The 55,894-nt window shown below is 71.5% G+C and carries 51 protein-coding genes, 1 tRNA gene, 1 pseudogene and 1 riboswitch (1 of these 54 cut by a window edge); of the genes and pseudogenes, 36 read left to right on the top strand and 17 right to left on the bottom strand.

Annotated elements, in window-relative coordinates:
• The 7 genes from ACH4NX_RS30965 to ACH4NX_RS30935 form a co-directional block, all read left to right on the top strand.
• Positions 1–1,755, top strand: partial view of a 2Fe-2S iron-sulfur cluster-binding protein gene (locus tag ACH4NX_RS30965; RefSeq protein ID WP_398129550.1) — the 3' portion only. It extends 216 nt beyond the left edge of the window; the window shows 1,755 of its 1,971 coding nt (coding positions 217–1,971); its start codon lies off the left edge, out of view; the stop codon is at positions 1,753–1,755.
• Complete coding sequence (locus ACH4NX_RS30960; protein ID WP_398129551.1) at positions 1,752–4,070, top strand: xanthine dehydrogenase family protein molybdopterin-binding subunit; 2,319 nt, start codon at positions 1,752–1,754, stop codon at positions 4,068–4,070. The genes ACH4NX_RS30965 and ACH4NX_RS30960 overlap by 4 nt, the downstream gene beginning before the upstream one ends.
• 161 nt (positions 4,071–4,231) lie before the next feature.
• Positions 4,232–4,924: an SUKH-4 family immunity protein gene (locus ACH4NX_RS30955; protein ID WP_398129552.1), complete on the top strand. Its 693-nt coding sequence runs from the start codon at positions 4,232–4,234 to the stop codon at positions 4,922–4,924.
• A gap of 129 nt (positions 4,925–5,053) precedes the next feature.
• On the top strand, positions 5,054–6,529 hold the full coding sequence (locus ACH4NX_RS30950) for an MFS transporter (protein WP_351401449.1): 1,476 nt from the start codon (positions 5,054–5,056) through the stop codon (positions 6,527–6,529).
• A 202-nt stretch (positions 6,530–6,731) separates the two neighbouring features.
• Positions 6,732–8,528 (top strand): DEAD/DEAH box helicase, encoded by a 1,797-nt coding sequence (locus ACH4NX_RS30945; RefSeq protein WP_398129553.1) that lies wholly within the window; start codon positions 6,732–6,734, stop codon positions 8,526–8,528.
• A 297-nt stretch (positions 8,529–8,825) separates the two neighbouring features.
• Entirely contained in the window at positions 8,826–9,485 is a 660-nt protein-coding gene (locus ACH4NX_RS30940) for an IclR family transcriptional regulator (RefSeq protein ID WP_398129554.1), read from the top strand.
• Between the two features lie 150 nt (positions 9,486–9,635).
• The gene (locus tag ACH4NX_RS30935; RefSeq protein WP_398129555.1) at positions 9,636–10,415 is read left to right on the top strand and encodes a S16 family serine protease; all 780 of its coding nucleotides are present in this window, start codon (positions 9,636–9,638) and stop codon (positions 10,413–10,415) included.
• A 15-nt stretch (positions 10,416–10,430) separates the two neighbouring features.
• Here the strand turns inward: ACH4NX_RS30935 and ACH4NX_RS30930 are convergent, their stop codons facing one another.
• From ACH4NX_RS30930 to ACH4NX_RS30910, 5 genes are read right to left on the bottom strand one after another with little or no spacing between them, the layout of a single operon-like run.
• Positions 10,431–11,399 carry a glycine betaine ABC transporter substrate-binding protein gene (locus ACH4NX_RS30930; protein WP_351401441.1) on the bottom strand — a complete coding sequence of 323 codons (969 nt, stop codon included), beginning with the start codon at positions 11,397–11,399 and terminating at the stop codon, positions 10,431–10,433.
• The gene (locus ACH4NX_RS30925; RefSeq protein WP_398129556.1) at positions 11,396–12,313 is read right to left on the bottom strand and encodes an ABC transporter permease; all 918 of its coding nucleotides are present in this window, start codon (positions 12,311–12,313) and stop codon (positions 11,396–11,398) included. The genes ACH4NX_RS30930 and ACH4NX_RS30925 overlap by 4 nt, the downstream gene beginning before the upstream one ends.
• A complete protein-coding gene (locus tag ACH4NX_RS30920; RefSeq protein WP_351401436.1) occupies positions 12,310–13,581 on the bottom strand; it encodes a betaine/proline/choline family ABC transporter ATP-binding protein in 1,272 nt (423 codons plus the stop codon). Before ACH4NX_RS30920 ends, ACH4NX_RS30925 begins: the two co-directional genes overlap by 4 nt.
• 13 nt (positions 13,582–13,594) lie before the next feature.
• Complete coding sequence (locus tag ACH4NX_RS30915; protein WP_351401434.1) at positions 13,595–14,242, bottom strand: ABC transporter permease; 648 nt, start codon at positions 14,240–14,242, stop codon at positions 13,595–13,597.
• Positions 14,243–14,286: 44 nt separating this feature from the next.
• Positions 14,287–14,769: an Lrp/AsnC family transcriptional regulator gene (locus tag ACH4NX_RS30910; protein WP_279559673.1), complete on the bottom strand. Its 483-nt coding sequence runs from the start codon at positions 14,767–14,769 to the stop codon at positions 14,287–14,289.
• Between the two features lie 124 nt (positions 14,770–14,893).
• Here ACH4NX_RS30910 and hppD point away from each other — a divergent pair, with 124 nt between their 5' ends.
• Positions 14,894–16,039, top strand: a complete 1,146-nt coding sequence (hppD, locus tag ACH4NX_RS30905; RefSeq protein ID WP_351401431.1) for a 4-hydroxyphenylpyruvate dioxygenase — start codon at positions 14,894–14,896, stop codon at positions 16,037–16,039.
• Between the two features lie 23 nt (positions 16,040–16,062).
• On the opposite strand, the gene ACH4NX_RS30900 is transcribed toward hppD, so the two are convergent.
• Positions 16,063–17,475, bottom strand: a complete 1,413-nt coding sequence (locus ACH4NX_RS30900) for a tetratricopeptide repeat protein (protein ID WP_398129557.1) — start codon at positions 17,473–17,475, stop codon at positions 16,063–16,065.
• Between the two features lie 99 nt (positions 17,476–17,574).
• Between ACH4NX_RS30900 and ACH4NX_RS30895 the strand changes: the two genes are divergently transcribed.
• Positions 17,575–19,011 carry an FAD-linked oxidase C-terminal domain-containing protein gene (locus tag ACH4NX_RS30895; RefSeq protein ID WP_351401427.1) on the top strand — a complete coding sequence of 479 codons (1,437 nt, stop codon included), beginning with the start codon at positions 17,575–17,577 and terminating at the stop codon, positions 19,009–19,011.
• Positions 19,012–19,020: 9 nt separating this feature from the next.
• On the opposite strand, the gene ACH4NX_RS30890 is transcribed toward ACH4NX_RS30895, so the two are convergent.
• Entirely contained in the window at positions 19,021–19,449 is a 429-nt protein-coding gene (locus tag ACH4NX_RS30890) for an SsgA family sporulation/cell division regulator (RefSeq protein WP_398129558.1), read from the bottom strand.
• 255 nt (positions 19,450–19,704) lie between these two features.
• Between ACH4NX_RS30890 and ACH4NX_RS30885 the strand changes: the two genes are divergently transcribed.
• Positions 19,705–21,342 carry an RDD family protein gene (locus tag ACH4NX_RS30885; protein WP_398129559.1) on the top strand — a complete coding sequence of 546 codons (1,638 nt, stop codon included), beginning with the start codon at positions 19,705–19,707 and terminating at the stop codon, positions 21,340–21,342.
• A 222-nt stretch (positions 21,343–21,564) separates the two neighbouring features.
• Positions 21,565–22,356: an RDD family protein gene (locus ACH4NX_RS30880; protein ID WP_351400943.1), complete on the top strand. Its 792-nt coding sequence runs from the start codon at positions 21,565–21,567 to the stop codon at positions 22,354–22,356.
• Positions 22,357–22,404: 48 nt separating this feature from the next.
• On the opposite strand, the gene ACH4NX_RS30875 is transcribed toward ACH4NX_RS30880, so the two are convergent.
• On the bottom strand, positions 22,405–22,710 hold the full coding sequence (locus ACH4NX_RS30875) for a hypothetical protein (RefSeq protein ID WP_351400944.1): 306 nt from the start codon (positions 22,708–22,710) through the stop codon (positions 22,405–22,407).
• A 437-nt stretch (positions 22,711–23,147) separates the two neighbouring features.
• On the opposite strand from ACH4NX_RS30875, the gene ACH4NX_RS30870 reads away from it, so the two are divergent.
• The 3 genes from ACH4NX_RS30870 to ACH4NX_RS30860 all read left to right on the top strand — a co-directional run bounded on the left by ACH4NX_RS30870 (position 23,148) and on the right by ACH4NX_RS30860 (position 27,952).
• Positions 23,148–25,502, top strand: coding sequence for an immune inhibitor A domain-containing protein (locus tag ACH4NX_RS30870; protein ID WP_398129560.1), 2,355 nt, complete (start codon positions 23,148–23,150; stop codon positions 25,500–25,502).
• A 134-nt stretch (positions 25,503–25,636) separates the two neighbouring features.
• Positions 25,637–25,996, top strand: coding sequence for a hypothetical protein (locus ACH4NX_RS30865; RefSeq protein WP_279559665.1), 360 nt, complete (start codon positions 25,637–25,639; stop codon positions 25,994–25,996).
• Positions 25,997–26,143: 147 nt separating this feature from the next.
• Positions 26,144–27,952, top strand: coding sequence for a bifunctional metallophosphatase/5'-nucleotidase (locus tag ACH4NX_RS30860; RefSeq protein WP_398129561.1), 1,809 nt, complete (start codon positions 26,144–26,146; stop codon positions 27,950–27,952).
• A 126-nt stretch (positions 27,953–28,078) separates the two neighbouring features.
• Here the strand turns inward: ACH4NX_RS30860 and ACH4NX_RS30855 are convergent, their stop codons facing one another.
• Positions 28,079–28,666 carry a nicotinamidase gene (locus ACH4NX_RS30855; protein WP_351400947.1) on the bottom strand — a complete coding sequence of 196 codons (588 nt, stop codon included), beginning with the start codon at positions 28,664–28,666 and terminating at the stop codon, positions 28,079–28,081.
• Between the two features lie 135 nt (positions 28,667–28,801).
• Complete coding sequence (locus ACH4NX_RS30850; protein ID WP_351400949.1) at positions 28,802–30,202, bottom strand: nicotinate phosphoribosyltransferase; 1,401 nt, start codon at positions 30,200–30,202, stop codon at positions 28,802–28,804.
• 180 nt (positions 30,203–30,382) lie between these two features.
• On the opposite strand from ACH4NX_RS30850, the gene clpS reads away from it, so the two are divergent.
• From clpS to ACH4NX_RS30815, 7 genes are all read left to right on the top strand, one after another.
• A complete protein-coding gene (gene clpS, locus ACH4NX_RS30845; protein ID WP_279559661.1) occupies positions 30,383–30,700 on the top strand; it encodes an ATP-dependent Clp protease adapter ClpS in 318 nt (105 codons plus the stop codon).
• A 41-nt stretch (positions 30,701–30,741) separates the two neighbouring features.
• The gene (locus ACH4NX_RS30840; protein WP_398129562.1) at positions 30,742–31,359 is read left to right on the top strand and encodes a DUF2017 domain-containing protein; all 618 of its coding nucleotides are present in this window, start codon (positions 30,742–30,744) and stop codon (positions 31,357–31,359) included.
• A 353-nt stretch (positions 31,360–31,712) separates the two neighbouring features.
• Positions 31,713–33,140: an amino acid permease gene (locus ACH4NX_RS30835; RefSeq protein WP_351400951.1), complete on the top strand. Its 1,428-nt coding sequence runs from the start codon at positions 31,713–31,715 to the stop codon at positions 33,138–33,140.
• Positions 33,141–33,326: 186 nt separating this feature from the next.
• Positions 33,327–33,749, top strand: a complete 423-nt coding sequence (locus ACH4NX_RS30830; RefSeq protein ID WP_351400952.1) for a M67 family metallopeptidase — start codon at positions 33,327–33,329, stop codon at positions 33,747–33,749.
• Positions 33,750–33,828: 79 nt separating this feature from the next.
• Complete coding sequence (locus tag ACH4NX_RS30825; protein ID WP_310873142.1) at positions 33,829–33,924, top strand: putative leader peptide; 96 nt, start codon at positions 33,829–33,831, stop codon at positions 33,922–33,924.
• 100 nt (positions 33,925–34,024) lie between these two features.
• Positions 34,025–34,303 carry a MoaD/ThiS family protein gene (locus ACH4NX_RS30820; protein WP_351400954.1) on the top strand — a complete coding sequence of 93 codons (279 nt, stop codon included), beginning with the start codon at positions 34,025–34,027 and terminating at the stop codon, positions 34,301–34,303.
• 6 nt (positions 34,304–34,309) lie between these two features.
• Positions 34,310–35,260, top strand: a complete 951-nt coding sequence (locus ACH4NX_RS30815) for a cysteine synthase (RefSeq protein WP_351400955.1) — start codon at positions 34,310–34,312, stop codon at positions 35,258–35,260.
• Between the two features lie 82 nt (positions 35,261–35,342).
• Here ACH4NX_RS30815 and ACH4NX_RS30810 read toward each other — a convergent pair whose 3' ends face one another.
• Positions 35,343–35,810, bottom strand: coding sequence for a type II toxin-antitoxin system PemK/MazF family toxin (locus ACH4NX_RS30810; RefSeq protein WP_398129563.1), 468 nt, complete (start codon positions 35,808–35,810; stop codon positions 35,343–35,345).
• A gap of 204 nt (positions 35,811–36,014) precedes the next feature.
• On the opposite strand from ACH4NX_RS30810, the gene ACH4NX_RS30805 reads away from it, so the two are divergent.
• On the top strand, positions 36,015–36,767 hold the full coding sequence (locus tag ACH4NX_RS30805; protein ID WP_351400958.1) for an MBL fold metallo-hydrolase: 753 nt from the start codon (positions 36,015–36,017) through the stop codon (positions 36,765–36,767).
• Between the two features lie 122 nt (positions 36,768–36,889).
• Here ACH4NX_RS30805 and ACH4NX_RS30800 read toward each other — a convergent pair whose 3' ends face one another.
• Positions 36,890–38,140: a PTS transporter subunit EIIC gene (locus tag ACH4NX_RS30800; RefSeq protein ID WP_351400959.1), complete on the bottom strand. Its 1,251-nt coding sequence runs from the start codon at positions 38,138–38,140 to the stop codon at positions 36,890–36,892.
• Positions 38,141–38,400: 260 nt separating this feature from the next.
• Positions 38,401–39,696 (bottom strand): PTS transporter subunit EIIC, encoded by a 1,296-nt coding sequence (locus tag ACH4NX_RS30795; RefSeq protein WP_351400960.1) that lies wholly within the window; start codon positions 39,694–39,696, stop codon positions 38,401–38,403.
• Between the two features lie 169 nt (positions 39,697–39,865).
• Here ACH4NX_RS30795 and ACH4NX_RS30790 point away from each other — a divergent pair, with 169 nt between their 5' ends.
• From ACH4NX_RS30790 to rdgB, 4 genes are all read left to right on the top strand, one after another.
• Entirely contained in the window at positions 39,866–40,099 is a 234-nt protein-coding gene (locus ACH4NX_RS30790; RefSeq protein ID WP_064728108.1) for a glucose PTS transporter subunit EIIB, read from the top strand.
• 85 nt (positions 40,100–40,184) lie between these two features.
• Complete coding sequence (rph, locus tag ACH4NX_RS30785; protein WP_351400961.1) at positions 40,185–40,925, top strand: ribonuclease PH; 741 nt, start codon at positions 40,185–40,187, stop codon at positions 40,923–40,925.
• A gap of 206 nt (positions 40,926–41,131) precedes the next feature.
• Positions 41,132–41,539, top strand: coding sequence for a hypothetical protein (locus tag ACH4NX_RS30780; protein ID WP_398129564.1), 408 nt, complete (start codon positions 41,132–41,134; stop codon positions 41,537–41,539).
• 47 nt (positions 41,540–41,586) lie between these two features.
• Positions 41,587–42,189, top strand: coding sequence for an RdgB/HAM1 family non-canonical purine NTP pyrophosphatase (gene rdgB, locus ACH4NX_RS30775; RefSeq protein WP_351400964.1), 603 nt, complete (start codon positions 41,587–41,589; stop codon positions 42,187–42,189).
• Positions 42,190–42,237: 48 nt separating this feature from the next.
• Here rdgB and ACH4NX_RS30770 read toward each other — a convergent pair.
• Both ACH4NX_RS30770 and bcp read right to left on the bottom strand, forming a co-directional pair.
• Positions 42,238–42,311, bottom strand: a tRNA-Leu gene (locus tag ACH4NX_RS30770).
• Between the two features lie 134 nt (positions 42,312–42,445).
• Positions 42,446–42,913, bottom strand: coding sequence for a thioredoxin-dependent thiol peroxidase (gene bcp, locus ACH4NX_RS30765; RefSeq protein ID WP_398129565.1), 468 nt, complete (start codon positions 42,911–42,913; stop codon positions 42,446–42,448).
• A 92-nt stretch (positions 42,914–43,005) separates the two neighbouring features.
• On the opposite strand from bcp, the gene ACH4NX_RS30760 reads away from it, so the two are divergent.
• The 3 genes from ACH4NX_RS30760 (at position 43,006) to ACH4NX_RS30750 (ending at position 44,198) form a co-directional block, all read left to right on the top strand.
• Positions 43,006–43,338 carry a DUF3618 domain-containing protein gene (locus ACH4NX_RS30760; protein WP_279559646.1) on the top strand — a complete coding sequence of 111 codons (333 nt, stop codon included), beginning with the start codon at positions 43,006–43,008 and terminating at the stop codon, positions 43,336–43,338.
• Positions 43,339–43,415: 77 nt separating this feature from the next.
• On the top strand, positions 43,416–43,718 hold the full coding sequence (locus ACH4NX_RS30755; protein ID WP_386310258.1) for a GroES family chaperonin: 303 nt from the start codon (positions 43,416–43,418) through the stop codon (positions 43,716–43,718).
• 62 nt (positions 43,719–43,780) lie between these two features.
• A riboswitch (guanidine-III (ykkC-III) riboswitch) is annotated at positions 43,781–43,845 on the top strand.
• Between the two features lie 32 nt (positions 43,846–43,877).
• Positions 43,878–44,198, top strand: a complete 321-nt coding sequence (locus ACH4NX_RS30750) for an SMR family transporter (RefSeq protein ID WP_351400967.1) — start codon at positions 43,878–43,880, stop codon at positions 44,196–44,198.
• Between the two features lie 21 nt (positions 44,199–44,219).
• Here the strand turns inward: ACH4NX_RS30750 and ACH4NX_RS30745 are convergent, their stop codons facing one another.
• A complete protein-coding gene (locus tag ACH4NX_RS30745) occupies positions 44,220–46,649 on the bottom strand; it encodes a transglycosylase domain-containing protein (protein WP_398129566.1) in 2,430 nt (809 codons plus the stop codon).
• A gap of 212 nt (positions 46,650–46,861) precedes the next feature.
• Here ACH4NX_RS30745 and ACH4NX_RS30740 point away from each other — a divergent pair, with 212 nt between their 5' ends.
• The 4 genes from ACH4NX_RS30740 (at position 46,862) to ACH4NX_RS30725 (ending at position 50,538) form a co-directional block, all read left to right on the top strand.
• Positions 46,862–47,668 (top strand): ABC transporter permease, encoded by an 807-nt coding sequence (locus tag ACH4NX_RS30740; protein ID WP_398129567.1) that lies wholly within the window; start codon positions 46,862–46,864, stop codon positions 47,666–47,668.
• A 37-nt stretch (positions 47,669–47,705) separates the two neighbouring features.
• Positions 47,706–48,566 carry an ABC transporter permease gene (locus ACH4NX_RS30735; RefSeq protein WP_398129574.1) on the top strand — a complete coding sequence of 287 codons (861 nt, stop codon included), beginning with the start codon at positions 47,706–47,708 and terminating at the stop codon, positions 48,564–48,566.
• A 92-nt stretch (positions 48,567–48,658) separates the two neighbouring features.
• The gene (locus ACH4NX_RS30730; protein ID WP_351400971.1) at positions 48,659–49,669 is read left to right on the top strand and encodes an ABC transporter ATP-binding protein; all 1,011 of its coding nucleotides are present in this window, start codon (positions 48,659–48,661) and stop codon (positions 49,667–49,669) included.
• A 32-nt stretch (positions 49,670–49,701) separates the two neighbouring features.
• Positions 49,702–50,538, top strand: a complete 837-nt coding sequence (locus ACH4NX_RS30725; RefSeq protein WP_398129568.1) for a DUF1707 domain-containing protein — start codon at positions 49,702–49,704, stop codon at positions 50,536–50,538.
• A 420-nt stretch (positions 50,539–50,958) separates the two neighbouring features.
• Here the strand turns inward: ACH4NX_RS30725 and ACH4NX_RS30720 are convergent, their stop codons facing one another.
• Positions 50,959–52,323 (bottom strand): GDSL-type esterase/lipase family protein, encoded by a 1,365-nt coding sequence (locus ACH4NX_RS30720; RefSeq protein WP_398129569.1) that lies wholly within the window; start codon positions 52,321–52,323, stop codon positions 50,959–50,961.
• Between the two features lie 198 nt (positions 52,324–52,521).
• Between ACH4NX_RS30720 and ACH4NX_RS30715 the strand changes: the two genes are divergently transcribed.
• From ACH4NX_RS30715 to ACH4NX_RS30705, 3 genes and pseudogenes are all read left to right on the top strand, one after another.
• Entirely contained in the window at positions 52,522–53,925 is a 1,404-nt protein-coding gene (locus ACH4NX_RS30715; protein WP_398129570.1) for a DUF445 domain-containing protein, read from the top strand.
• 118 nt (positions 53,926–54,043) lie between these two features.
• Positions 54,044–55,576, top strand: a complete 1,533-nt coding sequence (locus tag ACH4NX_RS30710) for an MFS transporter (protein WP_351400975.1) — start codon at positions 54,044–54,046, stop codon at positions 55,574–55,576.
• A gap of 84 nt (positions 55,577–55,660) precedes the next feature.
• Positions 55,661–55,801 (top strand): annotated as a pseudogene (locus ACH4NX_RS30705) (glyoxalase); the annotation flags it as partial.
• Positions 55,802–55,894 lie beyond the last annotated feature (93 nt).

Here is a 55,894-nt window from a genome sequence, read left to right as displayed (position 1 = left end):
GTCGCGCCCGCCACGACCGCCGGTACCGACCCTGCGGCCACCGGCTCCTGGGCGATGCCGTCCGCGCCCGTGGACGGCACGCAGTGGCAGGTCCCCGACGCGGGGCGGGAGTCCGCCGCTGCTCAGGGGTACGCCGAGTACCAGCAGCAGGACCACCCGTACGGCGGGAGCGTGCCGTACGACGCGAACGCTCCGTATGCCACGAACGCGCCGTACGACACGAACGCCGGGGAGGCCGACGGGTTCGCGTACCGGCCCGGGGCCACCGGGCAGTGGGACTTCTCCGAGGCCGGGGCCGGGACGGATGCCGGGGCCGATGCCACGTCCGGCCAGGACGTGACCGGCCAGGACGTGACCGGGCAGTGGTCCATCCCCGTCGCCGACGGTGAGCTTCCGGACGAGTCGGGCGAGTTCACCCAGTCCTCCTTGGCCGAGCAGTGGGGCGGCACCGCGCCGGCCACCCTGCCCGGCGGCGCCCCCGCGCCCTGGGCCACCCAGCAGGCCGGGCAGCCGTGGGGCGAGCGCACGGCGCGGGCCGAGCCGGCCGCCGGTCCGTACGCGGAAGCGTCCGCGGAAGCGGAAGTGCCCGCGCGATCCGCCGCCGAGCCCGTCGTGGAGACCGGCCCCACGGACCCGGCGGCCGACGGGACGGTGACCGAAGGGACGGTGACCGACGAGCCCCAGGAGGCCGAGGAGGCCCCTGACGGCCACGTGGAGCCCTCCGTGGACACCGCCGAGAACGAGGAGACGGAATCCGGACCGCAGGCCGCCGAGGAGCCCGTGACGGGCCCGGCGCCGGCCGCCGCGCGGGAGCCCGGCCAGGACGGGGCCCCCGACGGTGACCGGGACCGTGACCCGGAGCCCGGGACCGACCCCGGCCCCGACCCGGCCGCCGCCTTTGGGACCGACCCGGCCGCCCCTCAGGAGCACGCCCCCTCCGGTCCGCACGAGGAGCACCCCCTCGCCTCGTACGTGCTGCGCGTCAACGGCGCCGACCGGCCCGTCACCGACGCCTGGATCGGCGAGTCGCTGCTGTACGTGCTGCGTGAGCGGCTCGGCCTCGCGGGCGCCAAGGACGGCTGTTCGCAGGGCGAGTGCGGCGCCTGCAACGTGCAGGTCGACGGACGGCTGGTCGCCTCCTGCCTGGTCCCGGCCGTGACCAGCGCCGGCAGCGAGGTGCGTACGGTCGAGGGCCTCGCCGCCGACGGGCGGCCGTCGGACGTGCAGCGGGCGCTCGCCCGGCGTGGCGCGGTGCAGTGCGGCTTCTGCGTGCCCGGCATGGCGATGACCGTGCACAACCTGCTGGAGGGCAACCCGGCGCCGACCGAACTGGAGGCCCGGCAGGCCCTGTGCGGCAACCTGTGCCGCTGCTCGGGCTACCGGGGTGTCCTGGACGCCGTTCAGGAGGTCGTCGCCGAGCGCGAGGCACACGCCGCCGCCGACGCGAACGCCACGGACGCCGACGAGCCCCGGATCCCGCACCAGGCGGGCCCGGGCGCGGGCGGCGTCAACCCGTCGGCCTTCGCACCCCAGGGCCGGCCCGGGGCACCGCCCGGAAACCCGGACGCGACGGGAACCCACTCCCGGGAACCGCACGACCAGCCGCCCTACGGCGACGAGCCCTACGGCGACGAGCCCTACGAAGACCAGTCCTACGACGACCAGCCGTACGACGACCGGCCCCACGGCCGGGGCGCCCACGGCCAGGACGCCCACGGCCATGGCCCGCACGGCCAGGACGGAGGCCACGCGTGAGCAACGACGCCGCGACCGCGGAGGCCGCGGGAACCGCTGAGGCGGTTACCGTCCCCGAGCCGATCCCGCACGGCCTGGGCGCGTCCCTGCCACCCGCCGACGCCCGCGCGAAGACGGAGGGCACCTTCCCGTACGCCGCCGACCTGTGGGCCGAGGGCCTGCTGTGGGCGGCCGTCCTGCGCTCACCGCACCCGCACGCGCGCATCGTGTCCATCGACACCACCCACGCGCGCGAGATGCCCGGCGTACGGGCGGTCGTCACGCACGAGGACGTACCCGGCGCCCCGCTGCACGGGCGCGGTGCCCGGGCCGACCGCCCGGTGTTCGCCTCCGAGGTGGTCCGCCACCACGGCGAGCCCATCGCCGCCGTCGCCGCCGACCACCCGGACACCGCGCGGATGGCCGCCGCCGCCGTCATCGTGGAGTACGAGGCGCTCGACCCGGTGACCGACCCGGAGCAGGCCTTCGAGGCCGAACCGCTGCACCCCGACGGCAACCTGATCCGGCACATCCCGCTGCGGCACGGCGACCCGGAGGCGGTCGGCGAGGTCGTCGTCGAGGGCCTGTACCGCATCGGCCGCCAGGACCCGGCGCCCATAGGAGCCGAGGCGGGCCTGGCCGTACCGCGCCCCGACGGCGGCGTGGAGCTGTACCTGGCCTCCACCGACCCGCACGCCGACCGCGACACGGCCGCGTCCTGCTACGGCCTGCCACCCGAACAGGTGAAGATCGTCGTCACCGGGGTGCCCGGCGCCACCGCCGACCGCGAGGACCAGGGCTTCCAGCTGCCGCTCGGCCTGCTGGCCCTGAGGACCGGCTGCCCGGTGAAACTGACCGCCACGCGCGAGGAGTCCTTCCTCGGCCACGTCCACCGGCACCCCACCCTGCTCCGCTACCGCCACCACGCGGACGCCGAGGGCCGGGTGGTGAAGGTCGAGGCGCAGATCCTGCTCGACGCGGGCGCCTACGCCGACACCTCCTCGGAGGCCCTGGCCGCCGCGGTGGCCTTCGCCTGTGGCCCGTACGTCGTCCCCAACGCCTTCATCGAGGGCTGGGCGGTCCGCACCAACAACCCGCCCTCCGGCCACGTGCGCGGGGAGGGCGCCATGCAGGTGTGCGCCGCGTACGAGGCGCAGATGGACAAGGTCGCCAAGAAGCTCGGCCTGGACCCGGCCGAGGTCCGGCTGCGCAACGTACTGGCCACCGGCGACGTGCTCCCCACCGGCCAGACGGTCACCTGCCCGGCGCCGGTCGCCGAACTCCTCCAGGCGGTACGCGACTTCCCCCTGCCCGCCCTGCCCAAGGACACGCCCGAGGACGAGTGGCTGCTGCCCGGCGGCCCCGAGGGCGCGGGCGAACCGGGCGCGGTGCGCCGGGGCGTGGGCTACGGCATCGGCATGGTGCACATGCTCGGCGCGGAGGGCGCGGACGAGGTCTCCACGGCCACCGTGAAGGTCCAGGACGGCGTGGCGACGGTGCTGTGCGCGGCGGTCGAGACCGGGCAGGGCTTCTCCACACTGGCCCGGCAGATCGTCCAGGAGACCCTCGGCGTCGACGAGGTGCAGGTGGCGCCCGTCGACACCGACCAGCCTCCGGCCGGCGCGGGCTGCCGGGGCCGTCACACCTGGGTGTCGGGCGGCGCGGTGGAGCGGGCGGCCAAGATGGTCCGCACCCAGCTCCTCCAGCCGCTGGCGCACCAGTTCGGGATGTCGACCGAGCTGCTCCAGATCGCCGACGGCAAGATCACCTCGTACGACGGCGTGCTGTCGACCACGGTCGCCGAGGCGCTGGAGGGCAAGGAGCTGTGGGCCACCGCCCAGTGCCGCCCGCACCCGACCGAGCCGCTGGACGAGGCCGGGCAGGGCGACGCCTTCGTCGGCATGGCCTTCTGCGCGATCCGCGCGGTGGTGGACGTCGACGTCGAGATCGGCTCGGTACGGGTGGTGGAGCTGGCCGTCGCGCAGGACGTGGGCCGGGTGCTGAACCCGGCGCAGCTGACCGCCCGGATCGAGGCGGGCGTGACCCAGGGCGTCGGCATCGCGCTCACGGAGAACCTGCGCACCCCGCGCGGCCTGATCCGCCATCCCGACCTGACCGGCTACGCCCTGCCGACCGCGCTGGACACCCCGGACATCCGGATCGTGAAGCTCGTCGAGGAACGCGACGTGGTCGCCCCGTTCGGCGCGAAGGCGGTCAGCGCGGTGCCCGTGGTGGCCTCCCCGGCGGCCGTCGCCTCGGCCGTGCGCGCGGCCACCGGACGCCCGGTGAACCGGCTCCCGATCCGGCCGCAGGCCGCGGTGGTGACCGGAAACTGAGCTTCCCGCGCGCGTGAGGCAGCGTGCGAGAGGGCCGGCGCGTCCTACCGGGCGAACGGGTTCCGCACGCAGGGGCGTTGTCAGTGGTGGCGCGTAGTCTCCGCAGGAGTGCGAACGGCGGCCGTCCGCACACGGGCGGACACACACTCCCGGGGGAGACGATGCGCGTGGCCACGAGCGGGACGACGACCATGGTGTGCTCGGCGGGGACGGTGCGGGCGACGGCCGCCCGTGCGGTGCCGTCGCTGGTGACGCGGGTGCGTCTCGCGACGTCGGCGGACGACCCGTCGTGGACGCGCGGCGCCTCCGCGTGGCCGCGGGGGGCGTGCGAGAGGCCGTCCCTGTGGCAGACGTCCGCGCTGCTGTGCTGCCTGTTCCTGACGGCGGGCCGCCCCGCGGCGCCGGGACGGTCCCTGGATCTCCCGGCCCGGTTCCTGGACCGGGAGTTCGGCCGGGGCGGGGTGACGCGCTTCGAGGATCTCGACTTCCCGGGCACCTTCGCGCACGAGCCCACCCGCCGTTTCCTGTGCGAGACCGGCCTGCCCGAGGACGCCCGCCCCTTCCGGCTGGACCGGGCCGACATGCCGCAGGCGCTGCCGACGGTGGCCGAGTGGTGCGACGAGTTCCCCGAGCACCGGCTCCCCGACCGGGCGGACCACCTCGTACGCCTGGGCCGGCTGGCCAACGGCGATCACGTGGTCGTCGACGGTACGACGGGCGCCGTTCTGACCTGGAGCGCGCCCGACTGCGCCCTCCGCCCCCTGGCGCCGGACGTCTGTGCCCTCGCCCTCGTCCTGTGGGCACTGCGCCGCGCGGCGCCGCCGGAGACCGGGGCGGGTACCGCGCCGGCGTGACCCCCGCGAGCCGCGGGCGGAGCCCACGCGCGAAGGGGCCCGGGGCCGGTGGTCGTACGACCAAGGTCCCGGTCCCGCACCACCTCCCGACAGGGGTCAACGCCCGCTTCGCCCCTTACTCTGGCGACCATGACCGTCCCTGAGCCCCGCGACGCCGATGTCGCCGACCCCGCCGTGACCGCCGTCGGCCCCACCACTCCCGCCGCGCCCACCACTCCCGCCGAGACCGTGCTGAGCCGCGCCTACCGCGCGCTGAGCATCGGCATCGTCTCCGTCGTCGTACTGATCGCCTTCGAGGCGACGGCGGTCGGCACGGCCATGCCGGTCGCGGCGCGGGAGCTGGACGGGGTGTCGCTGTACGCGTTCGCGTTCTCGGGGTACTTCACGACGAGCCTGTTCGGGATGGTGCTCTCCGGCCAGTGGTCGGACCGGCGGGGCCCGCTGGCACCGCTGACCTGCGGGATCGCGTCCTTCGCGGTCGGGTTGGTGCTGTCCGGGACGGCCGGGACGATGTGGCTGTTCATCCTCGGGCGGGCCGTGCAGGGGCTCGGCGGCGGGCTGGTGATCGTCGCGCTGTACGTCGTCGTCGGACGGGCCTACCCCGAGCGGCTGCGTCCCGCGATCATGGCGGCCTTCGCGGCCGGCTGGGTCGTCCCGTCGATCGTCGGCCCCCTGGCGTCCGGCGCGGTGACCGAGCACCTCGGCTGGCGCTGGGTGTTCGTCGGCATCCCGGTGCTGGTCGTCTTCCCGCTGGCACTCGCGCTGCCGCAGATACGCGGCCGCGCGTCCGGCGCCGTGGGAGGGGCGGACGCGGCACCCGCCTCCTTCGACGGCCGCCGCATCCGCCTCGCCCTCGCCATCTCCCTGGGCGCCGGCCTGCTCCAGTACGCCGCCCAGGACCTGCGCCCGGCCTCGCTGCTGCCCGGCGCGGTGGGAGTGGCGCTGCTCGTCCCGGCCGTCCTCGGACTGCTGCCGCGCGGCACCTACCGGGCGGTGCGCGGACTGCCCTCCGTCGTCCTGCTGCGCGGCGTCGCCGCGGGCTCCTTCATCGCGGCGGAGTCCTTCGTACCGCTGATGCTGGTCACACAGCGCGGGCTCAGCCCCACGCTCGCCGGTCTCTCGCTGGCGGCGGGCGGCGCGACCTGGGCGGCGGGCTCCTGGCTCCAGTCCCGGCCGGCCCTGGGACCCCACCGTGAGCGCCTGATGGCCCTCGGCATGACCCTGGTCGCCGCGGCCATCGCCACGGCGCCCAGCGTGCTGATCGACGCCGTGCCCGCCTGGACGGTGGCCGTGGCCTGGGCCTTCGGCTGCTTCGGGATGGGCCTGGTGATCTCCTCCACCAGCGTGCTCCTGCTCAAGCTCTCCGCCCCCGAGGAGGCCGGCACCAACTCCGCCGCGCTCCAGATATCCGACGGCCTGTCCAACGTCATCCTGCTGTCGGCCGGCGGAGCGGCCTTCGCCGCCCTCGGCGGCGGCACGGTCAGCCACGCGGCCACGGACGCCGCCGCCGGTTCGCACCCGGCGGCCTTCGCGGCGGTGTTCCTGCCGATGGCGGCGGTGGCGCTGGTGGGGGCGTGGGTGGCCACGCGGGTGCGGGAGCGGTAGCGGAGTGTGAGCGGGAGCGGGCGACCCGGACCGACCGCGAACCGTGGCCGCCGTGAGGATCGCGGGTGCGTCCGGGGCGGCTGTGACGTCCGTCCCACCCGGGGGTGACCCGCCCCGGTGGGCGCCTTGATCGCGCCGGGACGCCGGTAGGGTGGCCCGGTCGTCATACGTGGCCGAGCCGTTCTACCCCCCTTCGGAGACCGTGACTACCACCGCCAGCCCCAGCACCTCGCACCACCTGTCCCCGGCCTTCCCCGGCCGTGCCCCCTGGGGCACCGCCAGCAAGCTGCGGGCCTGGCAGGAAGGGGCGATGGAGAAGTACCTCCAGGAGCAGCCCCGGGACTTCCTGGCGGTCGCCACTCCGGGCGCGGGCAAGACGACGTTCGCCCTGACGCTCGCGTCCTGGCTGCTGCACCACCACGTCGTGCAGCAGGTGACCGTCGTCGCGCCGACCGAGCACCTGAAGAAGCAGTGGGCGGAGGCGGCGGTCCGGATAGGGATCAAGCTCGACCCCGAGTACAGCGCGGGGCCGCTCAGCCGCGAGTACCACGGCATCGCCATCACCTACGCGGGCGTCGGCGTGCGCCCCATGCTGCACCGCAACCGCGTCGAGCAGCGCAAGACCCTCGTCATCCTCGACGAGATCCACCACGCCGGTGACTCGAAGTCCTGGGGCGAGGCCTGCCTGGAGGCGTTCGAGCCGGCCACCCGGCGCCTGGCGCTGACCGGCACGCCGTTCCGGTCGGACACCAACCCGATCCCCTTCGTCGCCTACGAGGAGGGCAACGACGGCATCCGGCGCTCCGCCGCCGACTACACCTACGGGTACGGCTCCGCGCTCGCCGACAACGTCGTGCGCCCCGTCATCTTCATGAGCTACAGCGGCAACATGCGCTGGCGCACCAAGGCCGGCGACGAGATCGCCGCCCGGCTCGGCGAACCCATGACCAAGGACGCCGTCAGCCAGGCCTGGCGCACCGCCCTCGACCCGCGCGGCGAGTGGATGCCCGCCGTGCTGCGCGCCGCCGACCAGCGGCTCACCGAGGTCAGGAAGGCCATCCCGGACGCCGGCGCCCTCGTCATCGCCGCCGACCAGGACTCCGCCCGCGCCTACGCCAAGCTGATCCGCGAGATCACCGGCAGCAAGGCCACCGTCGTACTCTCCGACGACACCGGCGCGTCCAAGAACATCGACACCTTCAGTCAGAGCAACGACCGGTGGATGGTCGCCGTCCGCATGGTGTCCGAGGGCGTCGACGTCCCCCGCCTCGCGGTCGGCGTCTACGCCACCACCATCTCCACCCCCCTCTTCTTCGCCCAGGCCGTCGGCCGTTTCGTACGCTCCAGGCGGCGCGGCGAGACCGCCTCCGTCTTCCTGCCGACCGTGCCCGACCTGCTCACGTTCGCGGGCGAGATGGAGCGCGAGCGCGATCACGTCCTCGACAAGCCCAAGAAGGAGGGCGAGGAGGACCCCTACGCCGAGTCCGAGAAGGAGATGGACGAGGCGAACCGGGAGCAGGACGAGGACACCGGCGAGCAGGAGCAGTTCTCCTTCGAGGCGCTGGAGTCCGAGGCCACCTTCGACCGGGTCATGTACAACGGCGCCGAGTTCGGCATGCAGGCCCACCCGGGCAGCGAGGAGGAGCAGGACTACCTCGGCATCCCGGGCCTGCTGGAGCCCGACCAGGTGCAACTCCTGCTCCAGAAGCGGCAGGCCCGGCAGATCGCGCACAGCCGCAAGAAGCCCGACGACGAGGCCGATCTGGTCGAACTGCCCGCCGAGCGGCGCCCGGTGGTCTCGCACAAGGAGCTGATGGAGCTGCGCAAGCAGCTGAACACCATGGTCTCCGCCTACGTCCACCAGAGCGGCAAGCCGCACGGCGTGATCCACACCGAACTGCGCCGGGTGTGCGGCGGCCCGCCCAGCGCCGAGGCCACCGCCGGGCAACTGCGCCAGCGCGTCGCCAAGATGCAGGAGTGGGCCACCCGCATGAAGTGACGGGCGCGGCGCGGGTGGTACGCGCGTGCGCTGTACGTATCGGGACAAACACAGGTAGTCCACACCGGTCGCCGCCCGGATTCTGGACGGAGCCTTCCGCTGAGCGAACCAGGTCGCTACTGTCCCGCTACGCACACGCCCCGTGGCAGCGCCGCCGCGGAGCGCAGTCGTGAAGCGACTGGGCCCGGGCACGCCGGCCCGTCAGCCGATCGGCGGCCTCTGAGCGCGTCTTGGACGGGACTCTTCGACGCACGTATCGCGATGGGCCGCCGACCTCACCACTAAGGAGTGGGCGTCGTGACCGCGGAGACCTCTCAGACGCTCGACCGGGGACTGCGCGTCCTCAAGCTGCTGGCCGACACGGACCACGGGCTGACCGTCACCGAGCTGTCCCACAAACTGGGCGTGAACCGGACCGTCGTGTACCGGTTGCTCGCCACGCTGGAGCAGCACGCACTCGTACGCCGTGACCTGGGCGGCCGTGCCCGGGTCGGGCTCGGGGTGCTGGGACTGGGCCGCCAGGTGCACCCGCTGGTGCGCGAGGCGGCGATGCCCGCGCTGCGCTCCCTGGCCGAGGACATCGGGGCGACCGCCCATCTGACGCTGGTGGACGGGGCGGAGGCGCTGGCCGTGGCCGTCGTCGAACCGACCTGGACGGACTACCACGTGGCCTATCGGGCGGGGTTCAGGCATCCGCTGGAGCGGGGCGCCGCCGGCAAGGCGATCCTCTCCGCCCGGCAGCAGCCGCAGCCCGGGGGTGAGGCGGTGGACGAACCCGGCTACACCCTGACCCACGGTGAGCTGGAGGCCGGCGCCTGCGGCGCGGCCGCGCCGCTGCTCGGGGTGACGGGGGTGGAGGGCAGCGTCGGCGTGGTGATGCTGTCCGAGGTGGTGCCGGAGCGGGTGGGGGCACGCGTGATGGACGCGGCCCGGGAGGTGGCGGAGGCGCTGCGCTAGCCGTACGGGCCGGCCAGGCCGTCGGGTTCGTGTGACGCCACGGTCCGAATCCGTGGGGCGGCGCCGCGGGCACGTCCGGTCTCGGCGGGGCGGCGGCGCGGGGCATGGCCGCCCGCAGCCGCGGCAGCCGCGGCGCGTTAGATTGACTCCGTGCTCTCTCGTCTCACGCGTCCCCAGTTCCTCGCCGTCTGCGGCCTTCCCGTCGTGGGGCTGCTCGCGACCGCCGTGTTCGCGCCGTTGCCGTTCTCCGTGGCGCAGCCGGGGCTGACGGCCGATGTGCTGGGCAAGAGCCGGGGCGCCTCGGTGATCACGATCAAGGGCGCGCCGACGCACGAGACGAGTGGGCAGCTGCGGATGACCACGATCGAGGCGACCGGTCCGGACGCGCGTGTCCAGCTCGGTGACGTGCTCAGCGGCTGGTTCGACACCGACCGGGCCGTGATGCCGCGCGACGCCGTCTACCCGAGCGGCGACGACGTGAGCGAGATCGAGGAGTACAACCAGGAGCAGATGGAGGAGTCGCAGGACTCGGCGACCGCGGCCGCGCTCGACCACCTGAGGCTCGACGAGAGGAACGTCGACGTCCAGCTTCGGCTGGAGGACGTCGGCGGACCCAGTGCCGGCCTGCTGTTCTCCCTCGGCATCGTCGACAAGCTCGGCGCCGGCGATCTCACCGGCGGCAGGGTCGTCGCCGGGACGGGGACCATCACCACCGGCGGCGAGGTCGGCGCCGTGGGCGGTGTGCCGCTGAAGACGCAGGCCGCGCGGCGGGACGGGGCCACCGTCTTCCTGGTGCCGAAGGCGGAGTGCTCCGACGCGCGGGCCGAGCTGCCCGAGGGGCTCCGGCTGATCCCGGTCACCACCCTCAAGGGCGCGATCGACTCGCTGGAGGCCCTGGAGTCGGGCAGGGGAGACGTCCCCGCCTGCTGAGCGCGCCCGTGCCGCTCAGCCCTCCTTCACGAAGCCCTTCTCCACCATCCAGTCCAGCGCCACCTGGTGCGGGTCCTCGCCGTCCACGTCGACCCTCGCGTTCAGGCTCCGCGCGACGTCGTTGGTCAGCGCCTTGGTGACCGGCGCGAGGACGGAGGCGATCGCCGGCCACTCGTCCAGGGTGGCGGTCCTGACCATGGGCGCCGCGTTGTAGTTCGGGAAGAACTTCTTGTCGTCCTCCATCACCACCAGGTTCATGGACTTGATCCGCCCGTCGGTGGTGTACACCTCGCCGTAGGCGCAGGCGCCCTTCGCGGTCTGGGTGTAGATGATTCCGGTGTCCATCTGGGTGATGTTCCCGGCCGGGACGTCCATCCCGTACGCCTTCTCCAGCCCCGGCAGCCCGTCCGCGCGGTTGGCGAACTCGCCCTCCACGCACAGCGTCACCGCGCCGGGGTCCGACTTCCACAGCTCGGCGACCTCCGACAGCGTGTTCGTGCCGTACTTCCGGTGGTTGGCCTGGTTCATCGCCAGCGCGTAGGTGTTGTTCATGGGCGCCGGCGGCAGCCACGTGATGTCGTTCCGCACGTCGGCGTCGCGGACCGCCTCCCACTGCTGCCGCGGGTCGGGAATCGGCTTGGTGTTGCCCAGGTACGTGATCCAGGCGGTGCCCGTGTACTCGTACGTGGCGTCGGCGTCGCCGTTCTCGACCGCCGCGCGGGTGCCGACGGAACCCTGGATGCCGGTGCGGTCGAGCACCTCCGCGCCCGCCGCCTCGAAGGCGATGCCCATGATCGCGCCCAGGATCAGCTGCTCGGTGAACTCCTTGGAGGTGACGGTGAGGTCCGCGCCCTGAAGTGGCCGTCCCCGCCCGATGGTGCCGGGCCCGACGTCGTCGACCATGGGGGAGCCGCTGGTCAGTCCGCAGCCCGCCGCCACCAGCAGGACGGAGGCGGCCAGCGTCACGCACGTACGCCGTCTCATGTGCCCGCCTCCAGACCGCGCGGGCGCAGCAGCAGTTCGGCGAGCGAGGCCAGCCAGTCCACCAGCAGCGCGAGGGCGACGGTGAGGACCGAGCCGAGCACCAGCACCGGCATGCGCTGGCTGGTGATGCCCGTGGTGATCAGCACGCCGAGGCCGCCGCCCCCGCCGAACGTCGCCAGGGTGGCCGTACCGACGTTCAGCACGAGGGCCGTACGGACGCCGGCCAGGATCAGCGGGACGGCCAGCGGCAGCTCCACGCGCGTGAGCACGCCCAACGGCGACATGCCGATACCGCGCGCCGCCTCCAGCAGCGTCGGGTCGTTCGCCTTCAGGCCCGCGATGGTGTTGGAGAGCACCGGCAGGACGGCGTAGATGATGATGCCGATCAGGGCGGCCCGGCGGCCGATGCCCAGCCAGATCACCAGCAGTGCCAGCAGGCCGATCGCCGGGGTCGCCTGGCCCATGTTGGCGAACGCCATCGCCACCGGAGTGGCCTTGCGGAACGCGCGCCGGGTGAGCAGGACACCCAGCGGGATCGCGATGATCAGCACGAAGAAGGTGGAGATCACGGTCAGCTGGACGTGCTGCCACAGGGCCTTGGTGACCTGGCCGTCCGACAGGGCGTTCTCGCTGAGCGCGTCCAGGTCGGCCTGCCGGAACCACAGCCAGGTGGCCAGCAGGACGGCGATCAGGACCACGGGCAGGAAGGTCAGCTTCCGCCAGCCGACCCGCCGCCTCGTCCGGGCCGCGGACGGCGGGAACGACGGGCGCGGCTCGTGTTCCGCCTCGTCCGCCTCACTCGGGCCGTACGAGGAGGAACCGTACGAGGAGGAACCGGCAGAAGGAGAGCCCGAAGAAGAGGAACCGGACGAGCGAGGGCCGGACGAGCGAGGGCCGGACGATGAGGTGCTCACGCCTTGGTCCCCTCCCCTTCGAAGCCCTCCTGCTCGGCATGGGTCTGCTCGGCCCGGGTCTCCTCCAGGTCGTGCTGGTGCTCCAGCGCGTCCAGCCGGTCGGCCTCCAGCAGCTCGTGCACGGAGTTCATCAGCGTCTCCATGTCGACGACGCCCTCGTACGCGCCGCGCCGCCCGGTGACGGCGACCCGCCCCGTGTTGTCGGTGAGCACCGCCTCCAGCGCGTCCCGCAGCGTCGCGTCCCGGGTCACCGTGTCGTGCACCAGCGTCCCGGCCCGCGCCAGCGAACCCTTGGCCCGCATCAGGTCACCGCGCCGGAGCCACTTGTACGGCCGCCCGCGCCGGTCGAGGAGAAGGATCTCGTTGGTGCCGGCCGCCCGCAGCGCGTTGAAGATGTTCTGAAGCGGGTCCTCCACGGTCACCGTCGGGTAGTCCGTGATCCCCACGTCCCGTACGCGGGTCAGGTTCAGCCGCTTCAGCGCCGCCCCGGCGCCCACGAAACCGGAGACGAAGTCGTCCGCCGGGTTGGTGAGGATGGCCTCGGGGGTGTCGAACTGCGCGATGTGCGAGCGTTCGCGCAGCACGGCGATCCGGTCGCCCAGCTTGATCGCCTCGTCGAAGTCGTGGGTGACGAAGACGATCGTCTTGTGCAGTTCGTGCTGGAGCCGGATCAGCTCGTCCTGGAGGTGGTCCCGGGTGATCGGGTCCACCGCGCCGAACGGCTCGTCCATCAGCAGCACCGGCGGATCGGCCGCCAGCGCCCGTGCCACGCCCACCCGCTGCTGCTGGCCGCCGGACAGCTGGCGCGGATAGCGGCCGTGGAACTCCCCGGCGTCCAGCCCGACCAGGTCGAGCATCTCCTCCACCCGCGAGCGGATCCGCGTCTTCGACCAGCCGGTCATCTTCGGCACCAGCGCGATGTTCTGGGCGACGGTCATGTGCGGGAAGAGGCCGGAGGACTGGATCGCGTAGCCGACCTTGCGCCGCAGCTTCACCGGGTCGATGTCGGTGACGTCCTCGCCGTTGATGCGGATGCGTCCGCCGCTGGGCTCGATCAGCCGGTTGATCATCTTCAGGGTGGTGGACTTCCCGCAGCCCGAGGGGCCGACGAGGATCACCGTCTCGCCCGCCTTGATCTCCATCGACACGTTGTCGACGGCCGGCTGCGGGTTGCCGTGGTAGCGCTTGGTGAGGCAGTCCAGCTCGATGGTCGCGCCGGTGGTGGCACTGTGACCGTTCTCGGCCCCGTGTCCCTCCGCCTCGGACACCGGTCCCCCTGTCTCAGACACGGATCCCCCTGGGGATGGTCAGCCGTCCCAGCAGGACGTACGCGGCGTCGAACAGGAGCGCCAGGACGATGATCCCCAGCGTGCCCGCGAGGACCTGGTTGAGCGCGTTCTTGCTGCCCAGCGAGGCGATCCCGCGGAAGATCTCGTTGCCGAGCCCCGGACCGGAGGCGTAGGCGGCGATCGCGGCGATGCCCATCAGCATCTGCGTCGAGACGCGGATACCGGTGAGGATCGGCGGCCAGGCCAGCGGCAGCTCCACCTTCAGCAGCCGGGCCACGCGCGACATCCCGATGCCCGTCGCGGCGTCCACCAGCGCCGGGTCCACCCCGCGCAGCCCGACGATCGCGTTGCGCACGATCGGCAGCAGCCCGTACAGGGTCAGCGCGGTCACCGTCGGCGGCACGCCGAGGCCCACGATCGGGATGAGCAGACCGATCATGGCCAGCGACGGGATGGTCAGGATGGTCGACGTGGTGAGGGTCGCCAGGTTCCCGGCCCAATCGCTGCGGTAGGTGACGACGCCGATCAGCACCCCGAGCAGGGTCGCCACCACCATGCACTGGAAGACCGCGCTCGCGTGCTGGTAGGCGTCGGTGAGCAGCTGCTGGTGGCGGCTGCCCAAGAACTCCCAGAAGTTCACGTCCGCTCACCTCCGGGGGTCGGGCCGGTCCCCTCGGACCGGTCTCAGTCGCCTCTGCCGCTGTCCTCGGCCGCCTGCTCCACCAGCGGGATGATCCGCAGCGGAACGGGGTTCTCCATGACGATCGCCGTGGCGGCCCGGACGATGCCATCAAAACCGACAACCCGGTCGATCACCCGCTGGAGATCGGCGTTCGAGCGGGCCACCAGCCGGCACAGCATGTCCCCGGTGCCGGTGGTGGTGTGCAGCTCCAGCACCTCCGGGACGGTCGCCAAGTGCGCCCGTACGTCCGCCCCTTGGCCCTGCCGGATCTCCAGCGTCGCGAACGCGGTCACCGGGTAGCCGAGCGCCGCCGGGTCCACCTCGGGGCCGAAGCCGCGGATGACTCCGTTCGACTGAAGCCGGTCGAGGCGCGCCTGCGCGGTGCCCCGCGCCACACCCAGCCGCCGGGACATCTCCAGCACCCCGATCCGCGGCTCCCGCGCCAGCAGTCCGATGATCCGTCCGTCCAGTCGGTCGATCGCCATTCCCGTCCCCCTCGGCTGGTCATCCTGTACAGATCGCCCGCCACCGTCGGCGTATCACTGGTCAGGTTGCCCAGTGAACGCGCGAACTATTGCGCACCTTGCAGACGCGGGGGACGCTGCGGCTATGACGCAGACCACACACCACACTCCCGACACCGCCCGGCAGGCCGATCCCTTCCCGGTCAAGGGAATGGACGCGGTCGTCTTCGCCGTGGGCAACGCCAAGCAGGCGGCGCACTACTACTCCACCGCCTTCGGCATGAAGCTGGTCGCCTACTCCGGACCGGAGAACGGCAGCCGCGAGACCGCGAGCTACGTCCTGGAGAACGGCTCCGCCCGCTTCGTCCTCACCTCGGTGATCAAGCCCGCCACCGAGTGGGGCGGCTTCCTCGCCCAGCACGTGGCCGAGCACGGCGACGGCGTCGTCGACCTCGCCATCGAGGTCCCGGACGCGCGCGCCGCGCACGCCTACGCCGTCGAGCACGGCGCCCGCTCGCTCGCCGAGCCGTACGAGGTCAAGGACGAGCACGGCACCGTCGTCCTCGCCGCCATCGCCACGTACGGCGAGACCCGCCACACCCTCGTCGAGCGCACCGGCTACGACGGCCCCTACCTGCCCGGCTACGCCGCCGCCGAGCCGATGGTCGAGCCGCCCGCGCAGCGCACCTTCCAGGCCGTCGACCACTGCGTCGGCAACGTCGAACTCGGCCGCATGAACGAGTGGGTCGGCTTCTACAACAAGGTCATGGGCTTCACGAACATGAAGGAGTTCGTGGGCGACGACATCGCCACCGAGTACAGCGCGCTGATGTCCAAGGTGGTCGCCGACGGCACCCTCAAGGTCAAGTTCCCGATCAACGAGCCCGCGGTCGCCAAGAAGAAGTCCCAGATCGACGAGTACCTGGAGTTCTACGGCGGCGCCGGCGTCCAGCACATCGCGCTGAACACCAACGACATCGTGCAGACCGTCCGCACCATGAAGGCGAACGGCGTCCAGTTCCTGGACACGCCCGACTCGTACTACGACACGCTCGGCGAGTGGGCCGGCGAGACGCGCGTCCCCGTCGAGACGCTGCGCGAGCTGAAGATCCTCGTCGACCGCGACGAGGACGGCTACCTGCTGCAGATCTTCACCAAGCCGGTCCAGGACCGCCCGACCGTCTTCTTCGAGATGATCGAGCGGCACGGCTCCATGGGCTTCGGCAAGGGCAACTTCAAGGCCCTGTTCGAGGCGATCGAGCGCGAGCAGGAGCGGCGCGGCAACCTCTGACGCCGGCCCCGCACAGGCGGATCTCAGACGGGCGGGTCCTGGACGGAGGGCTCGCCCAGCTCCGCCAGCGCCCGCTTCGCCTCCGGCGCCCGCAGCGGGGAGAAGTACGGGTTGATCATCAGCGCCTCCCGCAGATGACGCCGCGCGGGCCCGTACCGCTCCAGCTCCTTCTCGATCACGCCCCGGTGGAACACGTACAGCGCGCTGCGCACCCCGCCGCCCTGCTCGCCGTCCGTCGCGATCGTCGCGAACTCCAGCGCCTCCTCGTGCTCCCCGGTCCGGTGCAGCGCCCAGCCCAGCGCGTCGGCCACCGCGATCCCCGGCTGCCGTCCCCACTCGGCCCGCAGCCGCCGTACCGCCGACGCCGGGTCCCCGTGGTCCGCCTCGAACCGCCCCAGCACCAGCTCCTCGTCGCCCCCGGCCGCCCCGGCGGCCCGCACCCGCTCCCGCAGCAGGCCGTACTGCACCCGTGCGGCCTGCCCGAGCCCCAGCGACTCGTACAACTCGCCCAGCTCGAGGGCGTACCGGGGCAGCGGCCGCTTGGCGAGCGCCGCCTGGTACGCGGACAGCGCGTCCGTCGTACGGCCCAGCGCCGCCAGCACCCGCCCCTGCCCGGCCTGCGCGGCCCGCTGGTCGGGGTCGGTGCGCATCGCCTCCTGGAAGAAGCGCAGCGCCTCCTGACGGTCCCCGCGCTCGAACGCGAGCCGTCCGGCCTGCTCCAGATACGCCGCCCGTTCGGCCGGCGCCCCGGCCGCCGCCGCCGCGTCGAGGATCCGGGCCTCCGCGTCCGCCCGCCAGCCCCGGTCCCGGTAGACGGCCGCCGCCCGCGCCCCCACGGCCGGCGAGTCCGGACGCAGTTCCATCAGCTTGTCCAGGGCCCGTCCCACGGCCTCGTGGTCGCCGAGCCCGGTGTACGCGTCGATCAGCACCGCGTGCGCCGTCCACCGCTTCGGCGCCGCCTTCACCGCGCTCTCGCCCCACTTCTTCGCCGCGGGGAAGTCCCGCCGCGCCACCGCCAGCGCCGCCATCCCCTCCAGGGCCTGCGGATCGCGTTCCGCCCCCACCTTCAGCGAGGTGCGCAGCGCCTTCTCGGCCTTCGGCCAGTTCGCGGTGTCCGCCGTACGCCGGCCCCGCTCCACGTACGCCGTCCCCAGCACCGCCCACGACACCCCGTCCAGCGGATGCGCCCGCAGATGGGTCTCCCGGTCGCCGATCAGCACGGTCAGGTCACCCAGCGCGGCCGGCACCCCCGTGGTGACCGCGCTCCGCGCCAGCGCGGCCGGCCCCGGCGCGGGCGGGGGAGCGTCGCCGCCGTCCCAGGGCCGCAGCACCAGGATTCCACCCAGTACGACGGCCCCGGCGACGGAGGCGACCAGCGCCCGGCTCCGGCGGCGTGAACGCCACCCGTGTTCGCACTCCCTCTTCATGACCTCCATGGCGCTTACTGTGCGCCAATACGACGATCACACCGGGACGTGCGCCGGGTGCCGTCGACGGGGTTCACACCGATGGCCCCCGGGTGCGAACCTCCGATCATGAGCCGTATCGAAGCGCCTCGCGACAAAGACGACGCAGCCCACGAAGCCGGAGCGGTCACGGCGGCCTCCGCGACCCTCGTCGACCGGCTGCTGACCGGCCTGCCGCCCGAGTCCGTCCTCACCGACCCCGACGTCACCACCTCCTACGCCAACGACATGGCGAGCTTCTGCCCGGCCGGCGCCCCCGCCGCGGTCGTCCTGCCGCGCACGGTGGAGGAGGTCCAGCACGTCATGCGCACCGCCACCGCGCTGCGCGTCCCCGTCGTCCCGCAGGGCGCCCGCACCGGACTGTCCGGCGCGGCCAACGCCACCGACGGCTGCGTCGTGCTGTCCCTGACCAGGATGGACCGCATCCTGGAGATCAACCCGGTCGACCGCGTCGCCGTCGTCGAACCGGGTGTCGTCAACGCCACGCTCTCCCGCGCGGTGAACGAACAGGGCCTGTACTACCCGCCCGACCCCTCCAGCTGGGAGATGTGCACCATCGGCGGCAACATCGGCACCGCCTCCGGCGGCCTGTGCTGCGTCAAGTACGGGGTGACCGCCGAGTACGTCCTCGGCCTGGACGTCGTCCTCGCCGACGGCCGCCTGATGTCCACCGGCCGCCGCACCGCCAAGGGCGTCGCCGGATACGACCTCACCCGCCTCTTCGTCGGCTCCGAGGGCTCCCTCGGCATCGTCGTACGGGCCGTCCTCGCGCTGCGCCCCAAGCCGCCCGAGCAGCTCGTGCTGGCCGCCGAGTTCGCCTCCGTGACCGCCGCCTGCGACGCGATCTGCCGGATCATGGAGGGAGGGCACGTCCCGTCCCTCCTCGAACTGATGGACCGTACGACCGTCAAGGCGGTCAACGACCTCGCCCACATGGGTCTGCCGGAGACCACGGAAGCCTTGCTGCTGGCCGCCTTCGACACCGCCGACCCGGCCGCCGACCTCGCCGCCGTGGGCGCGCTGTGCGAGGCGGCGGGCGCCACGCAGGTGGTCCCGGCGGACGACGCGGCCGAGTCGGAGCTCCTGCTCCAGGCCCGCCGCCTGTCCCTCACCGCCCTCGAGGCCGTCAAGGGCACGACGATGATCGACGACGTGTGCGTGCCCCGGTCCCGGCTCGGCGACATGCTGGAGGGCATCGAGCGGATCGCGGCGAAGTACGACCTCACCATCGGGGTCTGCGCCCACGCGGGCGACGGCAACACCCACCCCACCGTCTGCTTCGACGCCGCCGACCCCGACGAGTCCCGGCGCGCCCGCGAGTCCTTCGACGAGATCATGGCCCTCGGCCTGGAACTGGGCGGCACCATCACCGGCGAGCACGGCGTGGGCGTCCTGAAGAAGGAGTGGCTCGCGCGGGAGATCGGCCCGGTGGGCCTGGAGATGCAGCGGGCGATCAAGCGGGCCTTCGACCCGCTGGACATCCTCAACCCGGGCAAGCTCTTCTGACCCGCCCCCTCACCGGGCGAGCAGCTCGGCCAGCCCGTCGTCGATGCCGAGCTGCCCGCCCTCGGTGCCCGGCGGCACCGCCCGCAGGGTCCGCTCCAGCCAGGCCGACACCTGTGCCGTGGGAGCCTCCAGGAGGGCTTCCCCGTCGGGGCTGCTCAGTGCCATCAGTACGACGCTCCTGCCGTCCGTCTTCGACGGCCACACCTGTACGTCCCCGTGCCCGCACGGCCGGAAGACCCCCTCCACCAGCAGTTCGCGGGCGAACGTCCAGTGGACCGGGTGGCCGGAGCGGACGTGGAAGGTGATGTGGACGGCGTACGGGTCGTCGGTGTGGTAGCCGAGCAGGGCCGGTACCGGGACGCCGTGCCCGGGGGACAGGACGAGCGTCAGCTCCAGTTCGCGTTCCACGACGGTGGGACGGGGGTGCGGGAAGTGCATGGCGTGGTGGTCCTCTCTCCTACGGGTCCGCACGGGCCGCCTGGAACGGGCCCGCACGAGTGGGAGGGGCGAGGGCCGTGAGCGTTACGCGGGTTCGCGGAACTTTTTCCCCCACCCTCTGTCCCGGGTGTGAAGGTCCATGCACGAGGTTGCCCGGAAAGGGGCGGGTCCGGCGGGACCGGCGGTGCGGATTGCGCCCGTCTGATAGATGTTGAGCCCCCCTATCAACCCCCGAGCAGATACGGGACGACGGACATGAGCGCCCCAACCCCGGCCCCCGGTGACGACAGGCCCCGCGAAGGGTATTACCCGGACCCGTCCATTCCTGGATACGTCCGGTACTGGAACGGTGCCTCCTGGGTGCCGGGCACGAGCCGGCCCGCGCCCAAGGACGGCGAGCTGCTCGCGCCTCCGCCCGGCGCGCGGGCCTCCGTCGAGGAGACCGGCCCGCACTTCTTCGACGAGGATCCGGTCGAGGAACCGCCCGCGGCGGCGTCCCAGCACGGCAACCGCCCGGAACCCGCCACGGCCTGGGGCGCCGACCGCTCCCACCAGTCGGGTTTCGCCGGCGACCAGGACCAGCGCGTCGCCTGGCCGGGCACCGCCCCCGGCGCGGACCCGAGGCTCCCGCACGCCCGGGGGACGGGGCCGGCCGGGGAAGCCGGGGCCGCCGCCGCGGGCGAGGGGGCTTCGGGCGATCCCCGGGCAGGCGGGGGCGGGCACGCCAGCGGCGGCTCCGCCGAGGGCCGCTCCGCGCGGGGCGACGATCCCCGTTCCGCGCGGGCGGACGCCCCGGCGGGGTCCTCCGCGGGAGCCCCGGCGGGGTCCTCCGCGGGAGCCGCGTCCGGGGGCGAGGCGGAGGCGGGTTCGGGCAACACCTTCGTCTTCCGCCGTCCGGCGGCGGGGGCCCGGAGCGCCCCGGCCACGGACGGTCCCGGCGACGACCAGGGCACCATGACCTTCCGCGCGGTCCCCCCGCGCGACGCGGCCCCGGGCGGGCCCGGCTTCGGAGCCGGGAAGGCCGCCGCCGCCCGGGCCGCCGCCGCACAGGCCCCCGCGGCCGCCACTCCCACGGCCCTCTCCGGCCCGCAGCAGACGGGAGGCCCGTCCGGCCCGCGCCAGGCCGCCGCGCCCAGCCAGGCGGCTGCCCCCAGCCAGGTCGCTGCTCCCTACCAGGGCGCCGCCTCCCATCAGGCAGCCGCCGCCCACCAGGCTGCCGGCCCGCAGCCGGCCGCCTCGCCGGAGCAGCCCGCCGCCTCCGCCCCGGTCGCGTCCGGACCCGGCGGTGGTCAGGCCTCCTGGGCGCAGCAGGTGCACCGGCTCGCGGGCGCGAGCGGCGACGAGCAGCCCGTGGCTCCCTGGAAGCCGCCGGTCGAGGACGTGTTCCAGGCCGCCGCCCGGCGTCAGGCGGCGGCCCGCCCCGCCGGGCTCGGCAAGCGGCTGGCCGCCCGGCTGATCGACACCGTCGTCCTCGCGTGCGTCACCGGCGTGGCCGCCGTGCCCCTGGGCATCAAGGGCATCGACCACGTCAACGACAAGATCGACGAGGCCAAGCTCTCCGGCGAGACCGTCACGGTGTGGCTGCTCGACGGCACGACGGCCACCTACCTGGGCATCGTGCTGGCCGTCCTGCTGCTCTTCGGCGTCGTCTACGAGGCGCTGCCCACCGCCAGGTGGGGCCGCACCCTGGGCAAGAAGCTGCTCGGCCTTCAGGTGCGGGACATCGAGGCCCACGAGCCCCCGTCCTTCGGTGCGGCCCTGCGCCGCTGGCTGGTGTACAGCGTCCCCGGCCTCCTGGCCGTGGGTGTGGTCGGCGTCGCGTGGTGTCTGTTCGACCGCCCGTGGCACCAGTGCTGGCACGACAAGGCATCCCGCACGTTTGTCGCGGGCTAGCTCGGCGGGAGGCGGGGCGCCTGTCTCGCGGTCGGCTGCGGGTGGGCTGTGGTTGCTCGCGCAGTGGACACGCCCCATAAGGGGCGCGGGGAACTGCGCGACCAGCCCCCACGCACCCGCAGCCGACCGCGATGAACCCTCGGCCCCGCCGCCGGAGGCTCCCGTACTCCGGACGGCGGCTCGCCGGATGCGCCGCCCGGGGGTTCGCGATCGACTCGGGCCATGAGCAGCGAACCGCCTCCCGGCTCCGGCGGGCAGCCGCCGGAAGACGACCCGTTCAGGAAGCGTCCCTCGTCCCCCGGGCCGGGCCCCGGCCCGGGCCCCGGTGCGGGCGGGACGGGCTCGCCGTACGACAACCCGCCCCCGCACGGAGCCGGCTCCTCACCCCCACCTCCAGGCGGCGGAGGCCCGTACGGCACCCCGCCCCCGGGCGGCGGCGGTCCCTATGGTGCCCCTCCCCCCGGTGGCGGCGGAGGGCCGTACGGTGCCCCTCCCCCCGGTGGCGGCGGTCCCTACGGCGGTGATCCGTACGGTGGCGGTTCCTACCCCACCGATCCACTCGCCGGCATGCCCCCGCTCGCCGACAGCGGGAAGCGCGTACTCGCGCGCATCATCGACATGATCCTCGTGGGCATCGTGGTCTGGCTGCTCAGCTGGGCCTTCAACGTCCAGGAGTACCAGGTGGACGGCGAGGACATCTCGGTCGGCAAGTCCTTCGGACAGTCCCTGATCGCCGCCGTGCTCTACATCGCCTACGACACGTACATGACCGCCAGGACGGGCCAGACCCTCGGCAAGAAGTGGCTCGGCCTGCGGGTGGCCAACCTGGACGACGGCGCGACGCCCTCGGTGCAGACGGCGCTGATCCGCGCCCTGGTGCTGTGGATCCCGTTCGCCTTCTGCTGCGCCTGTGTCTGGACGGTCATCGCCGGTGGCTGGAGCTTCTTCGACCGGCCCTACAAGCAGGGCCTGCACGACAAGGCCGCCAAGACGGTGGTGGTCAGCGCCCGTTGAGACCGACGCCCGCCGGAGTCCCGGGAATCAGGTGCCAGGCGTCCCGCGTCAGGCGGCGCGGCCACGGGCCGGTTCGCCCGCCCCGGCGGAGATCCGGGCCACCGGCTCCTCGGCGGAGGCGGAGGCCGACGCGGATGCCGCGGCCGGCCTGGGCGCCGCCGGCACGGCGGTCACCGGGCGCGTCCTGGGCGCCGGGACCGTCATCGCGACCAGCAGCCCGAGGGCGAGCGCCGCGACGGCGATGACGGCGACGCCGGGACCCGAACTCGTCCGGGACAGCAGCAGCATGGCGAGGGTCGAGAAGATCACGGTGCACGAACCGTAGGCGAACTGTGCGGCAGTCGGACGGGGCATGGCCATCGTGTCCTCGTGAAGACAATCTGGGGGTGAGACGTGCTGTCGGCCTGGCATTCCGCCGACTTCCGGGCGTTCCGCCAAGCGACTCTAACCCGCTGTGTGCCCGAGTGGAACCAGCAGTAAGCATGACCTAACCGACATGGCCGATGCACGGGGGGCGCACGGATTCATGGCGTCCGGGAAGTGGACGGTCCCACGCGCCCGTAGGGGACGCCACGGCGGCACCGGCGGCCACGACGGTCACGATGCGGTGTCCGCAAAGCGAACGACGGCTCCGCATAGTGCACTTGTTCTGCGCAAGTCAAGGTCTGTCTTTTCCGGTGAACCTCTAGTCAAATGTCGTCACTTGACTACACGCGTTGAACACGTGTGCGCGGACTCTGCCATGTCCTTGTCCCCCCATCCGCGCGCGTGCACGCGGGGGAGGAACTCAAGTGACCAGTAGATCCCGGAAGTTCAGAACGGCGGCGACCACCGTCGCACTCGCCGCCGCCGCCACCGCCACGCTCTCGGCGGCCGGCGTGGCGCAGGCGGACTCGCCGGCCCGGCCCGAAGCCGTGGACCGGCACGACCCGCACCCCGCCAAGGGCATGCACTCTCATGACCTCAAAGGCCCCATGAGTGACACTCGGGAGGCCCAGCGCGAGGAAGCGCTGAACCAGGTCATATCCGGCAAGGCCACGGTGAAGAAGAAGGACGGCTCGAACGTCGTCCAGCTCAAGAGCAAGAAGGGTGACGCCAAGTACGTCGAGCTGGGCCGGGAGAAGACCGACAAGATCTTCACCATCCTGGTCGAGTTCGGCGACGAGGTGGACAGCCGCTACGGCGGCGACCCGGGCCCGCTGCACAACCAGATAGCCAAGCCCGACCGGAAGACGGACAACTCCACGGCCTGGCAGGCCGACTACGACCAGCAGCACTTCGAGGACCTGTACTTCGGTTCCGGCAAGGGCGTCAACTCGGTCAAGACGTACTACGAGAAGCAGTCCTCCGGCCGCTACTCGGTCGAGGGCGAGGTCTCCGACTGGGTCAAGGTCCCCTACAACGAGGCCCGCTACGGCAACAACGACTGCGGCGACACCAACTGCCCGAGCGTGTGGAACGTCGTCAGTGACGGCCTGACCGCCTGGGTCGAGCAGCAGAAGGCGGCCGGCCGCACCGACGCCCAGATCAAGGCGGACGTCGCCCGGTTCGACGAGTGGGACCGCTACGACTTCGACGGCGACGGCGACTTCAACGAGTCCGACGGCTACATCGACCACTTCCAGATCGTGCACGCCGGCGAGGACGAGTCCGCGGGCGGCGGCGCCCAGGGCACCGACGCCATCTGGGCCCACCGCTGGTACGCGTTCGGCACCGACGCCGGCGCCACCGGCCCCGGCGAGAACAAGCTCGGCGGCGCGCAGATCGGCTCCACCGGCGTCTGGGTCGGCGACTACACCGTCCAGCCGGAGAACGGCGGACTCGGCGTCTACGCCCACGAGTACGGCCACGACCTCGGCCTGCCGGACCACTACGACACCGCCGGCGGCGAGAACTCCACCGGCTTCTGGACGCTGATGTCGTCCGGCTCCTGGCTCGGCACCGGCCGTAACGAGATCGGCGACCTGCCCGGCGACATGACCGCCTGGGACAAGCTCCAGCTCGGCTGGCTCAACTACGACACCGCCAAGGCGGGCGTCAACTCCTGGCACAAGCTGGGCGTCGCCGAGTACAACACCAAGCACAAGCAGGGCCTGGTCGTCGAGCTGCCGAAGAAGGAGGTCACCACCGAGATCGTCGTCCCCGCCGAGGGCGAGACCCAGTGGTGGAGCGGCAGCGGTGACAACCTCAAGAACACGCTGACCCGTTCGGTCGACCTGACCGGCAAGGCCACCGCCGAGCTCACCTTCGACGGCTGGTACGACATCGAGGCGAACTACGACTACCTCTACACCGAGGTCTCCACCGACGGCGGCGCCAACTGGACCGCGGTCGACGGTGTGGTGGACGGGTACCCGATCCCGCGTGACGCCGCCGACAAGCCCGCCCTGCACGGCACGATCGACGACTACACGAAGTTCGCGTACTCCCTCGACGCCTACGCGGGCCAGAAGATCGACCTGCGCTTCCGCTACCAGACGGACGGCGGCGTGGCCCAGAAGGGCTTCGCGGCCGACATGATCAAGGTGTACGCCGACGGCGAGACGCTGTTCACCGACAACGCCGAGAGCGCGGACGCCGCCTGGACCGCCGACGGCTTCACCCGCGTCGGCGCCTCCTTCACCAAGGACTACGCGCAGTACTACATCGCCGAGAACCGGCAGTACACGTCGTACGACAAGACGCTGAAGACCGGCCCGTACAACTTCGGCTTCACGTCGCGCCCGAACTGGGTGGAGCACTACGCGTACCAGAACGGCCTGCTGATCTGGAAGTGGGACACCTCCCAGGCGGACAACAACACCAGCCAGCACCCGGGCACCGGCCTGCTCCTGCCGGTCGACTCCCACCCGACCGCGCTGAAGCACGCCGACGGCACCCTGATGCGCAACCGCGTGCAGGCCTACGACTCGCCGTTCAGCCGCTACCGCACGGACGGCATGACGCTGCACAAGAACGACGTGGCGACCTGGATCCCGGGCTCCAAGGGAGTGTCGGTCTTCAACGACCGCACCAACGACTACTACGACGAGTCGAACCCGACCGGCGGCGTCAAGATCACTGACACCAACACGAAGATCAAGATCCTCAAGGAGGCCAAGAACGGCTCGACGATCGAGCTCGAGGTCCGTCCCGCGGGCAGGTAAATAGCATCTGCCCAGGTCAGACCATGATCGGCGGTGACCCCCTGGCGGGTCGCCGCCGATCCGTGTTTAGGTGCCTCCTGTGCTTCTCTTATTGACACCCGGTGCGACACCGGCTGACACGGGGGTGTGACCGCATGGCCGCAGGAGGCTTCTGCAAGCTGCCGAACGGCACGGTGGTGGTGGCGCTGAACCTGCCCAGCCCCACCGCGGCGGGAGGCGCGGGCACCCCCCTGGGGGGAGTGCGCGTACTCGTCCACGCCCACAACCGGGCGCGCGCCCTGACCCGGCTGCGCAACCTGGGCCTGCGCGCGGTCTACCTGCGGGGCAACACCGCCCCGCCGACCCCGGACGAGATCACCGCCGTCCTGCACCACCCCGACGGCCTCATATGGCGCACGGCGCCGGTGGCCGGCGCGGCGGGCGGACCGGATCTCGTCCAGGAGCTGTGGCACCCGATCCGGGCCCTGCTCAGGCGTCCGACCGCCCAGACCTGATGTGATCTCCATCACACCCCGGGGCGGGAGTCCGAGGTCCCACTGACTGTTCATCAGCTCCGCGCCGGGTGATTACTCCATCTGCGCCCTCCGCTCGCCCACGCGACCGATCCTGGTCCGACCACTGGCGGCAGCAGGAGGACGCACATGGAGACCCCCGGATCCGGCAGACGCACCGGGCGTGTGGCCCGGCGCTTATCGGCACTGACGGCGGGTGCCGTCCTGACCGCCGTCGCGGCGATCACGCCCGCGGCGGCGGCGGAGGAACGAACAGAGCCCGTGGACGTCCAGTTGGTGTCCCTCACCGACTTCCACGGCTATCTCGGCGAGTACGGCGCGACGATCGTCGGTTCGCACCAGTCCGACCCCCCTGTCCGGGTGGGCGGCGGCTCCTATCTGGCCACCCATCTCAAGCAGCTGAGGCAGGGACGGGACAACTCGATCCTCTTCTCGGCCGGTGACGACTTCTCCGGCTGGCCGGACGAGACGGAATGGTTCTGGAACGAACCCACCATCGAGTACCTCAACGCGATCGGCCTGCAGTTCTCCACCGTCGGCAACCACGAGATGGACCGCGGGTTCGACTTCCTGCGGCACATGCAGGAAGGCACGTGCGAGGGCCGTCCCGACGACGACCTGTGCTTCACCGACTCGACCGGCAAGCGCTTCGCGGGCGCCGACTTCTCCTACTACTCGGCCAACTTCCTGGACCGGGACACCGGCCGCCCCGCACTGCGCCCGTACCACGTCGAGCAGGTCGACGACGGCGACGGCGGCACCCTCCCCGTCGGCTTCGTCCACGCGACGACCACCCTCACCGGGTCCGAACCGATGTCGTACACCCCCAGCGGCTACAGCTACGCCGACGAGGTGACGGCGGTCAACCGCTCCGTCGAGCGGCTGCGGGCCCGGGGCGTCCGGGCGATCGTCACGGTGGTCCACGAAGGCTTCTCGCAGCGCTCCGGCAGCGGACACAACGACTGCGTCGACCCCTTCGGCCCCGCCGTCGAGTTCAACCGGGCCATCTCCCCGGCGGTCGACGCGATCGTCACCGGGCACTGGCACGGCACGGTCAACTGCATGCTGCCCGACCCCGAGGGCGTCCTGCGCCCGGTCGTCCAGGCCGGCAACCACGGCCATCTGATCAGCGAGATCAACCTGAAGCTCGACCCGCGCACCGGAGAGGTCCTGCGTGAGCGCACCGCCTCGGTGAACCACGCCGTCACCCAGGACGTGCCGCGCGACCCCGAAGCCGACCGCATCGCCTCCTACTGGCGGGCGCGGCTGCGGGAGCGGGCGGCCCAGCCGATCGGCACGATCACCGGGGACCTCACCCGGGCCCGTGACGCCGAGGGCGAGTCGGCGCTGTACGACGTGGCCGCCGACGCCTACCACTGGGCGGCGGACCGGGACGGCCGGGCCGACCTGGGCCTGGCGATGCCCGACACCCTGCGCCGCGACCTGACCTACGCGGCCACACCGGGCAACGCCGCCGACGCCCCCGGGCGGGTGCTGTTCCCCGAGGCGGCGGTCGGCACCGTGTACGACAGCGGGATCGGGGTCGGCGTCGTACGCGGCACCCTGACCGGGCGGGAACTGGTCCGGCTGCTGGAGTCCCAGTGGCAGAGCGCTCCCGACGGCACGGTCACCTTCCGCCCGGTGGCGGTCTCCGGGAACGTGTCGTACCGGTTCGACGCGGAGCGGCCCGTGGGCCGGCGCATCGACCGGGGGAGTGTGCGGATCGACGGCCGCCGCGTCGGCGACGGCAGGAAGTACCGCGTCGCCACCCTCGCCACCGCCTTCATGGAGGGACGGACGACCCCCGGCATCGACGTACTGGTCGGCGCCCGCGACCAGAACCGCAGCGCCTACATGGGCGGCGACGCGCTGTGGCGCTACCTGTCGGCCCACCCGCGGCTGGCACCGCCCGCCCTCGACCGGGCGAAGACGGGCTGAGACGGGCCGAGACGGACTGAGACGGGCCGAGACGGACTGAGGCCCGTCCGACGTCCGCCCGCGACGCCCGTCCGACCGGCGGAGGCGGGAGCGGAGCGCGCCGGAGCGGTCGCCCTACGGCGGCCGCTACTGGACGACCGGCTTCCCGGACAGCTCCACTCCCGCCTTCCGCAGCTCCTCCAGCGCCCGCTCGGTGGTCTCCGCGGCCACCCCGGCGGTCAGGTCGAGCAGCACCTGCGTACGGAAGCCCTCGCGCGCGGCGTCCAGGGCGGTCGCCCGTACGCAGTGGTCGGTGGCGATGCCCACGACGTCGACCTCGTCGATCTCCCGGGTCCGCAGCCACTCGGCGAGGGGCGTGCCGTTCTCGTCGGCGCCCTCGAAGCCGCTGTAGGCCGCCGCGTACGCCCCCTTGTCGAAGACGGCGTCTATCGCGCCGGAGGCGACGGCGGGGGCGAAGTTCGGGTGGAAGCCGACCCCTTCCGTGCCGGCGACGCAGTGCGCCGGCCAGGAGTGGACGTAGTCGGGGTGGTCGGCGAAGTGACCGCCCGGTGCGACGTGGTGGTCGCGGGTGGCCACGACGTGGCGGTAGCCGGCGGGCGCCTGCCCGATCAGCTCGGTGATGGCGGCGGCCACGTCGGCACCGCCGGACACCGCGAGGCTGCCTCCCTCGCAGAAGTCGTTCTGCACGTCTACGACGATCAAGGCGCGGCGCATGGTCGGTGTCCTTCGACTGGGTCGACTGTGGGTCGGGGAGGGATGGGAAGGGAGGCGGAGTGGCGGGCAGTGGTGAGGAGGGACGGGAGAGGGGCCGGGGACGGAGGGTGCGGTCCGCGTCGCGGCGCACCAGCTTTAGCTACCCGAGCCCCCGTGCACGTACTCCGTCGGAATGACGGGTTCCCCTCGGGAGAGCTGGGTGGCGGACAGCGGCAGGTTGGCGCGGGCGGCCGCGTGCCGGTCCCGGGCGGCGTCCAGCGGCTCACGGGCGACGACCTCGCCGCCCTTGACCAGCTCGACGAGAAGCTGCCGGTCGGCCAGGTCGGCGGGCACCGGCCCGGTGCCGACCACCTCGGCCTCGGCGTGGCCGTGGGCGTCCAGCCGCCGGGCGGCCCACTTGCGCCCGCCGATCGAGGTCTTGCCGCCGCTGGACTTCTTGGCCACCGGCACCAGAGGCACCTCGCCGCCGGTGGAGCCCGCGGAGCCTGTCGCGCCCGTGGAGTCCGTGAGGTCCGTGGAGTCGCCGGACCCGGCGCGGGCGACCAGCTTGTAGACCATCGAGGCCGTCGGGTGGCCCGACCCGGTCACCAGCTGGGTGCCGACGCCGTACGCGTCCACGGGCGCCGCCGCCAGCGAGGCGATGGCGTACTCGTCCAGGTCCGAGGTGACGACGATCCTCGTCTCCGTGGCGCCCAGCTCGTCCAGCTGCTGCCGCACCCGGTGGGCGACCAGCAGCAGGTCGCCCGAGTCGATGCGCACGGCGCCCAGCTCGGGCCCGGCGATCTCCACGGCCGTGCGGACGGCCTCGCCGACGTCGTAGGTGTCCACCAGGAGCGTGGTGTCCCGGCCCAGGGCGTCCACCTGGGCCCGGAAGGCGTCGCGCTCGTTGTCGTGCAGCAGGGTGAAGGCGTGGGCGGAGGTGCCCACGGTGGGGATGTTGTAGCGGAAGCCGGCGGCCAGGTCGGAGGTGGTCGCGAAGCCGCCGACGTAGGCGGAGCGGGCGGCGGCCACCGCGGCCAGCTCGTGGGTGCGGCGGGCGCCCATCTCGATCAGCGGACGGTCCCCGGCGGCCGAGGCCATCCGGGAGGCGGCGGCGGCGATCGCCGAGTCGTGGTTGAGGATGGAGAGGATCACCGTCTCCAGCAGCACGCACTCGCCGAAGGTCCCCTCGACCCGCATGATCGGCGAGCCCGGGAAGTACACCTCGCCCTCGGGGTAGCCCCAGATGTCGCCGCTGAAGCGGTACTGGGCGAGCCAGTCCAGGGTCTCCTCGTCGACGATCTCCTTCTCGCGCAGAAAGCGCAGGAGGTCCGCGTCGAAGCGGAAGTTCTCCACCGCGTCCAGGACCCGTCCGGTGCCCGCCACGACGCCGTAGCGGCGCCCGTCGGGCAGTCGGCGGGTGAAGACCTCGAACACGCTCCGCCGTCCGGCCGTGCCCGCCTTCAGGGCGGCCCGGAGCATGGTCAGCTCGTACTGGTCGGTGAAGAGCGCCGTCGAGGGAACGTCCACCGGCAGCCCGAGATCCGCTATGTCCACCGAACTCTCCTAGGTATGACTCGCCGGGCACCCCCGGGCGGTCCCGGGAGCCCGGGGGGCGGGCCCCCGGGATGTGCGGCATGGCAGGGATGCTACCCCCATTTCGTCAGTCTGACGATTTGTGGTCCCGTGGTGTGGCCCACAGGCCCGTTTGTGCGAGTGCCCCCCTGTGGTGGCAGCATGGGCCATGTGACGGCAGCCGCACCCATGGAGATCGAGAAGACCGAGTCGGCGGAGGAGGTCTTCGCCGTACCCGAGCCCGACGTGCCCTGGGTGACGATCGTGCACAACGATCCCGTCAACCTCATGAGCTATGTGACGTACGTCTTCCAGTCGTACTTCGGCTACTCGAAGGAGAAGGCCACCAAGCTCATGAAGGACGTCCATCACAAGGGCCGGGCGGTCGTGTCCACCGGCTCACGCGAGGAGATGGAACGGGATGTCCAGGCCATGCACGGCTACGGCCTGTGGGCCACCCTCCAGCAGGACCGGAAATGACCCACGCCCGCCCGCAGGACGGAAGTAGCTGAATAGCCTTCATGCCCGGACAATTCGAACCGCTCCCCGGCGGCGGCGCGGCCGTCGCCCTCGACGACGTCGAGATCTCCATCATCCGGTCCCTGGCCGTGCAGCTCCTGGAGCTGATCGGCCCCGGCCCCGCCGAGGACGCCTCCGACGACCCGCTCGCCGAGCTCTTCGCGGACGGCCCGAGCGAGCCGCCCTCCGACCCGGTGCTGCGGCGCCTGTTCCCGGACGCCTACGGCGACCCCGAGGGCACCCCGCGGGCCGAGGAGGCCGAGGAGCAGCGGGCGCACTCCGCCGAGTTCCGCCGCTACACCGAGAACGACCTGCGCGCCGGCAAGCGCGAGAACGCGCTCGCGGTGATCCGCACCCTGGACACCCTCTCCTCGGCGACCGGGGGCCAGGGCGAGGACGGGGCGGCGGTGCTGAAGCTGTCGGTGCGGGAGTCCCGGCAGTGGCTGAACGCCCTGAACGACCTGCGCCTCGCGATCGGCTCCCGGCTGGAGATCGCCGACGAGGACGACACCGACCTGCTCTACCGGCTCCCGGACGAGGACCCGCGCAAGCCGATGGTGATGGCGTACCTGTGGCTCGGAGGGCTCCAGGAGTCGCTCGTCGCGACCCTTATGACCTGATTGACGGGGTGTGCGACGGGGTGGGTGTCCGCTCAGCGGATCCTCAAATCCGGGTAATGATCCTGTCAAAGAGTTGCCCCTTTTCGCCCGTCGAGGGCGCCTTGTGTCCGCCTATGTCTGTGCGACGCGTCACATGACGGCCCTGTGATCGATCCCGCGGTCGTGGTAAATCTTCACGACCGCCCGGCGAACACCACCCGAATGTTCGGCCGGGTGCGCCACCGAGCCGGCGGACCGCCGGCCAGGCACCGAGCGGGATGTGAGACCCGCTCAACTCCATCATCCGGGGGGATCGAGACCCGATCCGCGGCCGAGTCAAGGCCCGGATCGGCATGGAGAAAGGCGCACCACACATGACCTCTGCGCAGGTCGACACGGACAAGGCCCCCGAGGAGGGCTACGAGCGCGGGCTGAACAGCCGCCAGGTCCAGATGATCGCGATCGGCGGCGCCATCGGCGTCGGCCTCTTCCTGGGTGCCGGGGCCAACATCGCCAAGGCCGGCCCCAGCATCATCCTCATGTACGCCCTCGCGGGTGTGATCATCTTCTTCATCATGCGGGCGCTCGGCGAGCTCCTGCTGTACCGGCCGGTCTCCGGCTCCTTCGCCGAGTACTCGCGCGAATTCCTCGGCCCCTTCTTCGGCTACTTCACCGGCTGGACGTACTGGCTGATGTGGGTGGTCACCGGCATGGCGGAACTCACCGCCGCCGCCATCTACATCCACTACTGGTTCCCGGAGATCCCGCAGTGGGTCTCCGCCCTCGTCTTCCTGGTCCTGCTCTTCGTCGCGAACCTGATCTCGGTGAAGCTCTTCGGCGAGATCGAGTTCTGGTTCTCGATGGTCAAGGTCACCGCCATCATCGGCATGATCGTGATCGGCGTCGGTGTGCTCACCCTCGGCTTCAGCCAGGCCGGCGACACCGCCGCCGTCTCCAACCTGTGGGAGTTCGACGGCTTCTTCCCCAAGGGCATCGGGTCGTCCCTGATGACCCTCCAGGGCGTCATGTTCGCCTACCTCGCCGTCGAGCTGGTCGGCGTCACCGCCGGCGAGTCGGAGAACCCCGAGAAGACCCTCCCCAAGGCGATCAACACCCTGCCCTGGCGCATCGCCCTCTTCTACGTCGGCGCCCTCACCGTCATCCTGGCCGTGGTGAAGTGGACCGAGTTCGCCGAGGGCGTCAGCCCCTTCGTGGAGGCCTTCACCGTCATCGGCATCCCGGCCGGCGCCGGCATCGTCAACTTCGTCGTGCTCACCGCCGCCCTGTCGTCCTGCAACTCCGGCATGTACTCCACGGGCCGCATGCTGCGCACCCTCGCGGACAACGGCGAGGCCCCCAGGGTCTTCAGCCGGCTGTCGTCGACCAAGACCCCGGCCATCGGCATCGGCATCTCGGTGGTCTTCATGGGCATCGGCGTGGTGCTGAACTACATCGTCCCCGAGAAGGCCTTCGGCTACGTCACCTCCGTCGCCACCGCCGCCGGCATCTGGACCTGGCTGATGATCCTGATCAGCCACGTCCTCTACCGCCGCAAGGTCGTCGCGGGCCGCCTGCCCGCCTCCTCCTTCCCGGCCCCGGGCGGCTCGGTGTGCTCCTACGTCGCCATCGCCTTCCTGCTCTTCGTGACCTGCCTGATCGCCTACGACGCCGACGCCCGCGTCTGCCTCTACGTGATGGCCGGCTGGGCCGCCGCCCTCGGCATCGGCTGGGCCGTGCTCAAGAGCCGCAGCCCGGAGATCACCGAGCGGCCCGGTGAACCGGAGATGGAGAAGATCGGCTGACGGCCACCACGCCGCCCGGACCCTCGGCCGTCCGGCGCTGACCAGCGCGTTCGCGCGCATCGCGGACATCCTGCCGCACCGGGTGCTCGTGGCACCCGGCACGGCCACCGCTCAGGATGTCCGGCATATGGGCCGGTCCGTACCACCCACCGGTACGGACCGGCCCTTCTGCTTATCCTGGGCCGCATGCTGACCATCACACAGGCCTTGTACGACCAGATCGTCGCCCACGCGCGCGAGGACCACCCCGACGAGGCGTGCGGCGTGGTGGCCGGCCCCGTGGGCGAGGGCCGTCCCGAGCGGTTCATCCCGATGCTGAACGCCGCCCGCTCGCCGACCTTCTACGAGTTCGACTCGCAGGACCTGCTCAAGCTCTACCGGGAGATGGACGACCGCGACGAGGAACCGGTGGTCATCTACCACTCCCACACGGCCACCGAGGCCCACCCCTCCCGCACCGACATCACCTACGCCAACGAACCCGGCGCCCACTACGTCCTGGTCTCCACGGCCGACACCGACGGCGCCGGCGACTTCCAGTTCCGCTCGTTCCGGATCCTGGAGGGAGAGGTGACGGAGGAGGAGGTCAAGGTGGTGGAGGCGTACTGATATCGCATCGCGGGCGAAGAACGTCCAGCAGATGAGATCACACTCCGGATGCCGGACCGGGAATCGATACGATGAGCCCATGGTTCTTCTCGACGTGAGCGAAAAGGCGCCGGGCACGCTGCTCGTGGCGCGCCTGCACGTCGACCTGTGCAGGCTGAACAGCGCCATCTGTTGATCCTCCGCTGCCGCCGTACGGCCGTGAGCCGCGGCGGGCTGCCGCGTGCCGCCGCGCGCCTCACCGAACCCACGACACCTTCCGACAGGAGCCCTCAGCCATGGCCATCGAGGTCCGCATCCCGACCATCCTCCGCCAGTACACCGACGGCCAGAAGGCCGTGGAGGGCACCGGGGACACCCTCGCCAAGCTCTTCGCCGACCTCGAGACCCGGCACGCGGGCATCCAGGCCCGCATCGTGGACGGGGACCAGCTGCGCCGCTTCGTCAACGTCTACCTGAACGACGAGGACGTCCGCTTCCTCGACGGCATCGACACCAAGCTCACCGACGGCGACAGCATCACGATCCTGCCGGCCGTCGCCGGCGGTATGGCCTGATCGGCGATGCGCTACGACACCCCGCTGGCCGCGGTGGGCAACACCCCCCTGGTGCGCCTGCCGCGGCTGTCGCCGTCCGACGACGTCCGCATCTGGGCCAAGCTGGAGGACCGCAACCCGACCGGCTCGGTCAAGGACCGCCCCGCGCTCCACATGATCGAGCAGGCCGAGAAGGACGGCCGCCTCACCCCGGGCTGCACCATCCTCGAACCGACCAGCGGCAACACCGGCATCTCGCTCGCCATGGCGGCCAGGCTCAAGGGCTACCGCATCGTCTGCGTGATGCCCGAGAACACCTCCCAGGAGCGCCGGGACCTGCTCGCCATGTGGGGCGCGGAGATCATCTCCTCCCCGGCCGCGGGCGGCTCCAACACCGCCGTACGGGTCGCCAAGGAACTCTCCGCCGAACACCCCGACTGGGTGATGCTCTACCAGTACGGCAACCCGGACAACGCCGGCGCCCACTACGCCGGCACCGGCCCCGAGATCCTCGCCGACCTGCCCTCCATCACCCACTTCGTGGCCGGCCTCGGCACCACCGGCACCCTCATGGGCGTCGGCCGCTACCTGCGCGAGAACAAGCCGGACGTGAAGATCGTCGCCGCCGAACCGCGCTACGACGACCTGGTGTACGGCCTGCGCAACCTCGACGAGGGCTTCGTCCCCGAGCTGTACGACGCCTCCGTCCTCACCACCCGCTTCTCGGTCGGCTCGGCGGACGCCGTGACCCGCACCCGGGAGCTCCTCCAGCAGGAGGGCATCTTCGCCGGCGTCTCCACCGGCGCCGCCCTGCACGCCGCGATCGGCGTCGGGAAGAAGGCGGTGAAGGCCGGCGAGAGCGCGGACATCGCCTTCGTCGTCGCCGACGGAGGCTGGAAGTACCTCTCCACCGGCGTCTACACGGCGGCCACCACCGAAGAGGCCATCGAGACCCTCCAGGGCCAGCTCTGGGCCTGACGGGGCTCCGGCGCCGGGCGGCCACAGGGCCCGAGGATCCTGACGGGGGTCCGGGGCCGGCCCGGGGCCTGTCCGACAGGCCCTACCTCGCGAGGTGACGGACCTGGTCCCACAGGACCGGGTCCACCACACCCACCCGGCGCCGGAAGTCCCGCACCGGCACCTGGCGCAACTCGTCGGTCTCCAGGAAACTCGTCCGCCCCCGCGCGTCCCCGACCGAGCCCGGCGGCAGGGTGATCACCCCGGCCCGCTCTTCCCGATGCCGGCTGGTGATCTTCGCGACCAGCACCCGCCGCCCGCGCACCGAGACCACCAGACACGGCCGGTCCTTCGCCCCCGCGCTGTCCTCGTACGGCACCTTCGCCCACCAGATCTCCGCGGGCCGCGGCCGCGCCGCCCGCCCTCGCGGACCCGCGGGCCGCCCCGGCGGACGCCGGCTGCCACCGGCCCGGGGAGGCCGGGCACCCCGCCCCCAGCCGTCCACGACCGTGGCGACGAGCGCGAGCACCACCACCGCCGCGAAGGCGAACCACCACCAGGACGTGTCCATACCGACGACCGTACCGGCGCGCCCCAGCACCCCGCGCCCCCTGGGTGGCCCCGCACGCCCCACTTCCAGCCGAACCGGTGACAGCGCAGGTGAGTTCGCCCACAACGGCCCCTGGCGGAGGAGCGACCGAAGGTTTTGCGCCTTACGCTCGACAAACCGCACGACCCCCGTCTCTCCACACGCGCCAGCGGAGGTTTCTGCTTCATGAAGCTCACCGTCGTCGGCTGCTCGGGGTCGTTCCCGTCCGCGGAATCGGCCTGCTCGAGCTACCTCGTCGAGGCCGACGGCTTCCGGCTGCTCCTCGACATGGGCAACGGAGCCCTCGGCGAGCTGCAGCGCCACTGCGGTCTCTACGACCTCGACGCGATCTTCCTCAGCCACCTGCACGCCGACCACTGCATCGACATGTGCGCCTACTTCGTGGCGCGCTACTACCGGCACGACGGCGGCCGCTGCGACCCCCTCCCGGTCTACGGACCCGAGGGCACCGAGCACCGGCTCACCACCGCCTACGCCGACACCCCCTCCGCCTCGTCCATGAGCGAGGTCTTCGACTTCCACACGGTCAAGCCGTCCACCTTCGAGGTCGGCCCCTTCACCGTGCACACCGAACGCGTCGCCCATCCCGTGGAGGCCTACGCCATCCGGGTCGAGCACGGCGGCAGGTCGCTGACCTACTCCGGCGACACGGGCGTCACCCCCACCCTGGACGAACTCGCCCGTGACACCGACCTGTTCCTGTGCGAGGCCGCCTTCACGCACGGCAAGGAGAACATCCCCGACCTCCACCTCAACGGCCGCGAGGCGGGCGAGAGCGCCGCCCGCGCCGGCGCCCGGCGCCTGGTCCTCACCCACATCCCCCCGTGGACCGACCCCCGGGCCAACCTCGCCGACGCGCGCGAGGCCTACGACGGCCCGTCGGAGGTCGCCGCACCGGGCGCGGTGTACCAGATCTAGGGCAGGACGAACAGGCTCCGCCCGGGCACGCCCGACGAGGTCACCCTCTGCGGGGAGCATGACGAGGGCCCCGGAACCGTCCCGGTTCCGGGGCCCTCGTCATGCCTGTCTGCGGCGGGGACTCACGCCTTCGTGAGGTCCTCGACCTCCTCCTCGGGCTCGCGGCCCGGGGTCTTCAGGTTGAACTTGATGATCGCGAAGCGGAACGTCACGTAGTAGATCGCCGCGAACACCAGACCGATCGGGATGATCAGCCATGGCTTGGTGGCCAGATGCCAGTTCAGGGCGTAGTCGATGGCACCGGCCGAGAAGTTGAAGCCGGCGTGCACCCCCAGCCCCCAGGTGAGCGCCATCGAGATGGCGGTGAGCACCGCGTGCAGCACGTACAGGACCGGCGCGATGAACATGAACGAGAACTCGATCGGCTCGGTCACACCGGTGACGAACGAGGTCGCGGCCAGGGAGACCATCATGCCCATCACGGCCTTGCGGCGCTCCGGGCGGGCGCAGTGCGCGATGGCGATCGCGGCGGCCGGCAGACCGAACATCATGATCGGGAAGAAGCCCGACTGGAAGATACCGGCGGACGGGTCACCGGCCAGGAAGCGGGTGATGTCACCGTGCACGACCTCACCGGCGGCGTTCGTGAAGTCGCCGAGCTGGAACCAGGCCACGGTGTTGACGAACTGGTGCATGCCGACCGGGATCAGCGCCCGGTTCACGCCGCCGAACAGGGCCGCGCCACCGGCGCCGAGGCCGGTCATCCACTCGCCGAAGTTGGAGATGCCGGTACCGATGGGCTCCCAGACCAGACCGAAGAAGACACCGACCACGATGCCGACGAAGGCCATGATGATCGGCACCAGCCGGCGGCCGTTGAAGAAGCCCAGCCAGTCCACCAGCCTGGTGCGATGGAACCGCTGCCACAGAACGGCGGAGAGCAGACCCATGATGATGCCGCCCAGGACACCCGGGTCGTTGTACGTCGCCGCGACGTCCGCGCCCTCCTGGACCACCGCCTCGGTGACCGGGAAGGCCTCCAGGACCTTGCTGTAGACGAGGAAGCCGACCACCGCGGCCAGCGCGGTCGAACCGTCCGCCTTCTTGGCGAAGCCGATGGCCACGCCTATGCAGAACAGGATCGGCAGCGAGCCGGTCAGAGCACCGCCCGCGTTGTTGAAGACGGCGGCGACCCGGTCCCAGCCCAGGCCGTCCTTGCCGAAGATGTCGTCCTGGCCGAGCCGGACCATGATGCCCGCCGCCGGCAGCACGGCGATCGGGAGCTGCAGGCTGCGGCCGACCTTCTGCAAACCCTGGAAAAGACCAGAACCCCGCTTCTTTGCGGGGGCCGCCTTGTCGGTGGCGGTGCTCATACTTCCTCCATCGGGTGGTGGTCTACACCACTCAGTGGTGTAGACCTGTTGTAGCACGATGAAGGCCGCGTAAGGAACCCGTGATTCCACGACCGGGTCGCTACGCTCCGTACCCGATCAGAACCCCGCCCGCGCCCGCGCCCGTACCCGTGCGCGTACACGCACGCACCCGCGCGAGGGCGCGCCGAAGGCCCCCGGACCAACGGTCCGAGGGCCTTCGTAAGACCACGGTCAAAGGGTACGTGAGGGACGCATGAGGTCTACACCTTCGTGACGTCCTCCACCTCGTCCTCCGGCTCCCGCCCCGGCGTCTTCAGATCGAACCTCGTGATCGCGAACCGGAAGACGACGTAGTACACCACCGCGAAGCACAGGCCGATCGGAATGATCAGCCACGGCCGGGTCGCCAGGTTCCAGTTGATGACGTAGTCGATCAGCCCCGCCGAGAAACTGAACCCGTCCTTCACGCCCAGCCCCCACGTCACCGCCATCGACACACCCGTCAGCACCGCGTGCACCGCGTACAGCACCGGAGCGATGAACAGGAACGAGTACTCCAGCGGCTCCGTGATGCCCGTCACGAACGACGTCAGCGCCAACGACAGCATCAGACCGCCGACCTCCTTGCGCCGGTGCGGCTTCGCGCAGTGCGTGATCGCCAGCGCCGCCGCGGGCAGCGCGAACATCATGATCGGGAAGAAGCCCGAGGTGAACTGACCCGCGTCCGGATCACCCGCCAGGAACATGTTGATGTCCCCGTGCACCACCGTGCCGTCCGGCTTGGTGTAACTGCCGAACTGGAACCACATCGGCACGTTCAGGAACTGGTGCAGCCCGATCACCAGCAACGCCCGGTTCGCCAGCCCGAACACACCCGCGCCCCACGCGCCGATCCCGGTCATCCAGTCGCTGAAACTCTCCAGCGCGTCACCGATCGGCGGCCACACCCACAGACACAGCGCCGCGAACACGATCGCCACGAACGCCATGATGATCGGCACCAGCCGGCGCCCGTTGAAGAACCCGAGCCAGTCCACCAGCTTCGTCCGATGGAACCGCTGCCAGAAGTACGCCGTCAGCAGCCCCATCACGATGCCGCCGAAAACCCCCGGATTCTGGAAGACGAACGCGGTCACCTCCCCCGAACCGTCGGTCACCCGGCAGCCGACCTGCGGGACCGCCTCCGAACCCTCCGGACAGTCCTCCGGAAACTGCCGCAGCACGTTGAAGTAGACGAGGAACCCCGCCACCGCCGCCAACGCCGTCGAACCGTCGGCCTTCTTCGCCATCCCGATGGCCACACCCACGCAGAACAGCAGCGGCAGCCCCAGCGAACTGTCGAGCAGCGCACCGCCCGCGCCCGTCATCACCTTCGAGACGTTCGACCAGCCGAGACCGTCGTCCCCGAACACGTCCGGCTGCCCCAGCCGGTTGAGAATGCCGGCGGCGGGCAGGACAGCGATGGGCAACTGAAGACTGCGACCCATCTTCTGCAGCCCTTGGAACGCCTTGTTCCAACGGGCGCGAGCGGGACTGGCCGCGCTGTCGGCACTCATCCGGTCTCCATCCGGTCTCGATCCGGTCGCCGGTACACTGGTGTAGACCAGTTGACGGACGGCTCCGCCGTCGTGACGCCATCATTCGCGACAGACCGCAGGATGGCTCGCGAAGATGGGCCAACTGTGGGTTACTGCGACAAAGCGGCTCGGATCAGGGAGAACGAACATGGCCAGCAAGGCTGAGAAGATCGTCGCCGGCCTCGGCGGCATCGAGAACATCGACGAGATCGAAGGCTGCATCACCCGACTCCGCACCGAGGTCAACGACCCCGCGCTGGTCAACGAAGCCGCCCTCAAGGCCGCCGGCGCCCACGGCGTCGTCAAGATGGGCACCGCCATCCAGGTCGTCATCGGCACCGACGCCGACCCGATCGCCGCCGAGATCGAAGACATGATGTAAGGACGCGCAGCACACGCGCGCGGCGCAGAGGGGCCCCTCCCACCACGGGAAGGGCCCCTCACGCGCGCCCGCTAGGCTCACCCGCATGTCACGAATCGACGGCCGCACCCCCCAACAGCTCCGCCCCGTCACCATCGAACGCGGCTGGAGCAAGCACGCCGAAGGCTCCGTCCTCGTCTCCTTCGGCGACACCAAGGTCCTCTGCAACGCCTCCGTCACCGAAGGCGTCCCCCGCTGGCGCAAGGGCAGCGGCGAAGGCTGGGTCACCGCCGAATACGCCATGCTCCCCCGAGCCACCCACACCCGCGGCGACCGCGAGTCCGTCAAGGGCCGCATCGGCGGCCGCACCCACGAGATCAGCCGCCTCATCGGCCGCTCCCTGCGCGCCGTCATCGACTACAAGGCACTCGGCGAGAACACCATCGTCCTGGACTGCGACGTCCTCCAGGCCGACGGCGGCACCCGCACCGCCGCCATCACCGGCGCCTACGTCGCCCTCGCCGACGCCATCACCTGGGCCCAGACCACCAAGAAGCTGATCAAGCCCAGCCGCAAGCCCCTCACCGGCACCGTCGCCGCCGTCTCCGTCGGCATCGTCGACGGCACCCCCCTCCTCGACCTCCCCTACGAGGAAGACGTACGCGCCGAGACCGACATGAACGTCGTCTGCACCGGCGACGGCCGCTTCGTCGAGGTCCAGGGCACCGCCGAGGCCGAGCCCTTCGACCGCGACGAACTGAACGCCCTCCTCGACCTCGCCGCCGCAGGCTGCGCCGAACTGGCGGAACTCCAGCGCAAGGCCCTCGGCATGACTCTCGAAAGCTGAAGAGGGCGCCAAGGCAGGCCAAGGACCACCAAGGGCGCATCAGGAAAAGGCGGCCCGCGCACGCAACTCCGCCGCCCACCCCCGCGTCACTAGCAGTACAGCAGTACCGGAGCACTACGGGCGTACGGCCGGCACACCCGCCGTACGCCCGACGCCGCACCGCACACGGGCCGCCCGGCCCTGTCCCAAGGGGAGGACCGAGACCCATGGCCGCGAGCCGCCACCGACGACTTCGCCGCATCACCGTCACCGCCGCAGCCGTGGCGACCTTCGCCCTGACGACCGGCCTCACCACCGGCTGCGACGCCGTCGACAAGGCGCTCGACTGCGTCCAGACCGCCGACGCCATCGCCGACAGCGTCACCGCGCTCCAGCAGGCCGTGGAGAACGCGTCCAACGACCCGACGCAACTCGAGGAATCCCTCACCTCCATAGACAAGAACCTCGACAAGATCGGCGACCAGACCGACAACACCGACGTCAGCACGGCGGTCGACGACCTCGGCAAGGCCGTCGACAACGTCCGCACCTCCGTCGAGAACGGCGACAGCACCCCCGACCTCAGCCCCGTCACCGACGCGGCGGGCGAGCTGACGAAGGTCTGCACGCCGTAAGGGGAGCGGGTGCGGGGGAACCGGCGGACGCCCGGGATACTGAACCCATGACCCGCCTGATCCTCGCCACCCGCAACGCCGGAAAGATCACCGAACTGAGGGCCATCCTCGCCGACGCGGGCCTGCCCCACGACCTCGTCGGCGCGGACGCCTACCCTCAGATCCCCGACGTCAGGGAAACCGGCGTCACCTTCGCCGAGAACGCCCTCCTCAAGGCCCACGCCCTGGCCCGGGCCACCGGCCTGCCCGCCGTCGCCGACGACTCCGGCCTCTGCGTCGACGTCCTGAACGGCGCCCCCGGCATCTTCTCCGCCCGCTGGTCCGGCACCCACGGCGACGACAAGGCCAACCTCGACCTCCTCCTGGCCCAGCTCTCCGACATCGCGGACGAGCACCGGGGCGCGTACTTCGCGTGCGCGGCGGCCCTGGCCCTGCCCGACGGCACGGAACGGGTCGTCGAGGGCCAACTGCCCGGCATCCTGCGCCACACCCCCGCCGGCACGGGCGGCTTCGGCTACGACCCGATCCTCCAGCCGGAGGGCGAGACCCGCACCTGCGCGGAACTGACGGCGGCCGAGAAGAACGCGATCAGCCACCGGGGGAAGGCGTTCAGGGCGCTGGTGCCGGTGGTGCGGGAGCTTTTGGGTTGACGCAAGAATGAGGGCCCTGCACCTACGATTCATAGGTACAGGGCCCTGTGCGCCCGGTCGGATTCGAACCGACAAACACAACCACCTAAAGATTGCCGCTCGGCCAGTTGGCGTACGGGCGCCCGGCCGGGCCTACTTTACTGGGCGCAGTATGCCGCCGTCGGCCGCCTCGGCACCAGTAGGCAGGACAGTCACGCGCGGAATGCGGAAGGGCCCGTACCGGAAAGCTTCGGTACGGGCCCCGTCGAGAGGGAACTCAGATGCCCAGGTCCTTGATGATCTTGGCTACGTGGCCCGTGGCGCGGACGTTGTACAGGGCGTGTTCGACCTTGCCCGCCTCGTCCACGATGATCGTGGAGCGGATGACGCCCATGTAGGTCTTGCCGTAGTTCTTCTTCTCGCCGAAGGCCGCGTACGCGTCGAGGACCTTCTTGTCGGGGTCGGCCAGGAGGGTGACCTTCAGGGACTCGGTGTCGCGGAACTTGGCCAGCTTTTCCGGCTTGTCCGGCGAGATGCCGATGACGTCGTACCCGGCGTCGGCCAGCAGTTCCAGGTTGTCCGTGAAGTCGCACGCCTGCTTCGTGCAGCCGGGGGTAAGGGCAGCAGGGTAGAAGTACACGATGACCTTGCGGCCCTTGTGGTCGGACAGGGACACCTCGTTGCTGTCGGCGTCCGGGAGGGTGAAGGCGGGGGCCGGGTCCCCGGGCTGGAGTCGCTCGCTCATCGATCCAGCGTAACCGGGGGTCCTGACAGTGCGGCGAGCGTTGGAGCTGACAGACTGTCCGGGACAGCTTCAGCGGATTTCGGAGGCGTACGGTGGCGGACACGTCGGACATCAGAACCCCGGCGCAGATCGAGGCGGACATCAAGCGCCGCCGCGAGGTGCTGGCCGAGACGCTCGACGAGATCGGGATGCGGGTGCACCCGAGCACGATCGTGGGCGATGCGAAGGCCAAGGTCGCTTCCAGCGTCGACCACACCCTCGGACGGGCCTACGTCCAGGTCAATCGTGTGGTCAGCGATGTGAAGTCGCAGTTCGTGGACGAGCAGGGCGCGCCGAGGATGGAGCGGGTCGTGCCCGCCGCGCTCGTCGTGGTCGGGGTCGTGGGGCTGCTGGCCCTGGGTAGTACCCGGCGGCGTGGGCGCTGAGCGGGGGCAGGTAGGTTCGTGGCGTGAGCGCCAAGAAGAACGAGCACAGCTCTCTGGACGACAAGCTGCCCATCCGGATGCTGCACGACCGTGTACTCGTGCGGCAGGACACCGGTGAGGGCGAGCGGCGTTCCGGGGGCGGGATCCTGATCCCCGCCACGGCGGCGGTCGGCAAGCGGCTGGCCTGGGCCGAGGTCGTCGCGGTGGGGCAGAACGTACGGACCGTGGAGCCGGGCGACCGGGTGCTGTACGACCCGGAGGACCGTGCGGAGGTCGAGGTGCGGGGTACGGCGTACGTGCTGATGCGCGAGCGGGACCTGCACGCCGTGGCCGCGGACCGGTTCGAGGGGTCGGAGGATTCGACCGGGCTGTACCTGTAGGACAGCGGCGGACGTAGCCGTCAAAGGGGCTGGTGACCGGTGTCACCAGCCCCTTTGTGCCGGCTTTGCTATCTTGGGAAGCACCCGACGAGACGCGCCGTACCGGGCCAGGAAAAGACGACGCACCACCGTTCAGTTCGTTTCACGGAGGTGCCTGTCATGGCGTGGGTTCTGTTGCTCGTCGCGGGTCTGCTCGAGGTCGGCTGGTCGATCGGGATGAAGTACACCGACGGCTTCACCCGTCTGGTGCCGAGCCTGTTCACCGGTGCCGGGATCGTCGCGAGCATGCTGTTGCTGTCGTACGCGGCCCGGACGCTGCCCATCGGTACCGCCTACGGCGTGTGGGTGGGCATCGGTGCGGCCGGTGCGGCGGTGCTCGGCATGGTGATGCTGGGGGAGCCGGTGACCGCCGCCCGGATCTTCTTCATCTGTCTGCTGCTGGTCGCGGTGGTGGGGCTGAAGGCGACCTCCGGGCACTGACCTGAGAGGTGGCCCGGTCGGTCACTGGCGGCGGGGCGGGATGGGGATGCCGGCGATGGTTCCGGTGTCCCCTTCGTCGTCGTTGCCGCCGTCCGCGCCGGTCGGGTCGCCTTCGCCGTCCTCGGCGCTGTCGCCGCCGTTCGCCGAGTCGTCACCTCCGCCGGTGGGGCCCGGCTCGGTGGTGGCGCCGTCCGAGGTGGGGCCGCCGGCCGACGGGTCGCCGGTGTCGTCGCCGCCGGTGGAGCCGGGCGGGGTGCTGCCGCCGCCGGTCCGGTCGGGGGTGCCGGTGCCCGTGTCCTGGTCGCCGGTCGGGTCGCCGCTGCCGCTTTCGTCGCCGGTTCCGGGTTCGCCGGAGGCCGAGGCGGAGGGGGACTCGGTGACGTTGGCGCCGGACTGGATGCGCAGGTCGAAGTCGGTGACCGGTTCGCCCTTGAGGGCGTTGCGGGTGTACTGGCCCCAGATCTCGGCGGGCGCGCCGCCGCCGTTGATGCGGGGCAGGCCCGTCGCGCCGTAGAGCGACTTGTGGGCGGCGGTTTTCGGGTCCTGGCCCATCACGGCGACGACGGTGGAGAGTTCGGGGGTGTAGCCGGCGAACCAGGCGGCGGTGTCCTCCTCGGCGGTGCCGGTCTTGCCGGCGGCGGGGCGGCCGGCGGCCTGGGCGGCGGTGGCGGTGCCGTTCTGGACGACGCTGCGGAGTACGGATGTGGTGGTGTCGGCGGCCTCGCGGCTGACGGCCTGCTGTTCGCGCCGCTGGGGCAGTTCGACTTCGTGTTTGCCGTCCTTGAGGACCTTCTCGACCAGTGAGTACGTGCCGTGCTTGCCGTGGTTGGCGAGGGTGGCGTAGGCCTCCGCCATGTCGAGGGGGCTCGCGGTGGCCACGCCGAGGGCGATGGAGGGGGAGGGGGTCAGCTCGGGTGTGCTGGGGGAGAGTCCGAGGTCGATCGCGGTCCGCATGACCCGGTCGGAGCCGACGTCGACGGCCATCTGGGCGTACACGGCGTTGATGGACTTGTCGGTGGCCTCGCTGACGGTGACGTCGCCGTAGTCGCGGTGGTCCTCGTTCTCGGGGGCGTAGCGGCCGCCGCTCCAGCCCTGGACGGGGCGTTCGCTGGTGCCGTCGTAGACGGTGCCCGGCTTGATGAGGCGGCCGTCCTGGGTCTTGGAGCCGTTGGCGACGGCGGAGGCGAAGACGAAGGGCTTGAAGGCGGAGCCGACCTGGAAGTCGCGGCGGGTGGCGTTGGGTGTGTACTGCTTGACGTAGTCGATGCCGTTGTACATCGCCACGACCTTGCCGGTCCTGGTGTCGACGGAGGCGCCGCCCGCGCGGACGTAGTTGTCGACCTTGCGGTCCTTCTTGTCCAGTTTGGACATCAGCTTGTCGTCGACGGCTTTGACGAAGGCGTCCTGCTTGTCCTTCTGCAGGGTGGTGGTGATGCGGTAGCCGCCCCGGTCGAGTTCCTCCTCGGCGACGATGTCGTTCTGGACGAGGTGGTTCTTGACGATGTTGACGACGTAGCCGCGCTGTCCGGACATGCTGGTGGAGATGGTGGTCTCCTTGGGCATGGGGAACTTCGCCGCGGCGCGCTCGGACTCGGTGAGCCAGCCCTGGTCGGCCATGCCGTCCAGGACGTAGTTCCAGCGGGACTCGGCGGCGGACTTGTTCTCGGGGTGGGCGACGACGTCGTACTGGCTGGGGGCGTTGAGCAGGGAGGCGAGGTAGGCGCCCTGGGCGGCGGTGAGGTCCTTGGCGTCGATGCCGTAGTAGGCGTGGGCGGCGGCCTGGATGCCGTAGGCGCCGCGGCCGAAGAAGCTGGTGTTGAGGTAGCCCTCGAGGATCTCGCTCTTGCTCTTCTCGCGGTCGAGCTTGATCGAGATGAAGAACTCCTTCACCTTGCGGGTGATGGTCTGGTCCTGCGCCAGGTAGTAGTTCTTGACGTACTGCTGGGTGATCGTGGAGCCGGACTGCTTGCCCTTGCCGGTGGCGGTGTTCCAGCCGCCGCGGATCATCGCCATGGGGTCGATGGCGGATTCGGTGTAGAAGTCGCGGTCCTCGGCGGCCAGGACGGCGTGCTGGGCGTCCTTGGAGATGCGGGCGAGGGCGACGCTCTCCCGGTTGACCTCGCCGTCGCGGGCGAGGACGCTGCCGTCGGCGTACAGGTAGACGTTGCTCTGTTTGGTGGCGAGCGCGTTGGCGGCCGGGATGTGTACCAGGGAGTAGCCGAGGAAGAAGCCGCCGATCAGCAGCAGGACGCCGATGACGCAGGTGCTCAGCACGACGCGCCAGGTGGGGATCAGTCTGCGCCATCCGGTCCGCTTGGTCCGCTTCGCCTTCTTCGGCTTGCTCGCCTGGTCCGGCTTGTGGGGCGCGTCCGGTTTCCCCTCGCCGGCCGCCTGGGGCTTTCTCGGCGCCCAGCCCTTGTTCGGCTGCTGCGGCTGCGGCTCGTCGCTCATCTCGTGCACGGACTCCTGTTTCGCGTCGTACGGTTCGGTCTCGTACGGCCTTGTACGCTTTTGCGGCCTCTGCTCCCTCTGTGCCCTCTCAAGAAGACTCTCGCATCAGGGGTTCCGTTCCCGCTCGCTGGCACACCCGTGAAATCGCGTGGCACGGGTGGTCGCCGTCGCACTAGGCTCCTGCGCTTTGGTGCCTGGCGGAGGAGGGGGCTGTGGGCGTTGGCTCGGGGCGGTTGTACGTTGCCGTCGCGGCGGGGGGATTCCGACGGTACGCGACGTATCGGGCGGCCACCGCCGCCGGGGTGTTCACCAACACGGTCTTCGGTTCGATCCTGGTTTACACCTATTTGGCCCTGTGGGACGAGAAACCGCAGCTCGGGGGCTACGACCAGGCGCAGGCCGTCACCTTCGTGTGGCTGGGGCAGGCCTTGCTGGCGGCGCTGGCCATCGGGGGCGGCGGGTTCGAGGACGAGCTGATGGAGCGCATCCGTACGGGTGACATCGCCGTCGATCTGTACCGGCCGGCGGATCTCCAGCTGTGGTGGCTGGCGGCGGATGTGGGGCGGGCGCTGTTCCAGTTGCTGGGGCGCGGGGTGGTGCCGTTCGTGTTCGGGGCGCTGTTCTTCCCGGTGGCGCTGCCGCGGGAGGTGTCGACGTGGGCGGCGTTCCTGGTGGCGGTGGTGCTGGCGGCGGTGGTGAGTTTCGCGCTGCGCTATCTGGTGGCGCTCTCGGCGTTCTGGCTGATGGACGGTGCGGGGGTGACGCAGATGGCGTACCTCGCGGCGTTGTTCTGCTCGGGGATGCTGCTGCCGCTGAACGTGTTCCCGGGCGCGCTCGGCGAGGTCGTACGGGCGCTGCCGTGGTCGTCGCTGTTGCAGGCGCCGGCGGATGTGCTGCTGGGGGAGGCGGACGCGTGGGGGACGTTCGTTTTCCAGGCGTCCTGGGCGGTGGCGCTGCTGGCGGTGGGGCGGCTGGCGCAGTCGGCGGCGACGCGGCGGGTGGTGGTGCAGGGTGGCTGAGACGGGCGGGGAGACCGAGAAGGCCGGGACGGCCGGGGTGACCGAAACGGCTGGGACGGCCGGGGGGTTCGAGCGGGTGGAGCCGCGTGGCCGGGTCACCGAGGGGGTGCGTGCGTACGGCCTGATCGTCGGGATGTGGATCCGGTCGACGATGGCGTACCGGACGTCGTTCGTGCTGACGACGTTCGGGAACTTCGCGATGACCGCGCTGGACTTCGTGGCGATCCTGCTGATGTTCTCCCGTGTCGACGCGCTGGGCGGCTATTCGCTGGCCGAGGTGGCGTTCCTGTACGGGCTGTCCGGTGTGTCCTTCGGGCTGGCGGACCTGGCGATCGGCTCGATGGACCGGCTGGGCCGCCGGGTGCGGGACGGCACGCTGGACACGCTGCTGGTGCGTCCGGCGCCGGTGCTGGCGCAGGTGGCGGCGGACCGGTTCGGGCTGCGCCGGCTCGGGCGGGTGACGCAGGGGGTGCTGGTGCTGGGGTACGCGCTGGTGGTCCTCGACATCGACTGGTCGGCGGCGAAGCTGCTGCTGATGCCGGTGACGCTGCTCAGCGGGGCGGGGATCTTCTGCGCGGTGTTCGTGGCGGCGGGCGCCTTCCAGTTCGTGGCGCAGGACGCCTCGGAGGTGGCCAACGCCTTCACCTACGGCGGTACGACGATGTTGCAGTATCCGCCGACGGTGTTCGCGCTGGATCTGGTGCGGGGGGTGACGTTCGTGGTGCCGCTGGCCTTCGTCAACTGGCTGCCCGCGAGTTACGTGCTGGGGCGGCCGTATCCGCTGGACCTGCCCGGGTGGGTGGCGTTCACGCCGCCGCTCGCGGCCGTGGCGTGCTGCGCGCTGGCGGGGCTGGCCTGGCGGGCGGGGCTTCGTTCGTATCGGAGTACGGGGAGCTGAGGGAGCTGAGGGAGTTGAGGGGTTTGCGGAAGTCGGGAGAGCCGGAGGAGCCGGGGGCGGCGTGGGCGTTGGCGGGGGGTGGAGGGCAGGGCGTGTCGGGGGTGCCGGCCGAGGCGGGTGCGGCGGGGTCGCGGGCCGGTGCGGGGTTCATCGAGCTGGACGGTGTGGAGAAGGTCTTCGACGTGCGGAAGAAGACCGGTTTCCTGAAGCGGGAGCGGCGGCAGGTGCGGGCCGTGGACGGCCTGTCGTTCACCGTGGCGCGCGGCGAGATGGTCGGTTACATCGGGCCGAACGGCGCCGGGAAGTCGACGACGATCAAGATGCTGACCGGCATCCTGACGCCGAGCGGGGGCCGGCTGCGGGTGGCCGGTATCGATCCCGCGCGGGAGCGGATCCGGCTGGCGCACCGCATCGGGGTGGTGTTCGGGCAGCGGACGACGCTGTGGTGGGACCTGCCGCTGATCGACTCCTACCGGCTGATGCACCGTATGTACCGCATCCCGGACGCCCGTTACCGGGAGAACATGGACCGCTGCGTGGAACTCCTCCAGCTGCGGGAGCTGCTGGACGTGCCGGTGCGGCAGCTGTCGCTGGGCCAGCGGATGCGCGGCGACATCGCGGCGGCGCTGCTGCACGACCCCGAGGTGCTGTACCTGGACGAGCCGACGATCGGCCTGGACGTGGTGTCGAAGGCCAAGGTGCGGGGTTTCCTGCGGGACTTGAACACGGAGAACGGCACCACGGTGCTGCTGACCACGCACGACCTCCAGGACATCGAGCAGCTGTGTTCCCGGGTGATGGTGATCGACCACGGGCGGCTGATGTACGACGGTCCACTGGACGGGCTGCACGAGGCGGGGGAGAGCGAGCGGACGCTGGTGGTGGACCTGGAGCGCGAGTTGCCGCCGATCGACGCGCCGGCGCCCGCCCGGGTGGTGCGGGTGGAGGGGCCGCGGCAGTGGCTCGCGTTCCCGGCGTCGGCGTCGGCGGCGGGGCTGGTGGCACGGATCGCGGCGGAGTATCCGCTGGTGGACCTGTCGGTGCGGGAGCCGGACATCGAGTCGGTGATCGCCAAGATGTACGCGGAACGCGCGGGCGCGTAGTGCCCGGCGCGGTGACCTCGTAGGCTGATCGCATGACCGACGACGCCCCGGAACTCCGCGCATCCGACGCCGACCGCGAACGAGTCGCCGAGGTCCTGCGGGACGCCCTCGCGGAGGGGCGTCTGGACATGGCCGAGTTCCAGGAGCGGCTGGACACCACGTACAGCGCGCGGACGTACGGGGAGCTGGCGCCGATCACCCAGGACCTGCCGGCCGGCGGGGCGGGCGTGGCGCCCCGGGTGTCGATGACCAAGGAGCCCGAGGGGAGCGCGGACTGGGCGGGCCGGATCACCGGCGGCGAGGGATCGTCGTCGTGGGCGGTCGCCGTGATGTCCGGCTTCCAGCGCAAGGGGCGCTGGACGGTGCCGAGGCGCTTCAACTCGGTCGCGTTCTGGGGCGGCGGGGACATCGACCTGCGCGAGGCGAACTTCGCCGACCGCGAGGTCGTGATCAACTGCGTGGCGATCATGGGCGGGATGAACGTGATCGTGCCGCCGGGTGTCGAGGTGATCGTGCGCGGCGTCGGCGTCATGGGCGGCTTCGACCACCGCGAGGAGGGCGTCCCCGGGGATCCGGGCGGGCCGCGTGTCATCGTGACCGGGTTCGCCCTGTGGGGCGGGGTCGGTGTCGAGCGCAAGCTGACGAGGGCGGAGCGGCAGCGGCAGAAGGAGGAGCGCCGGCAGGAGAAGCTGGAGCGCCGGGCCGCGCGGAAGGGGCTGCACTCCTCGTTCCGGGAGGAAGTGGAGGGGGCCCACGACCGGATGCTCGAGGGCCATCGGGACCTGCTGCGCGAGCACCGCGACGAACGCCGCGACCAGCGCGAGCTGCGCCGTGAGGAGCGGGACCGCCGCAGGCGGGGCGAGGACTGAGGGGGGCGCCGCCGGGCGGATCGCCCGTGAGCCGCGGCCTCGCGAGGGGAGCTCGCCCGTCGTGCCCGTGTGCTCCTCGCCGCCCCGGCGTCCGCTGGACCGTGCGGGTGTCCACCGGTCACGGCGCCCGGAGCCTCAGCAGTGGGACCCGTCGCCGGCGCGGCGGATCCGCGGTGTCCGGGCCGGCGTCGTTGAGCGGAGGTCGCGCACGGCGGCCCTCGTGCCGGCGGTGGTGGCCCTGACCACGGTGGCCGTCGGCGTCGTACTGCTCGTCTTTGGACGGGGCGGGTGACGGGCGCGGACCGCAGTGGCGGTGTGCGCCGCCGGTGACCTGCCGCGCGTCGCGGACAGCACAGCCACTGCGGGCGGGCGCGTCCCCCTCGGCGCCACGGTCCTCGCTCACCGGGCTGCCCGCCCCGGTCACAGCTGGATCGGTGCCGCGCCCTTCAGGTCGTCCAGGTCGAGGAGTCGGCCCATCCGCGCGTAGCCCTCGTCGCTGGGGTGCAGGTGGTCGCCGCTGTCGTACTCGGCGCGCAGCCGGCGCGGGTCGTAGGGGTCGCGCAGGGCCTTGTCGAAGTCGACGACCGCGTCGAACACGCGGCCCGAGCGGATCTCCTCGTTGATCTCCTGCCGCATCGTCTCGCGGTCCGGCGTGTAACCGCCGTAGCCGCCGAACGGCATGATCGTCGCGCCGACGGCCTTCAGCCCGCGGGCGTGGGCCTGGTCGACCAGGGTGCGCAGGCCGTCGAGGATGCCGTCCCGGTCGGCGAGTTCGGGGCTGTGCAGGATGTCGTTGACGCCGAGGACGATGACGACGACCTTGACGTTGGTGCGCTCCAGCACGTCCCGCTCGAACCGGCTCAGCGCGCTGGGGTTGTCGGCGGGCCGGCCGGTCCTGCCGGTCAGGACGCGGTTGCCGCTGATGCCCTGGTTGACGACGCTGTAGCGGGGCGTGTCCCGTCCGGCCCCGGCCGCGTCGTGCAGGCGCTCGGCGAGGACGTCGGTCCAGCGGTTGTTGGCGTCCACCTCCGAGCCGAAACCGTCGGTGATCGAGTCGCCGAGGGCGACGACGGTGCCGTCGGCCTCGTGGCTCAGCACGTCCAGCGCGGTCAGGTAGCGCCAGTAGCGGGTCTCGGTCGTGTACGCGACGGCGGTGACGTCCGCGGTGCGCTCGCCGTCGGCGACGTAGCTGGTCTGCCGTGCGTGCGGGTGGTAGGTGACCGGTCCGGACGGTACGGGGGAGTAGGTGGTGACCAGGACGTCCGCACCGTACGGGACGGTGACGCGGGCGATGTCGCTGATCACCTGTCCGCCCGCCGGGATGACGACCCGGGGGCTGCCGCCGAAGGTGAGCCGGCGCATGGTGTCGGCGAGCGCGGCGGCGGTGTCGGGGCCGTCGGCCAGGGCGATGGTGGCGTGCGTGACGGTCAGCGGGGACTGGCCGTAGAGGTTGGACAGGGTGATCCGAGCGCTGGTGCCGCCGATACTGGTGTGTACGACGTTGCGCACCGAGCGGCCCGCCATGCCGGTCGCCTCGGTGCCCGGTTCGGCCGCCGCCGGGGAGGTGGACCAGGCGCCGACCCAGGTGCCGGTGGAGGCGGGAGCGGCGTCGCCGCGCGGGAAACGACCCCCGGCGAGCGGTGTGCGGTCCTTGGTGCCGTCGTCGGCGGAGGCTCCGGCGTATATGGCCGCGGAGATCGCCACGATCAGGGTGACGACCGCCGCGAGCAGGGCACGGTGTTTGGTGGGGGGTGTCCCCGAACCCCCGTCACGACCCCGGGTCATGCTGTGTTGTTCTCCTCGGGCGAGGGGAGCCCGAAGCTCCGGTCCGATGAACCCATGATGCGTCATGGGCGGGGGGAAAGGCCGCAGGACCCCCCACGCGCTTCCCTCCGGGACAGACGCCGGGAACTTGTGTTCCGTTCCAGGAGTCGGTCAGGAAGGGACAATGTGTCCGGGACGGATCAGCGAACGGTGGAGTGCATGGAACGCGCGAAAGCGGAACTTCCTGAGGGTTCCGGAGGCACCGGGCGGGACGCCGGGGCGGGCACGGGAGGTGCCGGGGAATCCGCCGGGAGGAACGGGCGAACCGCCCCGGGCACCGGCGCCGTACGCGACCGCGCGATGACGGCCTTCAGCCCGGCCGACGAGGTCAAGCGCCGCGGCGTGCGCCGCATGAAGCTCACCGCCACCGGCCTGCTGCTGTTCGTCGCCGTGGTCTACGTCCTCGCCGAGTGGGCCTCCCACCGGGGCGCGGGCGCCTGGGCGGGCTATGTCGCCGCCGCGGCGGAGGCCGGCATGGTCGGCGCGCTCGCCGACTGGTTCGCGGTCACCGCCCTCTTCCGCCACCCGCTGGGCATCCCCATCCCGCACACCGCGATCATCCCGAAGAAGAAGGATCAGCTGGGCGTCTCGCTGGGCGAGTTCGTCGGCGAGAACTTCCTCTCCGAGGACGTCGTACGCGGGCGGCTGCGCGCCGTCGGCATCGGCAGCCGGCTCGGCGCCTGGCTCGCCGTCCCGGAACACGCCGACCGGGTGACGGCCGAGCTGTCCGCCGCCCTGCGCGGCGCGCTCACCGTGCTGCGCGACTCCGACGTGCAGGCGGTGGTGGGGGAGGCGATCACCCGGCGGGCCGACGCCCAGGAGATCGCCCCCGGCATCGGCAAGCTGCTGGACCGGATCGTCGCCGACGGCGGACACCGGCGGGCCGTCGACCTGATCGTCTCCCGCGCCCACGACTGGCTGATCCTGCACGGCGACTCCGTGATGGACGCCGTACAGGGCGGGGCACCCGGATGGACGCCCCGGTTCGTGGACAAGAAGATCGGCGACCGCGTCTACAAGGAGCTGCTGCGCTTCGTCACCGAGATGCGCGACATGCCGGCCCACCCGGCGCGCGGCGCCCTCGACCGCTTCCTCACCGACTTCGCCTCCGACCTCCAGTCCGACACGGAGACACGGGCGCGTGTGGAGCGGCTGAAGACCGAGGTGCTGGGCCGCGGAGAGGTCCAGGACCTGATCGCGTCCGCCTGGACGGCCGTACGATCCATGATCGTCTCGGCGGCGGAGGACGAGCGCAGCGAACTGCGCATGCGGGTGCGGGCCTCGCTGCTGTCGCTGGGCGCGCGGATGGCCTCCGACGCCAAGGTGCAGGGCAAGGTCGACTCGTGGGTCGAGGGCGCCGCGGTGTACGTGGTGACCACCTACCGCGGGGAGATCACCTCCCTGATCACCGACACGGTGGCGGGCTGGGACGCCGAGCACACCACGAAGAAGATCGAGGCGAACATCGGCCGGGACCTCCAGTTCATCCGGATCAACGGCACGGTGGTCGGCTCGCTGGCCGGGCTGCTGATCTACACGGTCTCCCGCATGCTGGGGGCGTAGGGCCCCTCCGAAGAGCGGGCCCCGCGGCCTCCCGGCGCGGCGGGCCCTCCCGGTGCGGCGGGCGTGTCCCTCCGGGACCAGGGCACACGGGAGGCGTTCGCTCGACGGAGAGGGAGCCATGACAGCGGAATCGTCGTCGCCGGGCCCGACGCCCGCCTCCACCGGCACCGTCACCACGGCCGTCCCGGCCCGGCTGGACCGGCTGCCGTGGTCACGGTGGCACTGGATGATCGTGATCGGCCTGGGCACCGTCTGGATCCTGGACGGCCTGGAAGTCACGATCGTCGGCAACGTGGCCGGCCGCATCGCCGAGGAAGGCAGCGGCCTGGACATCAGTTCGGCCCAGATCACCGGTATGGCCGCCGCCCTGTATGTGGCGGGTGCCTGCTCCGGGGCCCTGTTCTTCGGCTGGCTGACCGACCGTTACGGCCGCAAGAGGCTGTTCATGGTGACGCTGGTCGTCTACCTGGCGGCGACGGCGCTGACCGCGCTCTCCTTCGAGACCTGGTGGTTCTTCCTCTTCCGCTTCCTCACCGGCTTCGGCATCGGCGGCGAGTACGCGGCGATCAACTCGGCGATCGACGAGCTGATCCCGTCCAAGTACCGGGGCCGGGTCGACCTCATCATCAACGGCAGCTACTGGCTCGGCGCGATCGGCGGCGCCCTGCTGTCCATCGTGATGCTGGACACCGACATCTTCCCCAAGGACCTCGGCTGGCGGCTCAGCTTCGGCCTCGGTGTGGTCCTGGGCCTGGTTATCCTGCTCGTGCGCCGGCACGTCCCGGAGAGCCCACGCTGGCAGTACATCCACGGCCAGGGGGAGAAGGCCGACGCCCTCGTGTCCTCCGCCGAACGGGAGATCGAGAAGGAGAAGGGCGAGAAGCTGCCGCCACCGGCCGGTGAGATCACCATCCACCAGCGCAAGAGCATCGGCTTCGGCCTGATCGCCAAGACCGTCTTCCGCGGCTACCCGCGGCGCGCGGTCCTCGGCCTCTCCCTCTTCATCGGCCAGGCCTTCCTCTACAACGCCATCACCTTCGGCTTCGGCACCATCCTCATCACCTTCTTCGACGTGCCGACCGGCAGCACCGGCTACTACTTCGCCGTCATCGCCGCCGGCAACTTCTGCGGCCCGCTGCTCCTCGGCCCGCTCTTCGACACGGTCGGCCGCCGGATCATGATCTCCAGCACGTATCTGCTCTCCGGCATCCTGCTCTTCGGCACGGCGTACCTCTTCGACCAGGGGTCGCTGACGGCCACGACGATGACGGTCTGCTGGTGCGTGGTGCTGTTCTTCGCGTCGGCGGGCGCCTCCAGCGCGTACCTGACGGTCTCCGAGATCTTCCCCATGGAGACCCGCGCCATGGCCATCGCCTTCTTCTACGCCATCGGCACCGCCGCCGGCGGCATCAGCGGCCCGCTGCTCTTCGCCAGCCTCACCGAGTCCGGCGTGGTCGGCGACACGGTCCTGGCCTTCCAGATCGGCGCCGGGCTGATGTGCGCGGCCGGCCTGGTGGCGGCGTTCCTGGCGGTGAAGGCGGAACGCCGCTCGCTGGAGGACATCGCGGAGCCGCTGTCGGTGGTGCGCGGGGAGCCGGCGGGACCGGCGGACTCGGCGGGAACGCCGGGGTCCGGCACGACGGGCGCGTAGCGTCGGTCCGTACCGTCGTCCAATCCGTCAGTACGGTCGTACGCCGTCCCGCCGCCGGACCGGCCGACCGTGAGGAGCTGCCCGATGACCATCCGCCGGATCGTCCCCAACATCCAGGTCGAGCGCGAGGAGGGGCTGGGCGGGAGCCGTGACTTCTACGGCCTGCTGGGCTTCGAGGAGGTGATGGACATGGGCTGGGTGACGACCCTGGCCTCCCCGTCCAACCGTTCCTATTCAGTGTGCAGGAGTGAGTCCTGGACCCATTCCTGCACACTGCGGACATCCCGAACGGTGTTGGGTGTCCTGGTCGCCCGCGTT

This window comes from Streptomyces sp. NPDC017225, from assembly GCF_044331465.1.
GTDB lineage: Bacteria > Actinomycetota > Actinomycetes > Streptomycetales > Streptomycetaceae > Streptomyces.
The sequence above is the reverse complement of the archived record's forward strand: the minus strand, read 5'-3'. Positions and strand labels throughout refer to the sequence as shown.

Excerpts from the sequence above, each read along its gene's own strand:
- ACH4NX_RS30790 (WP_064728108.1), top strand. The coding sequence starts at position 39,866 with ATGGCCAGCAAGGCTGAGAAGATCGTCGCCGGCCTCGGCGGCATCGAG.
- ACH4NX_RS30800 (WP_351400959.1), bottom strand. The coding sequence starts at position 38,140 with ATGAGCACCGCCACCGACAAGGCGGCCCCCGCAAAGAAGCGGGGTTCT.
- ACH4NX_RS30865 (WP_279559665.1), top strand. The coding sequence starts at position 25,637 with ATGGCCGCAGGAGGCTTCTGCAAGCTGCCGAACGGCACGGTGGTGGTG.
- rdgB (WP_351400964.1), top strand. The coding sequence starts at position 41,587 with ATGACCCGCCTGATCCTCGCCACCCGCAACGCCGGAAAGATCACCGAA.
- ACH4NX_RS30820 (WP_351400954.1), top strand. The coding sequence starts at position 34,025 with ATGGCCATCGAGGTCCGCATCCCGACCATCCTCCGCCAGTACACCGAC.
- ACH4NX_RS30715 (WP_398129570.1), top strand. The coding sequence starts at position 52,522 with ATGGAACGCGCGAAAGCGGAACTTCCTGAGGGTTCCGGAGGCACCGGG.
- ACH4NX_RS30835 (WP_351400951.1), top strand. The coding sequence starts at position 31,713 with ATGACCTCTGCGCAGGTCGACACGGACAAGGCCCCCGAGGAGGGCTAC.
- ACH4NX_RS30855 (WP_351400947.1), bottom strand. The coding sequence starts at position 28,666 with ATGCGCCGCGCCTTGATCGTCGTAGACGTGCAGAACGACTTCTGCGAG.
- ACH4NX_RS30805 (WP_351400958.1), top strand. The coding sequence starts at position 36,015 with ATGAAGCTCACCGTCGTCGGCTGCTCGGGGTCGTTCCCGTCCGCGGAA.
- ACH4NX_RS30745 (WP_398129566.1), bottom strand. The coding sequence starts at position 46,649 with ATGAGCGACGAGCCGCAGCCGCAGCAGCCGAACAAGGGCTGGGCGCCG.
- ACH4NX_RS30900 (WP_398129557.1), bottom strand. The coding sequence starts at position 17,475 with ATGGAGGTCATGAAGAGGGAGTGCGAACACGGGTGGCGTTCACGCCGC.
- hppD (WP_351401431.1), top strand. The coding sequence starts at position 14,894 with ATGACGCAGACCACACACCACACTCCCGACACCGCCCGGCAGGCCGAT.
- ACH4NX_RS30955 (WP_398129552.1), top strand. The coding sequence starts at position 4,232 with ATGCGCGTGGCCACGAGCGGGACGACGACCATGGTGTGCTCGGCGGGG.
- ACH4NX_RS30840 (WP_398129562.1), top strand. The coding sequence starts at position 30,742 with ATGCCCGGACAATTCGAACCGCTCCCCGGCGGCGGCGCGGCCGTCGCC.
- ACH4NX_RS30885 (WP_398129559.1), top strand. The coding sequence starts at position 19,705 with ATGAGCGCCCCAACCCCGGCCCCCGGTGACGACAGGCCCCGCGAAGGG.
- ACH4NX_RS30910 (WP_279559673.1), bottom strand. The coding sequence starts at position 14,769 with ATGGCGATCGACCGACTGGACGGACGGATCATCGGACTGCTGGCGCGG.
- ACH4NX_RS30860 (WP_398129561.1), top strand. The coding sequence starts at position 26,144 with ATGGAGACCCCCGGATCCGGCAGACGCACCGGGCGTGTGGCCCGGCGC.
- clpS (WP_279559661.1), top strand. The coding sequence starts at position 30,383 with ATGGGCCATGTGACGGCAGCCGCACCCATGGAGATCGAGAAGACCGAG.
- ACH4NX_RS30795 (WP_351400960.1), bottom strand. The coding sequence starts at position 39,696 with ATGAGTGCCGACAGCGCGGCCAGTCCCGCTCGCGCCCGTTGGAACAAG.
- ACH4NX_RS30725 (WP_398129568.1), top strand. The coding sequence starts at position 49,702 with ATGACCGACGACGCCCCGGAACTCCGCGCATCCGACGCCGACCGCGAA.
- ACH4NX_RS30895 (WP_351401427.1), top strand. The coding sequence starts at position 17,575 with ATGAGCCGTATCGAAGCGCCTCGCGACAAAGACGACGCAGCCCACGAA.
- rph (WP_351400961.1), top strand. The coding sequence starts at position 40,185 with ATGTCACGAATCGACGGCCGCACCCCCCAACAGCTCCGCCCCGTCACC.
- ACH4NX_RS30710 (WP_351400975.1), top strand. The coding sequence starts at position 54,044 with ATGACAGCGGAATCGTCGTCGCCGGGCCCGACGCCCGCCTCCACCGGC.
- ACH4NX_RS30930 (WP_351401441.1), bottom strand. The coding sequence starts at position 11,399 with ATGAGACGGCGTACGTGCGTGACGCTGGCCGCCTCCGTCCTGCTGGTG.
- ACH4NX_RS30880 (WP_351400943.1), top strand. The coding sequence starts at position 21,565 with ATGAGCAGCGAACCGCCTCCCGGCTCCGGCGGGCAGCCGCCGGAAGAC.
- ACH4NX_RS30755 (WP_386310258.1), top strand. The coding sequence starts at position 43,416 with ATGCTGCACGACCGTGTACTCGTGCGGCAGGACACCGGTGAGGGCGAG.
- ACH4NX_RS30815 (WP_351400955.1), top strand. The coding sequence starts at position 34,310 with ATGCGCTACGACACCCCGCTGGCCGCGGTGGGCAACACCCCCCTGGTG.
- ACH4NX_RS30810 (WP_398129563.1), bottom strand. The coding sequence starts at position 35,810 with ATGGACACGTCCTGGTGGTGGTTCGCCTTCGCGGCGGTGGTGGTGCTC.
- ACH4NX_RS30830 (WP_351400952.1), top strand. The coding sequence starts at position 33,327 with ATGCTGACCATCACACAGGCCTTGTACGACCAGATCGTCGCCCACGCG.
- ACH4NX_RS30825 (WP_310873142.1), top strand. The coding sequence starts at position 33,829 with ATGGTTCTTCTCGACGTGAGCGAAAAGGCGCCGGGCACGCTGCTCGTG.
- ACH4NX_RS30950 (WP_351401449.1), top strand. The coding sequence starts at position 5,054 with ATGACCGTCCCTGAGCCCCGCGACGCCGATGTCGCCGACCCCGCCGTG.
- ACH4NX_RS30720 (WP_398129569.1), bottom strand. The coding sequence starts at position 52,323 with ATGACCCGGGGTCGTGACGGGGGTTCGGGGACACCCCCCACCAAACAC.
- ACH4NX_RS30890 (WP_398129558.1), bottom strand. The coding sequence starts at position 19,449 with ATGCACTTCCCGCACCCCCGTCCCACCGTCGTGGAACGCGAACTGGAG.
- ACH4NX_RS30780 (WP_398129564.1), top strand. The coding sequence starts at position 41,132 with ATGGCCGCGAGCCGCCACCGACGACTTCGCCGCATCACCGTCACCGCC.
- bcp (WP_398129565.1), bottom strand. The coding sequence starts at position 42,913 with ATGAGCGAGCGACTCCAGCCCGGGGACCCGGCCCCCGCCTTCACCCTC.
- ACH4NX_RS30750 (WP_351400967.1), top strand. The coding sequence starts at position 43,878 with ATGGCGTGGGTTCTGTTGCTCGTCGCGGGTCTGCTCGAGGTCGGCTGG.
- ACH4NX_RS30875 (WP_351400944.1), bottom strand. The coding sequence starts at position 22,710 with ATGCCCCGTCCGACTGCCGCACAGTTCGCCTACGGTTCGTGCACCGTG.